The sequence below is a fragment of the Pseudomonas sp. MDT1-85 genome, assembly GCF_054898065.1.
Genome location: NZ_CM142715.1, coordinates 2,970,852 through 3,028,522 on the forward strand (window position 1 = coordinate 2,970,852; position 57,671 = coordinate 3,028,522).

General features: G+C 61.5%; 37 protein-coding genes and 1 pseudogene (2 of these 38 cut by a window edge). 20 read left to right on the forward strand and 18 right to left on the reverse strand.

The features are described 5' to 3' along the window. From ACYZT2_RS13480 to ACYZT2_RS13500, 5 genes are all read right to left on the reverse strand, one after another. On the reverse strand, positions 1–53 hold the 5' end (the start) of the coding sequence (locus ACYZT2_RS13480; protein ID WP_461972811.1) for an exonuclease SbcCD subunit D C-terminal domain-containing protein. It extends 1,192 nt beyond the left edge of the window; the window shows 53 of its 1,245 coding nt (coding positions 1–53); the start codon lies at positions 51–53; the stop codon falls past the left edge of the window. Positions 54–243: 190 nt separating this feature from the next. Next, positions 244–993 carry a hypothetical protein gene (locus ACYZT2_RS13485; RefSeq protein ID WP_461972813.1) on the reverse strand — a complete coding sequence of 250 codons (750 nt, stop codon included), beginning with the start codon at positions 991–993 and terminating at the stop codon, positions 244–246. Between the two features lie 364 nt (positions 994–1,357). Continuing rightward, positions 1,358–4,990: a toxin VasX gene (locus ACYZT2_RS13490; protein ID WP_461972815.1), complete on the reverse strand. Its 3,633-nt coding sequence runs from the start codon at positions 4,988–4,990 to the stop codon at positions 1,358–1,360. Beyond that, positions 4,987–5,853, reverse strand: a complete 867-nt coding sequence (locus ACYZT2_RS13495; RefSeq protein WP_461972817.1) for a DUF4123 domain-containing protein — start codon at positions 5,851–5,853, stop codon at positions 4,987–4,989. Before ACYZT2_RS13495 ends, ACYZT2_RS13490 begins: the two co-directional genes overlap by 4 nt. After that, a complete protein-coding gene (locus ACYZT2_RS13500) occupies positions 5,850–7,850 on the reverse strand; it encodes a type VI secretion system Vgr family protein (RefSeq protein WP_461973104.1) in 2,001 nt (666 codons plus the stop codon). Before ACYZT2_RS13500 ends, ACYZT2_RS13495 begins: the two co-directional genes overlap by 4 nt. A 386-nt stretch (positions 7,851–8,236) precedes the next feature. Here ACYZT2_RS13500 and ACYZT2_RS13505 point away from each other — a divergent pair, with 386 nt between their 5' ends. Beyond that, on the forward strand, positions 8,237–9,826 hold the full coding sequence (locus tag ACYZT2_RS13505; RefSeq protein WP_461972819.1) for an ATP-binding cassette domain-containing protein: 1,590 nt from the start codon (positions 8,237–8,239) through the stop codon (positions 9,824–9,826). Between the two features lie 149 nt (positions 9,827–9,975). On the opposite strand, the gene ACYZT2_RS13510 is transcribed toward ACYZT2_RS13505, so the two are convergent. The 7 genes from ACYZT2_RS13510 to ACYZT2_RS13540 all read right to left on the reverse strand — a co-directional run bounded on the left by ACYZT2_RS13510 (position 9,976) and on the right by ACYZT2_RS13540 (position 17,468). Next, on the reverse strand, positions 9,976–11,628 hold the full coding sequence (locus ACYZT2_RS13510) for a BatD family protein (RefSeq protein WP_461972821.1): 1,653 nt from the start codon (positions 11,626–11,628) through the stop codon (positions 9,976–9,978). After that, positions 11,625–13,361, reverse strand: coding sequence for a tetratricopeptide repeat protein (locus ACYZT2_RS13515; RefSeq protein ID WP_461972823.1), 1,737 nt, complete (start codon positions 13,359–13,361; stop codon positions 11,625–11,627). Before ACYZT2_RS13515 ends, ACYZT2_RS13510 begins: the two co-directional genes overlap by 4 nt. Beyond that, entirely contained in the window at positions 13,358–14,437 is a 1,080-nt protein-coding gene (locus ACYZT2_RS13520; RefSeq protein WP_461972825.1) for a vWA domain-containing protein, read from the reverse strand. Before ACYZT2_RS13520 ends, ACYZT2_RS13515 begins: the two co-directional genes overlap by 4 nt. After that, a complete protein-coding gene (locus tag ACYZT2_RS13525; protein ID WP_461972827.1) occupies positions 14,430–14,924 on the reverse strand; it encodes a DUF4381 domain-containing protein in 495 nt (164 codons plus the stop codon). Before ACYZT2_RS13525 ends, ACYZT2_RS13520 begins: the two co-directional genes overlap by 8 nt. Beyond that, complete coding sequence (locus ACYZT2_RS13530; protein ID WP_123722977.1) at positions 14,921–15,865, reverse strand: DUF58 domain-containing protein; 945 nt, start codon at positions 15,863–15,865, stop codon at positions 14,921–14,923. Before ACYZT2_RS13530 ends, ACYZT2_RS13525 begins: the two co-directional genes overlap by 4 nt. A gap of 5 nt (positions 15,866–15,870) precedes the next feature. Next, a complete protein-coding gene (locus ACYZT2_RS13535) occupies positions 15,871–16,830 on the reverse strand; it encodes an AAA family ATPase (RefSeq protein ID WP_095053787.1) in 960 nt (319 codons plus the stop codon). A gap of 284 nt (positions 16,831–17,114) precedes the next feature. Then, positions 17,115–17,468: a hypothetical protein gene (locus tag ACYZT2_RS13540; RefSeq protein WP_253553125.1), complete on the reverse strand. Its 354-nt coding sequence runs from the start codon at positions 17,466–17,468 to the stop codon at positions 17,115–17,117. 502 nt (positions 17,469–17,970) lie between these two features. On the opposite strand from ACYZT2_RS13540, the gene ACYZT2_RS13545 reads away from it, so the two are divergent. Next, positions 17,971–22,878, forward strand: coding sequence for an NAD-glutamate dehydrogenase (locus ACYZT2_RS13545; RefSeq protein WP_461972831.1), 4,908 nt, complete (start codon positions 17,971–17,973; stop codon positions 22,876–22,878). A gap of 191 nt (positions 22,879–23,069) precedes the next feature. On the opposite strand, the gene ACYZT2_RS13550 is transcribed toward ACYZT2_RS13545, so the two are convergent. Both ACYZT2_RS13550 and ACYZT2_RS13555 read right to left on the reverse strand, forming a co-directional pair. After that, on the reverse strand, positions 23,070–23,489 hold the full coding sequence (locus tag ACYZT2_RS13550; protein WP_461972833.1) for a cupin domain-containing protein: 420 nt from the start codon (positions 23,487–23,489) through the stop codon (positions 23,070–23,072). A 215-nt stretch (positions 23,490–23,704) separates the two neighbouring features. Next, positions 23,705–24,172: pseudogene (locus ACYZT2_RS13555) on the reverse strand (PLP-dependent aminotransferase family protein); the annotation flags it as partial. Between the two features lie 21 nt (positions 24,173–24,193). Here ACYZT2_RS13555 and ACYZT2_RS13560 point away from each other — a divergent pair. Next, positions 24,194–24,634, forward strand: a complete 441-nt coding sequence (locus ACYZT2_RS13560; RefSeq protein WP_461972835.1) for a carboxymuconolactone decarboxylase family protein — start codon at positions 24,194–24,196, stop codon at positions 24,632–24,634. Between the two features lie 202 nt (positions 24,635–24,836). Here ACYZT2_RS13560 and ACYZT2_RS13565 read toward each other — a convergent pair whose 3' ends face one another. Further along, positions 24,837–25,184, reverse strand: coding sequence for a hypothetical protein (locus ACYZT2_RS13565; protein WP_461972837.1), 348 nt, complete (start codon positions 25,182–25,184; stop codon positions 24,837–24,839). Between the two features lie 191 nt (positions 25,185–25,375). On the opposite strand from ACYZT2_RS13565, the gene ACYZT2_RS13570 reads away from it, so the two are divergent. From ACYZT2_RS13570 to ACYZT2_RS13580, 3 genes are read left to right on the forward strand one after another with little or no spacing between them, the layout of a single operon-like run. Beyond that, positions 25,376–26,059: an STN domain-containing protein gene (locus tag ACYZT2_RS13570; RefSeq protein ID WP_461972839.1), complete on the forward strand. Its 684-nt coding sequence runs from the start codon at positions 25,376–25,378 to the stop codon at positions 26,057–26,059. Next, the gene (locus tag ACYZT2_RS13575) at positions 26,056–26,601 is read left to right on the forward strand and encodes an RNA polymerase sigma factor (protein WP_007901197.1); all 546 of its coding nucleotides are present in this window, start codon (positions 26,056–26,058) and stop codon (positions 26,599–26,601) included. The genes ACYZT2_RS13570 and ACYZT2_RS13575 overlap by 4 nt, the downstream gene beginning before the upstream one ends. 37 nt (positions 26,602–26,638) lie before the next feature. Next, positions 26,639–27,568 (forward strand): FecR family protein, encoded by a 930-nt coding sequence (locus ACYZT2_RS13580; protein ID WP_461972842.1) that lies wholly within the window; start codon positions 26,639–26,641, stop codon positions 27,566–27,568. 140 nt (positions 27,569–27,708) lie between these two features. Here ACYZT2_RS13580 and ACYZT2_RS13585 read toward each other — a convergent pair whose 3' ends face one another. Continuing rightward, on the reverse strand, positions 27,709–28,317 hold the full coding sequence (locus ACYZT2_RS13585) for a prepilin-type N-terminal cleavage/methylation domain-containing protein (RefSeq protein ID WP_461972844.1): 609 nt from the start codon (positions 28,315–28,317) through the stop codon (positions 27,709–27,711). Beyond that, on the reverse strand, positions 28,314–28,766 hold the full coding sequence (gspH, locus tag ACYZT2_RS13590) for a type II secretion system minor pseudopilin GspH (protein WP_461972846.1): 453 nt from the start codon (positions 28,764–28,766) through the stop codon (positions 28,314–28,316). Before gspH ends, ACYZT2_RS13585 begins: the two co-directional genes overlap by 4 nt. 120 nt (positions 28,767–28,886) lie before the next feature. On the opposite strand from gspH, the gene ACYZT2_RS13595 reads away from it, so the two are divergent. Beyond that, positions 28,887–29,318, forward strand: coding sequence for a type II secretion system protein N (locus ACYZT2_RS13595; RefSeq protein WP_461972848.1), 432 nt, complete (start codon positions 28,887–28,889; stop codon positions 29,316–29,318). Between the two features lie 93 nt (positions 29,319–29,411). Here the strand turns inward: ACYZT2_RS13595 and gspI are convergent, their stop codons facing one another. Continuing rightward, entirely contained in the window at positions 29,412–29,792 is a 381-nt protein-coding gene (gene gspI, locus ACYZT2_RS13600) for a type II secretion system minor pseudopilin GspI (RefSeq protein ID WP_461972850.1), read from the reverse strand. Between the two features lie 147 nt (positions 29,793–29,939). Between gspI and gspG the strand changes: the two genes are divergently transcribed. From gspG to ACYZT2_RS13665, 13 genes are all read left to right on the forward strand, one after another. After that, positions 29,940–30,398 (forward strand): type II secretion system major pseudopilin GspG, encoded by a 459-nt coding sequence (gene gspG, locus ACYZT2_RS13605; protein ID WP_461972852.1) that lies wholly within the window; start codon positions 29,940–29,942, stop codon positions 30,396–30,398. Between the two features lie 8 nt (positions 30,399–30,406). Continuing rightward, a complete protein-coding gene (gene gspK / locus ACYZT2_RS13610) occupies positions 30,407–31,393 on the forward strand; it encodes a type II secretion system minor pseudopilin GspK (RefSeq protein ID WP_461972854.1) in 987 nt (328 codons plus the stop codon). Next, the gene (gspL, locus tag ACYZT2_RS13615) at positions 31,390–32,565 is read left to right on the forward strand and encodes a type II secretion system protein GspL (protein ID WP_461972856.1); all 1,176 of its coding nucleotides are present in this window, start codon (positions 31,390–31,392) and stop codon (positions 32,563–32,565) included. Before gspK ends, gspL begins: the two co-directional genes overlap by 4 nt. Continuing rightward, a complete protein-coding gene (gene gspM, locus ACYZT2_RS13620; protein WP_461972858.1) occupies positions 32,558–33,115 on the forward strand; it encodes a type II secretion system protein GspM in 558 nt (185 codons plus the stop codon). The genes gspL and gspM overlap by 8 nt, the downstream gene beginning before the upstream one ends. Then, a complete protein-coding gene (gene gspD / locus ACYZT2_RS13625; protein WP_461972860.1) occupies positions 33,112–35,496 on the forward strand; it encodes a type II secretion system secretin GspD in 2,385 nt (794 codons plus the stop codon). The genes gspM and gspD overlap by 4 nt, the downstream gene beginning before the upstream one ends. A gap of 184 nt (positions 35,497–35,680) precedes the next feature. Further along, the gene (gene gspE / locus ACYZT2_RS13630) at positions 35,681–37,099 is read left to right on the forward strand and encodes a type II secretion system ATPase GspE (protein WP_461972862.1); all 1,419 of its coding nucleotides are present in this window, start codon (positions 35,681–35,683) and stop codon (positions 37,097–37,099) included. Beyond that, on the forward strand, positions 37,099–38,310 hold the full coding sequence (gene gspF, locus ACYZT2_RS13635) for a type II secretion system inner membrane protein GspF (protein ID WP_461972864.1): 1,212 nt from the start codon (positions 37,099–37,101) through the stop codon (positions 38,308–38,310). Before gspE ends, gspF begins: the two co-directional genes overlap by 1 nt. 442 nt (positions 38,311–38,752) lie before the next feature. Continuing rightward, positions 38,753–39,931 carry a substrate-binding domain-containing protein gene (locus ACYZT2_RS13640; RefSeq protein WP_461972866.1) on the forward strand — a complete coding sequence of 393 codons (1,179 nt, stop codon included), beginning with the start codon at positions 38,753–38,755 and terminating at the stop codon, positions 39,929–39,931. A gap of 418 nt (positions 39,932–40,349) precedes the next feature. Then, a complete protein-coding gene (locus tag ACYZT2_RS13645; RefSeq protein ID WP_461972868.1) occupies positions 40,350–52,787 on the forward strand; it encodes a filamentous haemagglutinin family protein in 12,438 nt (4,145 codons plus the stop codon). Between the two features lie 619 nt (positions 52,788–53,406). Further along, positions 53,407–53,766, forward strand: coding sequence for a DUF6124 family protein (locus tag ACYZT2_RS13650; protein ID WP_461972870.1), 360 nt, complete (start codon positions 53,407–53,409; stop codon positions 53,764–53,766). A 413-nt stretch (positions 53,767–54,179) separates the two neighbouring features. Continuing rightward, positions 54,180–54,791 (forward strand): transposase, encoded by a 612-nt coding sequence (locus ACYZT2_RS13655; RefSeq protein ID WP_105342128.1) that lies wholly within the window; start codon positions 54,180–54,182, stop codon positions 54,789–54,791. Between the two features lie 53 nt (positions 54,792–54,844). Next, positions 54,845–56,440 carry a ShlB/FhaC/HecB family hemolysin secretion/activation protein gene (locus ACYZT2_RS13660; RefSeq protein ID WP_461972873.1) on the forward strand — a complete coding sequence of 532 codons (1,596 nt, stop codon included), beginning with the start codon at positions 54,845–54,847 and terminating at the stop codon, positions 56,438–56,440. A 19-nt stretch (positions 56,441–56,459) separates the two neighbouring features. Next, a protein-coding gene (locus ACYZT2_RS13665) for a DUF2341 domain-containing protein (protein ID WP_461972875.1) crosses the window boundary here: on the forward strand, positions 56,460–57,671 show its 5' portion. Its footprint extends 597 nt past the window's final position; the window shows 1,212 of its 1,809 coding nt (coding positions 1–1,212); it begins with the start codon at positions 56,460–56,462; its stop codon lies off the right edge, out of view.

The following is a 57,671-nucleotide window of genomic DNA, read 5'->3' on the forward strand; positions in this document are numbered from 1 at the left end:
TGGCCGTGCAGGTTCTGCCCAAGGTGCCAGTCGGAGGTATGAAACAGACGCAAGGCGTACTCCGTAGGAAATAAGGTGATGGCCGCGAGGAAAATGGTGGCGGCTAAAGAGGGGAGAGTTTACTGGTAAACAGGTTGAATGTGGCCACGCGGCGGACCTCGTTGTCATTTACCGGCCTCGGAAACCGCGGGCTGTGAAGGGAAGTCTCCTACGTTACGAGCATCAGTTCGCTGTAAAAACATTTCATGCGCGACGTTTGTCCGTCGGATTCAAGCGCTGAACCTCGGCAAAAATCTCGGTAATCGGTCGACGAGGTTGGCGTTTGTGCAGGGCGCGGACCTGTGCGCTCAGGCGCAGCAGTTCTTCACTCGGTTTCGCCCATTGTTCCTTCGGCAGCGGCTCGGACCATTGGCGCATCACTTCGGGCAAGGCGTGCGGGGCTATTTTCTGCAAGCGGCGGACTTCCCATTCGGTCAGGTGGTTGGGAATCGTCCATAGGGTCATCACGTGGTACAGGTACCAGAAAAAACCGGACACTCGACCACGTTGGCCGTCGCGGATTTGCTGGTGCATACGCGCACGGGCGTTGTGGAAGGTGTGCAGGCCTTCGTGGGATGGGTCGTCGGGGCCTTGCAGGTCTAGCGGGTCCTGGATGGATTTGAGGTCGTGGATTTCGTATTCCATGTAGCCGCGGATGGCTTCCCAGTGGCTGATGGCCAGGGAAAGACCGAAGCAGGGGAATTCGACGCTGGTCAGGGTCTCGCCGTGCTGGAAACCGATGCCCATGCCGTATTGGCGGTGGATGCCGTACTGGGTGGCGCCTTGGGCTTCGATAACCCAGGCAGAGAGGGATTCCCAAGGGACGAACAGTGGTTCGGTGGCGTCTTCGGGCATGAAGCAGACTTCGCGGCGTTGGCGGTTGAAGCGGGTTGGGATGATGTGGAGGCGCTTTTTGTGGTTGTGGTGCCACACACCGAGGCCGATGAGCAGCATTAAAAAACCGCCCTGCATGGCTGGTCCGTACGCCTCATTGAATACTCCTTTTATGGCATGAGTAATATCGTCCCAGCCCATGCCGAACAAGAAAAACATGAAGCCGCCAAATAGAGGTATTAAGAATGCAACCGAGAAGGCAACACTGAATGGTCCCCCTAATGTCATCTGCCACATAAAGACTTGCGGTGATCCCAACCCGAAGTCCATGTACACCTCAGTTAACTCCCCGATATGAGGACCATGTGGCGGCAGCGGTGTCGGCAATGGCAACGGCGCGAGATAGGTGATCCTCCCAGAGGGGAACGGTTCAACATCGCCGGCTTTGCGGGATTGTTCAAGGTGCGGTGCAGGCAGGGAGCTATCAATCTTGGTGGGCATGGTCGGCCAGCTCCAGCAAATGGGTTTCAACCAGCAACATGGGCGGATGCTCGGTAACGGATTGAGGGGCCAACGCCGGAAAGCGGCCTTCACCCCGAGGGTTCAGGCAAATGACCCGAATGTGAGAAACCCACGCGCCCTTGGCGTTCAAGGTCTGGAAACAGACCGCCAGCTCCAACGTTTCGGACGCTGGGGTAAATTCGCTGTCAGGATCCACGGGATATTGCAGGCATAACACCAACCGATCTGGCTCTGCTTGCACGATGCGCAGGCTGTTTGCGACTTCCTCACTGATGACGTCCTTGCGCTCGCGCGGTACACCACGACTGTGGAGGGGGACGGAAAGACGGTGGGCGCCGATTCCCAGCCGTCGAGCCGGTTGACCGCTAAGAGGTGGCTGAAAATCATTGAGCTTGAGCCCTGGCAGCACCAGATGGATGTCTTTGGGCTTGGCCTTTAACAGCAGGTCTTTCAGCCAGGAGTCATGCTTGTTCGGACCTAATTGTGCATACGGGGCGTGAAGCAAATAACCCAGATAACGCTGATATTCATCCAGGGTATGGTCGCCGCGATGATCGGTGTCCAAGCTCCAGGGTGTGGTTTTCAGCCATTTATCATGGGCACTGATGTTGTAGCGGTTGTACAGCCAGGTGCCGCTCAACTCCAAAATGGTGAACAGGGCACCGGCCAGATTGAAGCGGAAGAACACCGTGGACAAACGGGTACCAGCCGCGGCCCAAGCAGCCGTTCTTGCTGCAGCGTTTCTGGCAATCGCTACGCTATACCCCGCGTGTAAGGTATGACCTAAGCCATAGGCATTGACTGTCGTCATGCCGGCAGCGCCCGCTGCAGCGAGCGCTGCACTATTCTGCGCAGCAGCATTCCCACTACGCGTCGCCTGTTGCCAATTCTGCTGTTGGGTATTGAGATTAACCACTGAAGAGATAAAACCGAAGCCGTAGGTGAAAATGCCCAGTCCAACATGCAGCTTGCCCATCTGCACATGCATATTTTGCAAGGCGTGGTGTTGAAGACCCGCGACGAGCGCAGCGCTACGTGCCTTTAACGCTGTATCGGCGAGACTTTGTGCCGCAGTGAACCCAGCGGCCCCGGTGCTCATCGCTGCATTAAAAACGGGTATCCAGACTCGCTTGTTCTTGGATTGGTTGGTCAGTTCCCTTATAACCGAAACCAAATTCACCCCCTGCACCAAAAACACCAACAACCCCATCCCCTCGCTCCGAATCAACTTCGCATTCGGCACACTCTGAACCCCCAGCCGAATATCCTTCAACAAACTCCGCACCTCCAACTGCTGTGCCGGTGGAAACACCACCGTCACTCCCGCCCGAGCCGGTGTCGCGCCATACAGCCGAACCGACTGATCCGGCAGTTCCGCAATCGGGCTCAGCGCCCCCGCCAGTCGCCCCTCCAGCTGCGTCAACTGCCCACGCATCCGCACGATCTCACCCTGCAACTCCACCGCCCGTGGCGTCTTGTGCCCCTGGCGGTTTTTGTTATGGGTGAGCTGGTTGCGTTCACGGGTCAAGGTTTTGAGGTAGTCGCGCTCCCTGAGCAGTTCCTTGAGGTTGGTTTGCAGCGCCGCGTGTTCTGCCGGGCTGGCGACAGTAAAGGTCACGCCGGTGCTTTTCGCCGCATCGAGTATCCGCCCCGACAAGGCCTTGGGCAGGCGCCGGAACAGTTCGTCGAGGTCGGGAATTTTCTCTCCCGCCAGATCGAACCCTTCCAGCGCCCGGCTCAGCCCCAGGTTCAGCGCCGGGCTGAGGCTGTGCTGCGCCGCGTCCGCGACGGCGCGGGTGTGTTCGGGCAAATCGTCGAGGGCCGGCAGGTGCGGCTGTTCGATTTTCTGCAGCTCGCCCAGCCAGTGCGGCAGGTTGTTGAATACGCCCATGCCGGCGTTGAACAGCGTGGCGTATTGCGCGGCCCGTTCTGGCTGAAGACGCAGCGGCAAGGTATAAAACAACGGTCGCGTCAGTTCCGGGTGTTGTTCCAGATAGCCCAGCATTTTTTCGCTCGCATGGTCGCTGCGGCAGATGTCCTTGAGGCAGGCGTATTCGACGGTGAACGCCTGGTAAAGTTGCTGTTGATCCTGCGCGTCGTAATACCAGGCCGAGCGATGGAAGCGCCCGCCACCCACCAGCATGGTGCGGTCGGCGGTGATGCGCTCGAGCAAGCGGTTCCAGCGACCAAGGTCGTCGCGATGCTGAAACAGTGCACTGTCCATGGCCGGGCGGTCGATGAAGTCGTTGACCCCGCGTTTGCCACTGAAGCTGGAGCCTTCGAGCACATCGACGATGCGTTTGTTTTGCTCTTGGCCAAGTTTTATCAAGGTATCGAGGTGACGTTCGACGAAATCGTCGGGCGCGACCTTGAAATGTTGGCGCGTGTAGTAACGGCGGTCTGCCTCGTCACTGGCGCGGCTATGGGCGGTGAAGTCGGGCGTAGCGCCTTGGTACTTGGCGAGTTTGAACGCTTCGGCATGCGCCTCTTTGCGCGCTTGCGCCAGTGCCGGGGGCACGGGAGCGTCCAGCGACTCGACCTTGCCGCCCTTGTTCAGGTAATCCAGCAAGGCTTTGCGGGTATGCTCCTGATCCGGTTCGGGCAACTGCTCCAGATCGCCAAAAAGCGCCTGGACTCGCGGATCGTCGCTGGCGTCGGCCAGATTGCCGATATCCGCCGGACTGAGCCGGCTCAGGGACTCGATGTAGCAGGCCAGCAGGTAATCGCGTTCGTTATGGTCGGCATTGCTCCAGTCGTCGACCCAGCCGACCACGGTGTCCTGATACTCGGCCAGATCACGCAGCACGCCGAGGTCGTCCTGCATCACGAGGAACAGCGTGTCGTCCTGATAAGCCGGGCGCACCCGCCCGAGAAACTCGCCGATATGCGCCTCGCGAAAGCGCTGCGGCTGCTCCCACAAATAGGGTTCACGTTCGTGCGCGGGGGCATCGCTGACGTGCACCGTCGGCAATAGAACGGCGTCCGGCGGCGACTCGGTTTCCTGTTCCGCACGGTCTTGGGCGGCTTGCGCCTGCCGGGCCGGATCGGTCGCAATCTCCGCCAGCCACTGCTTGCCTTGCGCGACCGTCAGCAGATGCTCGCCACCGGTTTGGCAATGCACCGGGCCGAGATCGACGGCCTGCATGAAGTGTTCGCGTTCCTCGCGGCTGTCGAGCACTTGCGTGCATTTGGCCGCCGTCCATTGCACTTCGGCGAAGGTCACATGCAAGGTGCTGCGCCTTGAAAACACCAGTGCCGGACGCTCTTCGATGGGCGTGCGCTGATCGTCGGTGACCTTGGCGCCCTTGTGCAGCAAGGCGCTGATCAGTCCGTTGAGGACCTGATATTCGTGCAGGTGGCCGGTCACGCTGTCGATAACGTACAACCAGCCATCGCGCAGCATGCGAATGCCCAGCGGGCGGGTCGTCAGGGCATACGGCAGCTTCAGTTCGGCACTCGGGCCGAGGGGCTTTTCCACCAGCCCGTAACGCAAGGGCAGCAGCTGCACGTGGGTTTGGCGCAAGGGGCAGGCACCCAGAGAGCCGATGGGGGATTTGGAGGCCGCCGCGGCGGCGAGGTTGGCGGGTGAAGTCATGGGTGGCCTCGTTGGCTGGCCCACTGGTGGGCGAGGTCAGCGGCCAGCGCCACGCGCTCGCCGGGGGATTGCAGCGACGGCGTATGCAGCAATCGGTTGATGTGCGGGTGCTGATCGAGCGGTGAGCCATCCAGCGAGGCGATGACGTTGGCGTAGTGGAAAAGCTCGGATTGGCTGCTCAAGCCCAAAGCGCCGGCCTCGGCCTCCAGTTGCTCCAGCATTGGCCAACGCTGGGCCACGGTTTCGCCGCCATGGCGATCGGGAAAGTATTTGAGCAAATGGGCGTCGAGCTCGAGCAACATGCGGCGCCGATCAACACGGTCCAGTGCTGCATTGAGTTCAGGGCTCAGGCGATAGGGCGTCGGTAGTTCCGGGCATTCAGGCAGTCGGGGTTGATGACGCTGCCAATTCGCGCCGGCGCTATCGGCGGTTACCACAGAGGACAGAGGCCCAAACAAACGCTGATCGCCGCTGCCGAACAACGCCTGCGCCACTGCCGCATCGGCCAAACGCAGGACCACCGGCAGACCTTCGGGCAATTCAACGATCAGCAGTTTGCGCAAGTGTTGGGCAACATCATGCGCAGGCGCGGTGCTGAACAACAGCACGCTCGATTCCTCGTGTGCGTGCTCCAGATAAAACTGAACGAGTGGCTCGTCAGGTTGTTGAACGGCCACCAACAGCGGCGAGATATCCCGCAGCGCAGTAAACGACGGGCAGTCATACAGCGCGACGGCGGTGGCGCCGGGACTCAGTTGTTTCAAGCGTTCCGGCAAATCGCTCAAGGTCGCACCGTCCAGCAACAGGAAAGCCTGTTGCTCGCTCCATGGCAGGTCTTCAGGCAGTGAGGTCAAAAGCTTCATGCTTGAGCGGCCTCGCATATCAGGCAGCGCGAGGCTCGGGTTGAAATCAACGCATGGCGTTGCTGGACCGCATCGAACGTCACTTTCAGCAGGGGCAAGGCGCCCGGTATCAGAGGCTCGGCGGGTAGACCCACGGCCGGGGCGCCGCCCACCAGAATCGGCACGCTGCTGAAAATGCCTTCCGGCCCCAGCGTCAGCCAGTGACCGCCAGCCTGGATTGACAGGCGCGCGCCGCCATCGATGACGACTTGCTGCCCGGCGCTCAGGTGAATGTGCTGGGTGGCATTGAGCAGGTGATTGGTGGTTCGGACGTGGCGGTCGCCGTGAACCAACAGATGATCGTCCTGCTTGAGTTCCGTCAGTCGGTTGCCGTGGGTCAGGTGATGTTCTTCACCGCGCAGGTCGTGACTGGCAACCCCGCCGATGACCACGGTGCGCTGGTTGTCGACTTGAATGCGTTCATCGTTGAGCACGAGCTGGACAAAATCGCGCTGGGCACGCAGGGCAATCTCCTCGGAGCCCTTTTTGTCCTCGATGCGCAACTCGTTGTAACCGCCGCCACCGGGACTGCTCTGGCTACGGAAAATGCTGCGGGTGTGCTCAGCCGGCAGGTCCAGTGGCACGGGGGTTGAGGCGTTGGGCATACAGCCAAGGACGAAGGGTTTGTCGGGGTCGCCGTCGGTGAATCCCACCAGCACTTCCATGCCGACCCGCGGGATCAGCACGCTGCCATAACGGTCATGAGCCCAACCGGTAGCGACCCGAAGCCAGCAGCTCGATTGTTCGTTGTGCTGACCCTCTCGGTCCCACGGCAGTTGAACCTTTACCCGACCGTATTCGTCGCAGTAGATCTCTTCGCCGGGCGGGCCTGTGACGATGGCATGCTGGTTGCCCGTTATTCGCGGCTTGGCGTGTTCAAGAGCCGGCCTGAACAGGACGTCCCAAGGTGTTGCGACGAAGTGGTTACGGTAGCCCTGACTGAAACCGTCCTGCGGACTGGCATCGGTGATCGACTCCTCAAGCACTTGGGGTTGCAGGCCAATATGTTCGACTTCAGTCAGAAGCCACAGGCCATTCCAGTCAGCGCGGGGGTGTTCGGTCATCTCGACGAAATGGCCGCAACGCATGGCGCTCTGATCACTGCGCCCGCTGGCTTGCCGGTAATCGGCGCGGTGGCGTTCCAGTGCCCGATTGGCCAGATGTTTACCGCGCTCACGATGGGTGAACTGTCCTGGGAAGGCATAATCCTCAAGGCGCGGCAGCAGCGAATTTTTAGTCTCACTGTCGAGTTCCAGACGCGGTTTCTCGAAGTCGTAATCACGACGGCTGACGTGGGTCGGGCGGGTTTCCAGTCGCAGTTTGAAACGGTCAATCACCGGCGCTTCGGCGACCATGCCACTGCCTGGCCTGTACGCGGTTGATTGGGATGGTTGCGAGAAGCTGGTTTGATCGTCACCGAACACCAGCACATGTCCGTCGGAGCCGTGCTCGAAATGAAAGTGCAGACCTTCTTCCTCGCACAGCCTTTGCAGGAAATGCAGGTCGGTTTCGTACTGCACACAATACAGCCGTGCCCGGTACTCGGCGCTCAACTGGAAGCGCCAGGTATCAGGCTGCATTCCTTGGTCTTTCAGCACGCTGGCGATGATCTGCGGCACGCTCAGGTGTTGAAAAATACGCTGGTTATGGCAGTGGCTGAGGTAGGCGAGCCGGGGCACCAGAGTCATCTGATAACGGGTCAGACGTTTGCCTGAATCGCCTTGGGCCACGCTATAGATCTGCCCGTGAAGGCCGGAGTTGTCAGGACCCAAGCGCAGAAACGCCGAGCGATGCAGCAGAGAGTCGAGGTCCAGGTCGGGGCGTTCGCTGACCAGTTCGAGCTTGACCTCATAGAGCCGATTCAGCGCTTCCCTGGCGCGGAATTCGAGTACCTGAAGGTCGTGGGGAAAACCTTCAATGTCGAGGTTGAAAACGACCTGCTTGGCATCGCTGAGCATCCACATGTCTCTGTGTCTATTTGTAGGCACGGGACTTTGCGTGGATCTACCAATTGGTGATGTCAGGCGATTCGATAACTAGTGTAGGACGCATCCGTTAATCCGGATCATCGTCGAAGGTTCTGACTGACGAGGCGTACTCCGTAGGAAATAAGGCGATGGCTGCGAGGAAAATGACAGCGGGGAAAGACAGGAGGGTTACTAGCAAAAGACTGAGAAGCCGACAGGCTTGGGGTTTCCAGATTATTGGTGACTAATTCCATTAGATTTCGATTTCGACGCAGTGCGTGTGGTCTATGTACATTTGCCAACGAAACATCTGGTACGGTTGCGCACCATCAGGGAGTGGTTCAGTGCCTATAGGGCCGATTGTTTAAGGAGACGTCATGACCCAACGGTTACTTCAACTTGATCATGTGTCATTCAACCTGCCCGACGGGCGCGTTCTGTTCGGTCACTTGAACCACACCTTCAGTACCAGGGCCACCGGCATCGTGGGCGCCAATGGCTGTGGCAAGTCCTTGCTTGGCCGGCTCCTGACGGAGGAGCAACTGCCCACCAGCGGCATCGTCCGTCGCGAAGGCCGGGTTTATGCCGTGGCACAGTTACTGGAACCCGAGCGCTATCCCAGCGTTGCCGCACTGGCCGGGGTCGACCATATTCTGGCGGCGCTGGATCGCATTGCCCAAGGCAGCGTCGACGATCACGACCATTCGCTGGCGGTTGATCAGTGGGATTGCGCTACACGCCTTGAGGCGGAGCTGGAGCAGATCGGTCTGGGTCATTTGAATGCCGACGCGCGCACCGACGCACTCAGTGGTGGCGAACGGCAACGGGTGGCGCTGATGGGGGCGTGGTTGTCCGGAGCCGACTGGCTCATTCTGGATGAGCCCGGCAATCACCTGGATATTAATCAGCAACACAAGCTTGCGCAGCAGATCGCTCGCTGGCCTAACGGCCTGGTGTTGATCAGCCACGACCGGGGCCTTCTGGAGCACGTGAACGAAATTGTCGAGCTTTCACCCTTGGGGCTGGCGGTTTATGGCGGCAACTACAGTCAGTATGCGGCGGCACGCGAGCAAGAACAGCAGTCGCTCCAGTCGGCATTGCAAGGTGAGCGGGCGCAGGCCAAGCGCGAGCAACGTGAGATGGCCGTGCAGATGGAGCGTCAGCAACGGCGTAATGCGCGCGGCGACCGTCAGGCCCGTGACGGCAATCAGACCAAGCTGATAACCAACGCCCAGAAAGAGCGTAGTGAAAACAGTCAGGGAAAATTGCGCCTCAATCAACAGGTGGCCCGGGAGCAGCAACAACAACGTATCGCCGAGGCCCGTGCGCGGTGTGCGCCCGACATTCAACGCATGATGTTGTCTCCGGAAAGCGTAGTGCCCAATGGCAAGCTGATTGTGCAGCTCAACGACGTCATTCTCCCGTTCGGTTACGCGGCGCCGATCAATCTGACGCTGACGGGGCCTATGCGCATGGCAATCCTGGGCGCCAACGGCAGCGGCAAGTCGACCCTGTTGCGAGTGATCGCCGGCCAACTGCCGGTGCGCGAAGGCGAACTCATCCGCAGTTGCCATGTCGGCTGGCTGGATCAACACGCCGGGTTGCAGTACCCCGAACGCACCGCGGTGCAATGGCTCTACGAGAGTAATCCGGAGTTGCCCGGAGCCGAGGCGCGAACCCGGTTGGCGCAGATGGGCATTGATGCGGATCGTGCGACGCTCAAGACCTGCCAGTTGAGCGGCGGCGAACGCCTGAAAATAGCACTGGCTGCGCAGTTATATGCACAGCGGCCACCGCAATTGCTATTGCTGGATGAGCCGGACAACCATTTGGACTTGCCCAGTCGAATCGCTCTGGAGCAGATGCTTAATCAATACCAAGGCGCATTGATCGTAGTCTCCCACGACAGCGCTTTTTTACAGGCCATTCATCTGGACGCCGAGTTCCATCTCAAAAGCCAGGGTTGACCGTGTCAAAGATATCGCCAGCGGTCAGCAGCACCAGGCAACTCGATGTGCCTGAAGAATAGTAGAGGAGCGCTTCGCGCCCCAACGGGGCGATGCGGCGTTCCGACAAGCCCCCTCGCCACAACTGCTCATCCATCCATCGAGTGGGACTATTTCGGATAAAGCGGCGGCAACCCGGTATCGCCAACCAGATCCTGAACCCCTTCGGCCGTCGGGATCGCACGAATCGCGCGCCAGAGGTCCTCGCCCTGCCAGTACTGGCCGGTTTCGCTGTACAGCGCGCCGTTCAGGCCATCGAGAGCGTCGGACAAGGGAACGAAGCGCGCCGCCATGTCGGCCAGGGTTTCCGGTTGTTGCCGGGCCCAGGCGTCGAGGGCCTGGCGGGTGGCGTGGGAGTCGTTGGCCTGGCAGGCGCGTTTGAGGTCGTCGAGCAAGGTGCGTGGGCTCGGGCCGGTCTGCGCGGCACGCAGGATCGCCGGTTGCCAGCGGGCGCGCCACCAGAGGCCGAAGCCCAGCAGGGTGGTGCAGGCCAGAATCACAGTGCTGAGTTTCCACCACCAGAGGGCTTCGTTGCTGGCGCCGGACATTATCTGCGGGCTGCCCGTCGGGGCATCGACGGTCAGGCTCGGATTGCTCGCCACGTGCAGCGTACGGGCCGGCAGGCTGCTGTGTTCCAGGTGATCCTCGAAGGTGTTCCACCAGACCACTTCAACGCTCGGTAAATCAATGTTGCCGGTGCGGGTCGGCACCAGGGCTTCACGGTCCTCGCGACTGCCGATCAAGCCGCGTTCGCTGCTTTGGTTACCGAGCACCGGTTGGTCGGGGTAGCGCCGCAGGCCGTTGATCTCGGTGGCGGGCAACGGTGGCAATTGCGAACTGGCGAGGCCTTCGGCGTTCAAGGTCAGACTGCGGGTCAGCGAGTCGCCGACCTGCGCGTGATCCGGTTCCGGGCTCCAGCTTTCGCTCAGGCTCAGGCTGCGGGCCGGCAGCCAGGGCACATCGGCCGGATACGTGCCGGGTTTGGCCTTGACTGTCAGCGGGATCTCGGCGGATTTGACGCGCATTTGCTTGCCCGGTTTTGGCCCTTGGGGTGTTGCGTCCTGGGACGGCCGGGTATCGACCGGCGTGGCACTGAACATCTGCGCCGGAATGGTCAATTCGCCGCTGTGCTGTGGGTAGATTGCGTAGCGCATTTCGATCACGCCATGACGCAATCCGTTGATGACTTTTTCGTAGGTGCGCGAGTCGCCCAGCTGTTCGATGCGCGCATCGGGAATCTGCAACGGGGTCAGGCTGCTGTCGTCGTACAGCGACACCGAATGGTAGATGCGCAAGGTCAGAATCGCCTGAGCCTGCACATAGACGCTGTTCTGGTCGAGGCTGGCCTCGATGAACACCGGCGCCAGTGTGTTGCTGCTGTCCTGGGTTTCGCTCTCGATCACCTGGACGGTAATCGGCTGGCTCTGGACGTCGCCCAGTTGCAGCGACGGAATCACCACGCTGCCGTTTTGCCGGGGCAGCAGGGTGATGATCCAGCGGGTGGTCGCCTGAGTGTTGCCGTTGAGGGTGTTCAGTTGGTTGACCTGGCGGGTGCCGCGCACTTCGAACAGCGGCTCCAGTGGGGTCAGGTCGGGTTTACCGAACTGGGTCACGTCGCTGGTTTCCAGGGTCAGTTCGACCGTCTCGCCGGAATTCAGGCGGCTGCGATCGACGCTGGCGACCAGTTCCGTAGCCTGAGCCTCAACGGTGCAGAGCAACAGGGCGAGCAACAATGCGAGCAAGAAAGCGGTGAAGCGGGTCATCGAGTTTTTTCCTGATCCTGATGTTGTTGCTGTTCGTACCAGAATTTGCGTCTGAGCAGTTCGCCGGGGTCATCCGGGATCTTGCGCAGCCATTGCTCCAGCGCCTGGCGCTGTTCGCCTTCGATCATGTCGCTGGCCGGGCGCCGCGGTGGCGTGGTGCTTTGCTCATCGCCCAACTCGCTGCCCGGGACCTCATTGGCGCCCGGTTGCGGTGGTGTCGTGGGCGGCTGCTCGGCGTCCGGCGTGGTCTGCTCGGCGTCGGTTTTCGGCTGGCCATCGCTTGGTTGGGTGGCGCTGCCCGGCGGCGGTTCCTGGGTGATGGTTTCGGTTTTGCCATCGGCGGCTTTGTCCGGCTCGACGGGCGGCGCTGAGGTTTTCTGTTTGAGCAGACTTTCCACCAATGCCTTGTTGGTCAGGGCCGGACGCAGATCCGGTTGACGTTCCAGCGCTTGATCGTAAGCATCCAGCGCCGCTTCCAGCTCACCGCTTTTGGCCAGGGCATTACCCCGATTGTAGTGGGCGTGGGCATCGGTGCCTTGGGCAAACCGCTGGGCGGCGCCACTGTAGTCGCCGGCTTCATAGAGCGCCACGCCTTGCCATTGCAGATTTTCGAAATGCTGCGCAGCCTCGGCCGGGCGCTTTTGTTTGAGCAAGTGCAGGCCTTGCTGATCGGGACGCAGCCACAAGTCTTCGAAATCGAAGGCGTAACTCGGTTGCGGCAACAGGAACAGCAGCGGCAGGCAGAACAGCCAACCCCGGCGCCCGGCACAGGCGGCCAGCAATAACAGTGGAAGCAGCAACCAGTAGCCCTGATCGGCCCAAGTATCGAGGCGCAATGTCTGGCCGTCGTTGCGCAAATCCCGTGGGCCGTCGAGCAGGCCAAGGCCGCGCAGGTCGGCATCGTCCAGGCGCGCCTGGCGATAACGTCCGCCCAAGCCGTTGGCAAAGGCTTTCAGGCTGGGGCCGTCCAGGCGGGGCACCAGAATTGCGCCCACGTCATCCTTGAGGAAACTGCCGTCGTCCTGCGCAACCGGCGCACCTTCGGCGGTGCCGATACCGAGCATCAGAAATTGCGTGGACGTGTCGTCCAGCGCCTGACGAATCCCTTGGCGTTCCTGTTCCGTCAGCGACGAGCCGATCAGCAGGATCCGACCTTGGCCGAGGGCACCCTGATCCAGCAGCGCAAGGGCCTTGGTCACCGCCAGATCGGCACGATGACCGGTCTGGGGCATCAGCGATGGCTTCAGCGCATCCACCAGGTTGCGGCTGGTCGACAGGTCATCCGACAGTGGCACCAAGGTGTGGGCGCTGCCGGCGTAAACGATGATTGCGGTCTGGGCGTCGCTGCGGTTTTGCAGCAGGTCGAACAGCTTGCGCCGGGCTTGCTCCAGCCTGTTCGGCACAATGTCGGAGGCAAGCATTTCCGGGGTCAGCTCAAGCAACACCACCAACGGGTCGGCGGGTTTCTGGCTGGTTTGTTCGACCCGCTGCCAGCTCGGCCCCAGCAGGGCCAGCACGGTCAGCACCCAGGCCAGGCCCAGGGCGACCCACGGCAGTTTGCTCTCGCGACCGCTGCCACCACTGAGCAACGCGGCATGGAAGGCCGGCGGCAGAATCATTTGCCAGCGGCCGGCGCGTTTCTGCCGGTGCCAGAGTTGCCAGAGCAACCAGCCCAGCAACGGCAACAACAGCAGCCACCAGGGGCGGAACCAATGCGGCCAGAGCGCAATCATCGGCGCCTCCGCAGACGCAGGCGTTTAAGCCGCTGACGCCAGTCGGGCAGTTGCGTTTGCAGAAACAGCTTCTTGGTAAACAGCCGTTGCAACGGGTTGTCCGGCCAGCGCTCGCGGATCACCAGCAGCATGCTCAATAGCAACGCCATCGCCAGAGGCCAGTGATACAACGCTTGGGCCGGGCGGGCTTGGGTGGGTTGTTGAGTCACGGGTTCCAGTTGGTCGAGGGTGCGCTTGATCGCCTGTAATTCCTCGCCATTGTGGGCGCGGAAGTACTGGCCGCCGGTGGCTTGGGCGATGGCTTTCAAGGCCGGTTCATCGAGGTCCAGGCTCGGATTGATGCCCAGGAATCCCAAGGTGCCGCCTTGTTCCGGATCGGCACCGATACCGATCGGGTAGATTTTCACGCCTTCGTTGGCCGCCAGACGAGCGGCGGTCAGCGGGTCGATCTCGCCGCCGTTGTTGGCGCCATCGGTGACCAGAATCAGCACGCGGCTTTGTGCCGGGCGTTGGCGCAGGCGTTTGAGGGCCAGGCCGATGGCATCGCCGATGGCGGTGTTCTTGCCGGCGATGCCGATCCGCGCTTCGTCGAGCCACACGCGAACGGTGTGCCGGTCGAAGGTCAGCGGCGCTTGCAGATAGGCCTGACTGCCGAACAGGATCAACCCGATCCGGTCGCCGTCACGACTTTCAAGAAAGTCACCAAGCAAATGCTGCACCAACGACAGTCGGCTGACGTCTTCGTCCTGCCACTGCATATCTGGGAAATCCATGGAGCCGGATACATCCACCGCCACCAGCAGATCGCGGCCACTGGCGGCAACCGGCAGGGGTTCGCCGAGCCATTGCGGACGCGCGGCGGCGATCAGCAATAACAGCCACAGCAAAATGAACGGTGCTTGCTGACGCCACGCTGGCAGATTCGCCCGGGCACGGCGGCGAGCGAGGCCTTCGAGGTCGCTGAGGAAGCTGACGTTGAGCGCCGGTTCGCCACTGTCGGCCACCGGCAGCAGCACCCGCATCAGCCAGGGCAGTGGCAGCAGGGCGAAGATCCACGGCCAGGCGAACTCAAACATGTTTGCGAATCCAGGTGTCGACAGCTTGAGTCAGGCCAGCGATGGCCTTGTCGTCGAGTTTGCATTCGGGTTTGTAGGCGCCTTCCACCAGCACCATCCAGCGTGTGAGGCCGGCGGCCGGGCAGCGGTTATCAAGGAACGCCAGCCATTTGCGACCGTTAAGGGTGTGGCTCTGGCTGTAGGGGTAATGGTTGCGACACAGGCGTTTGAGCAACCCGTTGAGTTGTTGCAACCAGGCTCCGGCCGGAGCGCCGTCGTAGGGTTTGGGCATCCGGGCGAGTTCGGCCAGGGCAGCGAGACGCACCGGGTCCAGCGGTTGTTCGGCGCGGACGATAGGGCGCTTGCCCGGAATGAAACGGCGCAACTTCCACAGGCCGAAACCGATCAATGGCAGCAATAACAGCAGCAGCCACCAGCCCGGCGCCGGCGGCCAGAAGCCGATCGGTGGCGGGGAAATCAGCGGTTGCAGTTGATCGAGGCTGCTCATCGACCTTTCCCCGGACGCTGTGGGTTCAGGTATTCGCGCAGTTGCTCGACCATTTCGCTTTGGGTGCTCAGAGGCATCAGCAATACCCGCAGTTTCTGCGCCAGCAGTTCCCAGCGGGCAATGCGCGCTTCCGCTTGTGCGCGATAGGCCTGGCGCAAGTCGAAATTCAACGTGTCGAGTTCCAGCTGCGCGCCCCGTTCCGCAAAGCGTAAAAGCCCGGCAGCGGGCAGGGCGTGATCCAGCGGATCGGATACGGGCAGCAGCAACAGGTCGCAATGGCGTGACAACAAGCTCAACTGCTGCTCGGCACCGTCGGACAAGGCGCGTTCATCGCAGATCACAATCACCAGGCTGCCGGGGCGAAGTACTTCCCGGGCGCGGCGCAGGGCAATGCCGAAGGCGTCGCGGTCCGGCTCGCGTTCGGTGTGCAGCGACTGATTGACCCGCACCAGTCGGTTGAGCAGTTGCAGCAGGCTCTGTTTGCTGCGTCGCGGTTTGATTTCGTAGTGCTCGTCGTCGCCGAACACCAGCCCGCCGACCCGGTCGTTATGGCCCAGCGCGGCCCACCCAATCAGGCTCGCCGCTTGGGCAGCAAGCACCGATTTGAACATCAACCCGGAGCCGAAAAACAGCCGGCGGCTTTGTTCGACCATGATGAAGATCGGCCGCTCGCGTTCTTCGTGGAACAGCTTGGTGTGGGGTTCCTGAGTCCGGGCGGTGACGCGCCAGTCGATGCTTCGCACGTCATCACCGGCCTGATAGACCCGCACCTGATCGAAGTCCACCCCGCGCCCGCGCAGTTTGGAGTGGTGCAGGCCGATCAGCGGGCTGCGCTGACTCGGTGTGGAAAACAGCTGCACTTCACGCACTCGATGGCGCATCTCGATCAGCTCGGCGAGGCTGACTCGGATGCCCGGCTCGGGCGGCAGGAGGGCGTTCATCGGGGTCAAGCGACGGCTACGACGTCGAGAATCCGCTGGACCACCCGGTCCTGGTCGATGCCAGCGGCTTCGGCTTCAAAGGAAAGAATGATGCGGTGGCGCAACACATCGAACAGCACCGCCTGAATGTCTTCCGGGCTGACGAAGTCGCGACCGGCCAGCCAGGCGTGAGCCCGGGCGCAACGGTCGAGGGCGATGGAGCCACGCGGGCTGGCTCCATAGGCGATCCATTCGGCCATTTCCGGGTCGAACTTGGCCGGGATGCGCGTGGCCATGACCAGTTGCACCAGGTATTCCTCCACGGCGTCGGCCATGTACAACCCGAGGATTTCCTTGCGCGCGGCGAAGATCGCCTGCTGGCTGACCCGGCGTTCGGGTTTGGTTTCGCCGTGCAGCGCTTCGCCGCGGGCCTGTTGCAGAATCCGGCGTTCGACGGCGGCGTCAGGGAAGCCGATTTTCACGTGCATCAGGAAACGGTCGAGCTGGGCTTCGGGCAGCGGGTAAGTGCCTTCCTGCTCGATGGGGTTTTGCGTGGCCATGACCAGAAACAGCGGCGACAGGTCGTAGGTGCTGCGCCCGACACTGACCTGGCGTTCGCCCATGGCTTCAAGCAGGGCCGACTGGACCTTGGCCGGGGCACGGTTGATTTCGTCCGCCAGCACCAGATTGTGGAAGATGGGGCCTTGCTGGAACACGAAGCTGCCGGTTTCCGGGCGATAGATTTCCGTGCCGGTGATGTCCGCCGGCAGCAGGTCGGGGGTGAACTGGATGCGATGGAACTGTGCTTCGATGCCTTCGGCGAGCTCTTTGATAGCCTTGGTCTTGGCCAGCCCCGGGGCGCCCTCGACCAGCATGTGGCCGTCGGCGAGCAAGGCGATGAGCAAGCGCTCGATGAGTTTTTCCTGGCCGAGAATCTGCGTTGAAAGAAAGGTTCGCAGCGCGAGCAGCGCTTCACGATGTTCCATCGATGACTGTTCCTGGGAAGGGTGACCGAAGACGTTCGAATAACGCCAGGGCTGGGGGCGTTACTTTAATCCATCGCGGGGTGCGGCGACTAACGGCATTTTGTGCAAAGTGCGGGAATTGATGGGCAAAATTGTTGGAATTTTGTAGAGAGGGCAGAGTGGTGCTGTTCTGTCGGACGCCTTCGCGGGCAAGCCTCGCTCCTACGGGATCGGTGCAGACCCAACACTGTAGGAGCGAGGCTTGCCCGCGAAGGCGCCGGTTCAGGCGCTAAAAACCTTGAAGCTTAGAGCTGGCTTATATAGGTGCCGGTGCCTTTAAGGATGTTCTGCAAGGTTTCTTCCACTTCAGCCAAATCCTGCGCATCGGTGCTGTGCAGGATTTCCAGCGAATCTTCGCCATCGAGCACATCGATGTCCGCAGCGGCGATTTCGATCAGCAGACGGTCAGGGCTGAGGGTGACTTTCACACCGTTCAGGGCCGAAGGCTTGTCGTGGAAGATGATCTCCAGCTCATCCTCGTCCGGAAAGCGGCTCATCAGGAACATTTCGCCCTCGGCGCTGGTGCAGCAGAGCATGGCCAAGTTGTCTTCTTCTTCGTCGCACGGGTTGACGATCAAGAGGTCAGTTGTCATTTGCATGGGAAAATCCTGGCTCGGCGAGCGTGGTGAACGTAACAAAAGGCAATTCTGCCAGCCCTCGGGAATTTCTGCTCGGCTGAGTGTCAGAAGATGTGTCGTGAACATTCGGAGTGTTACTGGTCATTTTTGGCACGCATGTACCGTAAAGCCGGGCATAAAGCGCCCGATTTGCTGCGCGGCTGCTAGTGTTGTTCAAGGCGCATGCCGCGAGTTACGTGCCTATGACCGAATATGTCGCAGCGCTGCAAGCACGGCCCTTGCCGCACTCGTTAAGCTGCGCAACGGACGAGCACCCGTAAAGGCATTGCCTGTTGCCTCGGCAGTCGTTTTTGCAGATGCCCATTCAATGGAAGGTGAATGTGACCTGAGTGTCTCGTCCAGCTTCACCCACCTGTCATCCTGTTTCCTCTGCCCGAGAATCAGGAACAGGGTGACGGATTGCCCCGAAAGGGGTTTGCACGCGACGCTTCCATCAATAACAAGCCCAAGCGGAGTACCACAGATGGCGTTCTTCACCGCAGCCAGCAAAGCCGACTTCCAGCACCAACTGCAAGCGGCACTGGCGCAGCACATCAGTGAACAGGCACTGCCACAAGTGGCGCTGTTCGCTGAACAATTCTTCGGCATTATTTCCCTGGACGAGCTGACCCAGCGTCGGTTGTCCGACCTCGCCGGCTGCACCCTTTCTGCGTGGCGCCTGCTTGAGCGCTTCGATCACGCGCATCCGCAAGTACGCGTCTATAACCCCGATTACGAACGCCACGGCTGGCAGTCGACCCACACCGCGGTCGAAGTGCTGCACCACGATCTGCCATTTCTGGTGGACTCGGTGCGCACCGAGCTGAACCGTCGCGGCTACAGCATTCATACCCTGCAAACCACTGTGCTGAGCGTGCGTCGCGGCAGCAAGGGCGAGCTGCTGGAAATCCTGCCGAAAGGCACCCAGGGCGAAGGCATTCTGCAAGAATCGCTGATGTATCTGGAAATCGACCGTTGCGCCAACACGGCCGAACTGAATGTCCTGAGCAAAGAGCTGGAGCAGGTTCTCGGTGAAGTCCGCGTCGCGGTCGCCGATTTCGAGCCGATGAAAGCCAAGGTCCAGGAGCTGATCGAAGGCATCGACAACAGCCAGTTCATCATCAACGCCGACGAAAAATCCGAAATCAAGAGCTTCCTGGAATGGCTGGTGGGCAACCACTTCACCTTCCTGGGCTACGAAGAATTCGTGGTGGGCGAGGACCAGAACGGCGGTCACATCGAATATGACCAGAACTCGTTCCTCGGCCTGACCAAACTGCTGCGCGCCGGCCTGACCGTCGATGATCTGCGCATCGAAGACTACGCCGTGAATTACCTGCGCGAACCGACGCCGCTGTCGTTCGCCAAGGCTGCACACCCAAGCCGCGTACACCGTCCGGCTTACCCGGATTACGTGTCGATCCGTCAGATCGATGCCGATGGCAAAGTCGTTAAAGAATGCCGCTTCATGGGCCTGTACACCTCCTCGGTGTATGGCGAAAGCGTGCGGGTCATTCCTTACATCCGTCGCAAGGTCGAGATCATCGAACAGCGTTCGGGCTTCCAGGCCAAGGCTCACTTGGGCAAGGAATTGGCCCAGGTGCTTGAAGTGTTGCCGCGCGACGACTTGTTCCAGACCCCGGTGGACGAGCTGTTCACCACCGTGATGTCGATCGTGCAGATCCAGGAACGCAACAAGATCCGCGTGTTCCTGCGCAAAGACCCGTACGGCCGTTTCTGCTACTGCCTGGCCTACGTGCCGCGTGACATCTATTCCACCGAAGTGCGCCAGAAGATCCAGCAAGTGCTGATGGATCGCCTGAAAGCCTCGGACTGCGAGTTCTGGACCTTCTTCTCCGAGTCCGTGCTGGCCCGTGTGCAACTGATTCTGCGGGTCGATCCGAAGAACCGTCTGGACATCGACCCGGTTCTGCTGGAAAAAGAAGTGGTGCAGGCTTGCCGCAGCTGGCAGGACGATTACGCCAGTCTGACAGTTGAAAGTTTCGGCGAGGCTAGCGGCACCAACGTGCTGGCCGACTTCCCGAAAGGCTTCCCGGCCGGTTACCGCGAGCGTTTCGCAGCCCACTCGGCTGTGGTCGACATGCAGCACCTGCTGAGCCTGAGCGAAAAAAATCCGCTGGTCATGAGCTTCTATCAGCCGCTGGCCCAGGTCTCCGGTCAGCGCATGCTGCACTGCAAGCTGTATCACGCCGACACCCCACTGGCGTTGTCCGACGTATTGCCGATCCTGGAAAACCTCGGCCTGCGCGTGCTGGGTGAGTTCCCGTATCGCCTGCGTCACAACAATGGCCGCGAATTCTGGATTCACGACTTCGCGTTCACCGCCGCCGAAGGCCTGGAACTCGACATCCAGCAACTCAACGACACCTTGCAGGACGCGTTCGTCCACATCGTGCGTGGCGATGCCGAGAACGATGCGTTCAACCGCCTGGTGCTGACTGCCGGTCTGCCATGGCGCGATGTGGCGCTGCTGCGTGCCTACGCCCGTTACATGAAGCAGATCCGTCTGGGCTTCGACCTGGGTTACATCGCCAGCACCCTGAACAACCACACCGACATCGCTCGCGAGTTGACCCGGTTGTTCAAGACCCGTTTCTACCTGGCGCGCAAGCTGACCAGCGATGATCTGGAAGACAAGCAACAACGCCTGGAACACGCGATTCTGGCAGCACTGGACGATGTTCAGGTGCTGAACGAAGACCGCATCCTGCGTCGTTACCTGGACCTGATCAAAGCGACCCTGCGGACCAACTTCTACCAGACCGACGCCAACGGTCAGAACAAGTCCTACTTCAGCTTCAAGTTCAACCCGCACCAGATTCCAGAGTTGCCGAAGCCGGTTCCGAAGTTCGAAATCTTCGTTTACTCGCCTCGCGTTGAAGGCGTGCACCTGCGCTTCGGCAACGTTGCTCGCGGTGGTCTGCGCTGGTCCGACCGTGAAGAAGACTTCCGTACCGAAGTCCTGGGCCTGGTAAAAGCCCAGCAAGTGAAGAACTCGGTCATCGTGCCAGTGGGTGCGAAGGGCGGCTTCCTGCCGCGTCGCCTGCCACTGGGCGGCAGCCGTGACGAGATCGCGGCCGAGGGCATCGCCTGCTACCGCATCTTCATCTCGGGCCTGTTGGACATCACCGACAACCTGAAAGACGGCGCGCTGGTACCGCCGGCCAACGTCGTGCGTCATGACGACGATGACCCGTACCTGGTGGTGGCGGCGGACAAGGGCACTGCGACCTTCTCCGACATCGCCAACGGCATCGCCATCGACTATGGCTTCTGGCTCGGCGACGCCTTTGCGTCCGGCGGCTCGGCCGGTTACGACCACAAGAAAATGGGCATTACCGCCAAGGGCGCGTGGGTCGGCGTGCAACGCCACTTCCGCGAGCGCGGCATCAATGTTCAGGAAGACAGCATCACTGTAGTGGGCGTCGGCGACATGGCCGGTGACGTGTTCGGTAACGGCTTGCTGATGTCCGACAAGCTGCAACTGGTCGCTGCCTTCAACCACCTGCACATATTCATCGACCCGAACCCTGCGCCTGCCAACAGCTTCGCCGAGCGTCAGCGTCTGTTCGATCTGCCGCGTTCGGCCTGGTCGGACTACGACACCAGCATCATGTCCGAAGGCGGCGGGATCTTCTCGCGTAGCGCAAAAAGCATCGCGATTTCCCCGCAGATGAAAGAGCGTTTCGACATTCAGGCTGACAAGCTGACCCCGACCGAACTGCTGAATGCCTTGCTCAAGGCACCGGTGGATCTGTTGTGGAACGGCGGTATCGGTACATACGTGAAAGCCAGCACCGAAAGCCACGCCGATGTCGGCGACAAGGCCAACGATGCACTGCGCGTGAACGGCAACGAACTGCGCTGCAAAGTCGTGGGCGAGGGCGGTAACCTCGGTATGACCCAGTTGGGTCGTGTCGAATTCGGCCTCAATGGCGGCGGTTCCAACACCGACTTCATCGACAACGCCGGTGGTGTGGACTGCTCCGACCACGAAGTGAACATCAAGATCCTGCTGAACGAAGTGGTACACGCAGGTGACATGACCGACAAGCAACGTAACCAGCTGCTGGCGAGCATGACCGACGAAGTCGGTAATCTGGTGCTCGGCAACAACTACAAGCAGACTCAGGCGCTGTCGCTGGCGGCACGCCGTGCCTTGCCGCGGATTGCTGAATACAAGCGTCTGATGAACGATCTGGAAGGCCGCGGCAAGCTGGATCGCGCCATCGAGTTCCTGCCGGCTGAAGAGGCGATCAACGAGCGCGTCGCGGCGGGCCATGGCCTGACCCGTGCCGAGCTGTCGGTGCTGATCTCCTACAGCAAGATCGATCTCAAGGAAGCGTTGCTCAACTCCTTGGTGCCGGACGACGACTACCTGACCCGCGACATGGAAACCGCTTTCCCGCCGTCGCTGGTCAGCAAGTTCTCCGCCGCCATGCGCCGTCACCGTCTGAAGCGCGAAATCGTCAGCACCCAGATCGCCAACGATCTGGTAAACCACATGGGCATCACCTTCGTTCAACGACTCAAAGAGTCGACCGGTATGAGCCCGGCGAATGTTGCGGGGGCATATGTAATAGTTCGGGATATCTTCCACCTCCCGCACTGGTTCCGGCAGATAGAAGCCCTGGATTACCAGGTATCGGCCGACGTACAACTGGAGCTGATGGATGAGCTGATGCGTCTGGGCCGCCGCGCTACGCGCTGGTTCCTGCGCAGCCGTCGCAACGAGCAGAACGCTGCCCGTGACGTCGCGCACTTCGGTCCGCACCTGGCGGCGTTGGGCCTCAAACTAGACGAACTGCTGGAAGGCCCGACCCGCGAAGGCTGGCAGGCCCGCTATCAGGCCTACGTCGAAGCTGGCGTGCCTGAGTTGCTGGCGCGCATGGTTGCAGGCACCACTCACCTGTACACCTTGCTGCCGATCATCGAAGCTTCCGACGTGACCGGCCAGAACGCAGCCGATGTGGCCAAGGCCTACTTCGCCGTGGGCAGCGCGCTGGACATCACCTGGTACCTGCAACAGATCAGCGCTCTGCCGGTTGAAAACAACTGGCAGGCCCTGGCCCGTGAAGCGTTCCGTGATGACGTCGATTGGCAACAACGTGCGATCACCATCTCCGTCCTGCAACAGGGCGACGGCACCCAGGACGTGGAAACACGCCTGGCGCTGTGGATGGAAGAGCACGAAGGCATGATCGAACGCTGGCGCGCCATGCTGGTGGAAATCCGTGCCGCCAGCGGCACCGACTACGCCATGTACGCGGTGGCCAACCGCGAACTGTTGGACCTGGCCTTGAGCGGTCAAGCGGTGGTGCCTGCCACTGCGACTGCCGCGGTCAGCACCGAGCTGGAACCGGCTGCCTGATAGGCGTTGAATGAAAAAAGCCCCGTCTCGAAAGAGATGGGGCTTTTTTTTGTCTGAAGGTTCAGGGGTGTCTGGTCTGGCCCTATCGCGAGCAGGCTCGCTCCCACAGGTGACCAGATTGTTCCGGGAGAATGCGATCTACTGTGGGAGCGAGCCTGCTCGCGATAGGGCCATCAGCATCGTCTCGGCGCTCAGTTTTCCAAAGGAATCAACACTTTCTCATCCGGGGCCAACACCATGAACACCAACAACTTGGCGGGTTGGGTGGCGCTGGCGTTTTTCGAGACCAGATGTTCAGAGCCGGCCGGTTCGTACCAGAACTCGCCCGCCTTGTAGGTAATCGCTTTTTCACCTTTGACTTGAGAAATGATCTCCCCCGACAGCACATAGGCCATGGCCGTGCCCTCGTGTTTATGGGCGATGGACGATTGGCCCGGCTGGTAATCGACTTCGATCATCAAGGCTTTTTTGCCGGGTGCGTTTTTCAGCATCTGGTCCTGCAGGATGGTGACTTTTTCTGAAGGGGGAGCGGTGTCGTGGGCGAATGCCGGGGCTGAAACGCTCAGCGTCAGGGCGGCGAGAGGGGCAGCAAAAAAACGAAGCGCATTCATGGTTGATTACCTGAGGTGGTGAGTCGTCAGGGACCACAGTAAGCCGCGCTGTCGGGCAATCAAACGGCCAATTTTCGGGAAGGTGAGGGGACCAATCAAGCAAGTCAAAATCAAAAGATCGCAGCGTTCCATTGAGGGATAACGCCCAATCAGGATAGGCCTGCACCCCCAGACCGCCAATAGCCAATCACCGGATAAAGCCGCAGACCAATCTGTCAGGCGACCTGCTGCAATATGTCCCGCACACGGTCCAGGGCAATGTCGATGTCCAGGGTTTCGATCGCGCCGAACCCCAGGAAAAGCCCGGCCCGCGGCGCTTGCTGGTAAAAAAAACTGTCCAGGGCATAGAGCCCCACTTCGACTTTTTTTGCCAATTCGATCACCAATGGAATATCGACCGGCACCTTGCACAGCACCGCCATGGGGAACCCGGCGGTGGTCGGCACCGCTTCAAACCATGGCGAAAGGTCACCCGCCATGCGCGCCAGGATTCGTTCGCGGCGCCCGGCATAAATCGTATGGCAGCGCCGGATGTGCTTGAGCAGACAGCCTTCGGCAATGAACTTGGCGAGCGCCCATTGAGGCAGGGTGGAGGTGTGCAAGTCGGTGAGCTGCTTGGCGCGGATCACTGCTTCGAGAATCGCTGGCGGCAAAATTGCGTAACCCAGCCGCAGCTCCGGCAATCCGATCCATGAGGTCGCCCCATGAACGCCCGTCTTGATTACTACAGCGCATCGCCCAAAGCGATGAAAGCCATGATCGCCCTTGAGGCCTTGACCAGCGACCTGAGCATCGAACCGGCCTTGTTGCACCTGATCAAAATCCGCGCCTCGCAGCTCAACGGCTGCGCCTTCTGCACCGACATGCACTCGGTGGACGCGCGCCGCTTCGGCGAGAGCGACCGCCGGCTGTATGCGATCGTGGTCTGGCGCGACAGCAACTTCTTCAACCCTCGGGAGCGAACCGCCCTGGCCTGGACGGAAGCGGTGACCCTGCTCTCGGAAAGCCATGTGCCGGATGACGTTTACGCATTGGCCCGGGAGCAATTCAGCGAAGGCGAACTGGTCGACTTGACCATGGCCGTCAGCACCATCAACAGCTGGAACCGCCTGGCGGTGAGCTTTCGGCAAACGCCTAGTGATTGATCAATGAGGAGTGTGGCGAGGGGCTTGCCCTGATGTCAGTCAGTTAAGGCGCAGAACCTGTGGGAGCGTGGCTTGCCCGCGAAGAACGATGACACGTAATACCTGAAAAACCGCGGTGCATTCTTCGCGGGCAAGCCACGCTCCCACAGGATTTTCGTCGCTCAAATTTCTTAACTTACCGAAACTGCCATGCATTGACTGATCACCTGCCATTGAGCAGCGGTGAAGTCCCGGTCGCCGGCGCTGGCCGCTGCGGTTTCACCGACGTGCCAAAAGCATTGCCCATGCGCGTGCTGGTGGCGGCCGGTGTGGCCAGGCCCAGCTGATGGGGCGGTCGCTTGTTGATCGGCACGTTCATCGCCTGCTGATTTTTCTGCGCAGCAGCAGTCCCATCGGGGTTGTTGCCCATCTGCTGGCTGAGGCAGTTGTAGTCCGGCGCCTTGTAGCCACCGACCGTCACTTCGACACAGCCCAATGGTAGTTCGGCCTGGGCCAGCGACAGCCCGCTCATCAGCAGTACGCCCACTGCAAGGTTCGACAGATGTTTCATTGAAGGCCTCCTGGCCGGCCACAAAGGGGCCGCTCTGAAGCGTGAGTCTAGAGCAAAGCGCCTTAATGGCTCGTGATGGTTTTTTTGCACCGACCGTCACATCAGATTCATATACAGCCCTCAGGATGACGGTTTTCAGGGGTACGTCAGCCGTGCAGCGAGGCAGAGCCAGGGACGGGCGCCAGTTTTTAATGACTCACGTTCGCCAGGCTTGCCTGGCGTTGCTGTTTTGGTTGATGTCATCGGCAGTGTCCGCAGGCCCTGTCGATCCGCGCACTCCGCTGGAGCTGGATATCCCGGCCCAGGCATTGGCCAGCGCGCTTGAACGGTTCAGTCGCTCCACCGGCATGGCCGTTCTGGTGGATCGTCAGCTGACCCGTGGTCGTCGTTCGGTCGCCGTGAAAGGACGCCTGAATGCGACCGATGCGTTGAGCCTGATGCTCAGTGGCAGTGGGTTGATGGCGCGGTATGCCCGAGCGGATGCGTTCACTTTGCAGGTGGCGCAGGTCGCCGAGGTGCCCTCGGTGTCAGGCACGGTCGCAAACAATGCGCCGCTTGCGGGCGGCAGTTATGCGACGGCGATTCAAACGGCGCTCGAACGTCGCTTGTGCCGCTCGTCGTTGACCCGGCCGGGCAGTTTTCGGGCGTTGTTGCAACTGTGGATCGGTCGTGACGGCGTGGTGCAGTACAGCCGCCTGGTCAGTTCCACAGGTGATGTTCAGCGCGACTCGGCGCTGGTGGAAAGTTTACGCAACCTCAGAATAGAACGCCCGGCTCCCAGCTCCTTAGGCCAGCCGGTCACGCTGCTTTTGTTACCGCAATCGTCAGGAACACGCATGGAATGCACACAATGGGAAGGAGTTTCCGGGGGATGAAAGACACCGGGCAAAGTTCGATGGTCAGGCTGTTCCTGACGTCCTATGACGATTTCAAGGTGCGCTTGCGCAGGCGCCTCGGTTCGGAGGATCTGGCCAACGACGTCCTGCACGAAACCTACCTGCGGGTCGACCGCATGGAAGCCCCGCCGAACATCGCGCAACCCAATGCCTACCTCTATCGCATGGCCCTGAACATTGCTGCCGACCGGCGCCAGTCGGATGCCCGGTTGCTGACCGGCAGTGAAGTGGAGGAATTGTTGCAGGTGTCCGACGAAGCGCTCGACCCGGCTCGGGTGGTGGGTGGTCAGAAGGAAATTCAATCGCTGCTCAAAGCGCTGTACGAACTGCCGGCGCGTCGGCGCAAGATCTTTATCGCCGCGCGTCTGGAAGAGGCGCCGCACCTGGAAATCTCCCAGCGTTTCGGCATTTCGACACGGATGGTCGAGAAGGAAATCAAAGCCGCCCTGGGCCATTGCGCCGCGCGCCTGGAAAGAAAAGTCATTCAGCGGTTCGGTCCCGGCGCGGGAAAACCGTCTTGATAGAAGAGTCCAGATTAATCCGTGAGTACCCCCGCGCTTGAACATCTTCCGTCTGTCATTCCCTGAGGCGACCCCCCAGGATCGGCTGCAAAGCGAAGCCCAGGACTGGTTGATCCTTTTGACCTCGGGCCGGGCGACCGCCGCCGATGCGCGTGCCTTGCGCCAGTGGTGCGCGCAAAGCCCCGAACACGCCCGGGCATTCGAGCAAAGCAAGCGGCTGTGGCAGCAGTTGCTACCCGCCGCCGAACGTTTGCAGGCACCGCGGCATCTGGGGCGTCGGGCGTTTCTTGGTGGCGCCATCGCGGCATCCGCGGCGTTCTTGCTGATTCGTGGCACCGTGCCGGGCGGGTTTTCCGGGCTGGGCGCTGACTACATCACTGAAGTCGGCGAGCAGCGGCGGGTCGATCTGGCGGACGGCGTGAGCCTGGAACTCAATACCCAGACGCGGATCAATCGCCGTGACAGTGCCAATTTCGAACTGGTCAGCGGCGAAGTCGAAGTCCTGACCCGTGCTCAGGCGCCGCTCAAGGTTCAGGCCGGGGCAGGGTGGTTGAGTGCGAGCCAGGCCCGGTTCAATCTGCGTAACACTGATCAGAGCGTATGCGTTACCTGTCTGGACGGCGCATTGCTGGTTGATGTGCAGGGGCGCAGTATTCGCCTGGAATCAGGCCAGCAACTGACCTATGACGCCCAGCGAGTCGGCACGCCGCAAGCGGTCGACACCTCGGCGGTGATTGCCTGGCGCCAGCAGGTACTGGTGTTCAACGACGCCACGCTGTCGACGGTGATCGACGAGATCAACCGGTACCGCCCCGGGATGTTGCTGTTGCTCAACAGCGAGTTGGGTAAGCGTAAGGTTCAGGCCCGTTTCAGCCTGGACCAACTGGCGGGCGTGGCGTTGTTGATCCGCGATGCGTATGGGGCCAAATGCACTGAATTGCCGGGTGGGGTGGTGGTGCTCAGTTGATGGGGTGGTGTCTGTGCTGACGCCATCGCGAGCAGGCTCGCTCCCACATTGGACCTCAGGGATACACAAAATCCATATGCACTGAAGAACCCTGTGGGAGCGAGCCTGCTCGCGAAGAACGATAACGCGGTCCCCCTGACTCACTCCAACGGCCCCAACACCTGCCGATATTGCTCAACCCCCTGAGGCGTCTGCCGCGTCAGGCTGATCTCGATCCCCAGCGGATTCTCCCGCCGGTTGCCGCTCAGTTTCCTCCAGCCCTTGTCCCTCTCCCATACCCGCAACGCGGCTTCGCTGACGTCATTGAGCACGGCCACTCCATCGGTGGGTGCCGGCAGCGGATAGTGACTGCGCGACGGCGCCTGAGCCCGGTAGAGCGTGTCGCCCTTGAGCCACCAGCGCACGCGCTGCAACTCGCCATTCTGGTTGGGCGCGACGCGAATTACGTCCAGACGAAAGCCTTTGCCATCGGTGCTGCGCACGGTCAGCGCAGGCGGGGCACTGGACGGTTCGTCGTCTACCCCGGGTTTGGCCGGCTCGGACAGCTCGATGCTGGCGCGCATCGTGACGTCGCGCTCCAGTTGGTTCAGTGCCCGTAGCAGGGCTTCGGTCTGTTCGGTGCTGGCCTGCAAATGAGCATCGGCGCGGGTGACGCTGTCCAGGCCGCGCCAGGCAATCAGGCTGACCACGGCCATGAGCATGATCGCGACCATCACTTCGATCAGGGTAAAACCTTGTTGAGCTTTCATTGGACGCTCACCTGGCCGGCGGCGTTGCGTTGCACGCTGATGCTGTTGAGCCCATCCGACAGCTTAAGCTGCAAGGGAGGGTTGAGCCACTCGGCGTTCAACACGACTTTTTGCCTGGGCTCCACACGCACTTCCATCCCCGGCGTTTGCCAAGGGCGAGGGCGCAGCTGTGGGTCGTTGTTGAAGTGATCGAAGCCTTTGTCCTGGTCATTGCGGCGACTGAAGCGAAAGCCCTTGGCATCGGCCAGCCAGGTGATCGGTCGCCCATCGGCCCGGGCTTCGGCCTGGGCCACCTGGAGCAGTTGCGCGACACGTTCGGCGTCCTTGCGCAGCAGGTGCAGCGGGTCCGGTTTGATGCTCAGGCTGATCGCCGCGCTGGCGATGCCGATGATCACCAGTACCACCATTAACTCGATCAGGGTGAAGCCCTGTTGTTTGAGGCCATTCATCGACTGCGCGCTCCTTTGCGTCGTTTTTTATCCTGCACGGCAAAGATGATGGGTGTGTGAAATAAAAACGTGAGAATTAAGCGGTAGGCTCAGGGCAGGGACTAAAAGGAGATTCAGCCCATGTCGTTCACCGATCGGTTTTCCCCGGCACAGTGTGTGCAGGCTATTGCTTTGCTGGCGACCCTGGCCGGCGTCGTCACTTGGTCATCGCTGATGCTCACCCGGGCCGAATCCCGAACCCCGGAGGCAGCGCCGCAATTGATTGCCGAACGCTCCAACAACCCGGCCCTGCAATGGTTTTCCAACCAACCGGCGCCGGTCGATATCAAGGTCGGCGGCGTGCTGGCGGGCAGCCGTGGCGCCGTGGCCATCCTCAGCCTCAACGACGGCCCGCCACGCAGCTTTCTGGTGGGCGAGCGCGTGAGCCAAGGAGTGAAAGTCGTGGCCATCGACGGCGACGCCGTGGTGATCGAACGCGGCACCGAACAAACCCGATTGGTGCTCGACAAACTGCCGGATTCACCTTCGCTGCCCGTATTGACCCAACCCTGAAACCCCTGTAGCAGCTGCCGAGCCTCGCAGGCTCGACAGCTGCTACGGCCGAACGCAGCCTCGCGAGCTCGGCAGCTGCTACAAGGATCGCGTTTATTTGGTGATTGGCCGACTGAGCAAGGTATCGAGTCGAGCCAATGGCGGCGCTTCACGGCTGCGGTCGAACACTTGCAGATCGACCCTCAACAAGCGGCCATTCTGCGCATTGCCAATCGCCTGTTCGCAGCGCAACAGCAACCGCCCCTGATCGCATTCGATCGCTTTCGCCCCCAACGGCAAACGGCCCTCGAGGCGCAGCTCGGCCAGGCGACTCTGTGCCGCCAGCAGCGCGATGGATTTGTCGCGCAACAGGCCATTACTCTGGGTCATCAAGCCGGCCACCCGCACCGCGGCGGACATCGCGACGGCGATGATCGCCAGCGCCACCAGCACTTCAATCAAGGTAAAACCGGCTTCTCGGGGAGGGCGTCGCATCAGGTGCTCGGGCAGTCTGGACAGCGCTTGACGGTAGCGTCCGGGCTTGACGGCTTGACGACCAAAGCTCCCGAGGATTTTCAACATCACTGACATATCTTCTTGCAACACTGCGCGTCGAATCGAATCAAGCCAGGGAATGTCGAGATGGATATCGCGCGCTTCAAGTTGCTGAATCACCAGCCCCGCCTGCCTCGGGGGCAGCAAGGTTTCACCCTGATCGAGATCATGGTGGTGGTGGTGATTCTCGGGATTCTGGCGGCGATGGTGGTGCCCAAGGTGCTGGACCGTCCGGATCAGGCGCGGGCCACGGCCGCCAAACAGGACATTGGCGGCTTGATGCAAGCCTTGAAGCTGTATCGCCTGGACCACGGCACCTATCCGAACATGACCCAAGGCTTGAAAGTGCTGGTCGAACGCCCGGCGGACGCCAAGAACAGTAACTGGCGTTCGTATCTGGAACGCCTGCCGAATGACCCGTGGGGCCGTCCCTACAACTATCTGAATCCGGGCGCGAATGGCGAAGTCGATATCTTCTCCCTCGGTGCCGACGGCCAGCCTGACGGCGAGGGCGTGAATGCCGATATCGGCTCCTGGCAGTTGTAAGCGCGGTCATGAAAGCCTATTCGCTGGCAGTGGCGAAGCAACGCGGCATGGCGATCATCAGTGCCTTGCTGATCGCCGCCGTGGTGGCGGTGATTGCCGGCGGCATGCTCACCCGGCAAACGGTGTTTACCCGAAGCCTTGAGGCTGAGCAGTTGCGAGTGCAGGGCGCCTGGGTGCTGCACGGTGGCATCGAGATCAGTCGACATCTGCTGTGGGATGCGCGCCGGCGTGACCCGTTGACGCGTCTCGATCAGCCGTGGGCGCAGCCCTTGGTGATGGCGCGTTATGACGGTCGTGACTTGCCTTTCGACGGCCGGCTGGAAGACGAGCAGGGCAAGTTCAACCTGCGCAATCTGGTCGCCAATGAACGAATCGACGAGGAACAGCTGGTGAACTTCCAGCGCCTGTGCCAGTTGATCGGGGTCAATGGAGCCCTGAGCCAACGCATCAGTCAGCGGGTGATCGCCTCTTACCCACGTTTGTTGAACCCTGAGTTGGCGGATAAAGCACCGCCCAAGAGCGGCTTTGACAGCGGCCGCGATACCTCGCCGAATGCCGTGCGCAAACCTCAATTGCCCACGCGCCCGATGCTGCGCAGCCTCGACGATTTACGCAGTGTCGAGGGCATGAATGATGCGCTGCTGGCGAAGATCACGCCTTACCTGACCATTCTGCCGGCCAATACCTGGCTCAACGGCAACACCGCCAGCGCACCGGTGCTGGCCGCTTATGTGCCGGGGCTGTCGACCGAACGCGCTCAGGCGCTGATCGCGGAGCGTGACGGTGGCCAGTGGTTCATCAATCGCGGGGATTTCGTCAACCGTCTGCGCATGCCAAACCTTGAGCTGGCGACCATCAAAGTCGGGATCACCAGCGACTGGTTCCGCTTGCGTGGCAAGGCTCGCAGCGATCAGCGTCGGGTCAGCCTCGATGCCTTGCTGCACCGCAGTGAAGACCGTCTGCCCGAGGTGATCTGGTCACGGGTGGGCGTATGAATCAGCTGCGCATCGCCTTGCCGCCATTGGCTGATCTGACTCTCGACTGCCCGCTGGAATTCGCTTGGTTGGACCGTCAAGGGCAGGTGACCCGCGAGGGCCAAAGTACCTTGCTGCAATTGGGCCAGAGCGGGAAAACCCCGGCGATTGCATTTTTTCTGCACCCTCAGGACAGCCTGTTGGCGAGCATTGACCTGCCGATCTTGCCGGCCAGCAAAACCGCGGCGGCGGTGCAGTGCGCGGCGCAGGCGTTGATCCTCGGGGCCTGCGAGCAGATGCACATCGCTCACAGCCCACGGGACGATCAGGGGCGCGTGCACATCGCGTGGTTGTCCCGGGAATGGCTGAGCCAGTTCGGTCAGCTACTGCGGATGGCGCGATTGAGCCTGCGCGGTGTGTACTCGGGTGCGTATTGTTCGCCTGTCGCGGATGGCCCGGTGGCCTGCGTTCGGGACGGACATCTGTTGGTGCGTCACAGCCTTCAGCACGCCGTGGTGCATCCGGCGGTGGATGAGGCATTGAGTGATCTGATGCTGGAGCACGGCGCCAACGTGCAATGGATCGGCGAAGTGCCGCCGGAGGCGACGATCACCTGTTTACCCGCCGAGCAACGCTGGACCGGTGCCTTGCCCGGCTGGGGTTTGCACGGCGGGATTCAACAACGCAGTACTGGTCAATCAGGCTGGGGTCGGGCGGCGGCCTTTTGTGCGATGGCCGTGGCGGTCTGGACCTTGGGGCTGAATCTGTACGCGGCCCGTGAAGCGACACAGGGCCAACGACTCAAGACACACATGAACCAACGAGTGAAACAGGCCTTCCCTGAACTGCCGGTGATCCTCAATCCGCTGCAACAGGCGCGTCAGCAATTGGCCACCCGCCAGAGCGGTGCCGCGATCGATCCGACCCAGCGTTTCGCCAGCCTGGTGCTGCAGGCTGGTAGCGGCATGCCTTTTATTGCCGGCAGCGTGCAACAACTGGTGTTTGAACAGGGCGAGTTGCAGCTAAGCCTGCTGAGCGATGCGCGCAAAACCGGCAGCGACAAGCAATGGCAAACCGCGCTGACCCAAGCCGGTGTTGCCATTAACGCCACCGATGACGGCTGGACCTTGCGCCCGGCCTCCGAGGCTGCAGCCAGCGACGCAGACAACGCCAGCGGAGCCGACAATGAGTAAATTTTCCCTGGGAATTTACCGTGCGCGCTGGCAGCACTTTAACGCCCGTGCCCAAGTGATCTGGCAAGGCCTGGCCCTGCGCGAGAAACGCATGGTCGCCGGCACGGCGCTGGTGCTGGCAGGCTTGTTGACCTGGATGTTGTTGATTCAACCGCCGCTGAAAAAGATCGAATACTGGCAGGCCGAAACGCCGAAGCTGCGTTCCCAGGCCGAAGCGCTGGAGGTCTTGCTGCGTGAGGTGGCGCGGCCGCCCACCGCGCAGAGCCTCGAACAATCCCTGCGCCAGAGCCTCGAAGCCAGCGGCCTGGCCGGGCATTACCAATTGCAGGCGCCGGACACCGCAACCCCCCAAGCCTGGCGCTTGACGTTCGACGAGGCCCCGGCAGATGCCGTGGTCGGCTGGCTGCTGGTCAATCCCCGGCAATTTTCCCTTGAGGTGGTCGAGGTCCGTTTGCAGCGCGCAGGCGAACCTTTGCCCAATGACACGGCAGGCACTCTGTCCGGAACCGTTCGCATGGATCAGGCGCTTGGCGCTAAGGAAGCTTCATGAAGTGGTCAGGTTCTCTGTATGCGCGTCAGTGCCGCATGGCCGCGCCGTTTTTATTGCTGGCACTGAGCGCGTGCAGCAACACCGCCACCACGCAACAGCCGCCGCTGCTGGTGGACAGCGAATTGGGACGCCCGTTGGCCGACACCAACCGTACCGGCGATGCGTTGGCGGATCGGCAGAAAAACCAGGCGCAGTTGAAGCAGCCGCCGGGAGTGCAACACAAAATCACCAGCCCCGGCCGCAGCAATGCGCTGCCCGCCGGTAGCGCGCCAGCGAGTAATCCATTGGGCAATCAACGGGTGACGCTGAACTTTGTCGACGTCGATATCCCGGCGGTGGTGCGTGCATTGTCGCGGTCCACCGGGCGCCAGTTCCTGGTCGATCCCCGGGTCAAAGGCAACCTGACGCTGGTCTCCGAAGGGCAGGTGCCGGCGCATCAGGCCTACGACATGCTGCTGGCGACCCTGCGCATGCAGGGCTTCAGCGTGGTCGATGTCGGCGGGGTTTCCCAAGTGGTGCCGGAGGCCGACGCCAAGTTGCTCGGCGGGCCGATTTACAGTGCCGACAAACCCGCCGGCAACGGCATGCTGACCCGCACCTTTCGACTGCAATACGAAAACGCGGTGAACCTGATCCCGGTGCTGCGCCCCATTGTCTCGCCGAACAACCCGATCAACGCCTACCCCGGCAACAACACCATCGTCGTCACCGACTACGCCGAGAACCTGTCGCGGGTGGCGCAGATCATTCAGGGCATCGACAGCCCAAGCGCCATCGACACCGACGTGGTGCAGGTGCAGAACGGTATTGCAGTGGATATTGCCGGCATGGTCTCGGACTTGCTGGAGGCGCCAGGCAACGACCCGACGCAGAAGATTTCGGTGATCGGCGACCCGCGTTCCAACTCGATCATCATCCGTGCCGGCAGCCCGGAACGTACCGAGCTGGCACGCAACCTGATCTATAAACTCGACAACGCCCAGAGCAACCCGAGCAACCTGCACGTGGTGTATCTGCGCAACGCCCAAGCCGCCAAACTGGCCCAGGCCCTGCGCGGTTTGCTCACCGGGGAAAGCGACAGCGGCGGCAGCGACGGCGCGCGTTCGGTACTCAGCGCGATGGGCAGCAACACCAGCGGTGGCCAGAACGGGCAGAGCGGCAGCCAGAGCAGCAGCGGCATGCAGACCTCTACGTCGGGCAGCAGCACCACGGGCGGCAACGGTTACGGGCAGGGCACCAGCGGCTCAAGTGGCCAGGCAGGCAGCGCTCAGCAAAGTGAACAGAACGTCGCCTTCAGTGCGGGCGGCGTGACTATTCAGGCCGACGGCACCACCAACACCTTGCTGATTTCCGCGCCGGAACCGGTGTACCGCAATCTGCGCGAAGTCATCGATATGCTCGACCAGCGCCGCGCGCAAGTGGTGATCGAAAGCCTGATCGTCGAAGTCGGCGAGGACGATGCCAGCGAATTCGGCGTGCAATGGCAGACCGGTAATCTGGGCGGCAACGGCGTGGTCGGCGGTGCGAACCTCGGTGGTTCGGGGATTAATACCAACGCCAAGACCAGCATTGACGTATTGCCGCCGGGTCTCAACCTCGGCTACGTCAATGGCACGGTGGACATTCCCGGCATCGGCAAGATCCTCGACCTGAAAGTGCTCGCCCGCGCCTTGAAGAGCAAGGGCGGAACCAATGTGCTGTCGACGCCGAACCTGCTGACCCTGGACAACGAAGCGGCGAGTATTTTTGTCGGCCAGACCATTCCTTTTGTCAGCGGCAGCTACGTCACCGGCGGTGGTGGTACCAGCAACAACCCGTTCCAGACTGTGACCCGTGAAGAGGTTGGTTTGAAGCTCAATGTGCGGCCACAGATTTCCGAAGGCGGCACGGTTAAGCTCGACATCTACCAGGAAGTCAGCAGCATCGATGAGCGCGCGTCCAACAGTGCGACCGCCGCCGGGATCGTCACCAATAAACGTGCGATCGACACCAGCATCCTGCTCGATGACGGACAGATCATGGTGCTCGGTGGCTTGCTGCAGGACGGCTACAGCCAAAGCAACGACGCGGTGCCATGGCTGTCGACCATTCCCGGGATCGGCGCGCTGTTTCGCAATGAGCGCCGGGCGATCACCAAGACCAACCTGATGGTGTTCCTGCGCCCGTACATCATTCGCGACAGCGGCGCCGGGCGCGCGATTACCCTCAACCGCTACGACTTCATGCGCCGCGCCCAGGGCGGGATGCAACCGGAACGCAGCTGGGCCATGCCGGACATGCAGGCACCGCAACTGCCGACGGCGGCTCAGGGTGTGCCGGGGACGGTGCCGGTGTCGAATTCGCAGCCACGGGCGACGATTCGTGCGGTGCCAATCCAATGAACACACCACTATCTGTAGCAGCTGGCGAAGCCTGCGTTCGGCTGCGCAGCAGTCGTAGAATCAGACAATGCGATGTTTCAGGTAAACCGTGGATGCAGGTTTGGCGACTGCTGCGCAGCCGAACGCAGGCTTCGCCAGCTGCTACAGGAAAATCTTGCGGATTCGGGACCAAGGAGGCCTGCTCATGAACGCATTGCCCTACGCCTGGGCCAAGGCCCAACGGATTCTGCTGCGCACCGGTGAGGAGGGCGCGGTGTTGACGGTGTGCCCGTCGACGCCGGGCTGGTCGATCAGTGAGGTGCGGCGCCAGTTTGGCCCGGCGCGGCTGGAGCGGGTGCGCGACGAAGAACTCGACGGCTTGCTCGCCAGTGCCTACGCCGACACCGGCAGCGCGGCGGCGGTGGTCGGCGCGGCGGAAAACGAAGTCGATCTAGACCGGCTGATGCAGGACATCCCGGAAATCACCGACCTGCTGGACACTCAGGACGGCGCGCCGGTAATCCGTATGATCAACGCCTTGCTCACGCAAGCGGCGCGGGATGAGGCCAGCGACATTCACATCGAACCCTATGAAAGCCATTCGGTGGTGCGCTATCGGGTCGACGGCACGCTGCGGGATGTGGTGTCGCCGCGCAAGGCATTGCACGGCGCTTTGGTGTCGCGGATCAAGATCATGGCGCAACTCGACATCGCCGAAAAACGCCTGCCCCAGGATGGCCGGATTGCCTTGCGCGTGGCCGGGCGGCCGATCGACATTCGCGTCTCCACGGTACCGACGGGCCATGGCGAACGAGTGGTGATGCGCCTGCTGGACAAACAGGCCGGGCGCCTGCAACTGGAAACCCTGGGCATGGACCCACAGGTGCTGGCCAAACTCGACAACCTGATCCGCCAACCCCACGGCATCGTGCTGGTCACCGGCCCCACCGGCAGCGGCAAAACCACCAGCCTCTATGCAGCCCTGGCACGGCTGGACGCCAGCACCAGCAACATCCTCACGGTTGAGGATCCGGTGGAATACGACTTGCCGGGCATCAGCCAGATTCAGGTCAACGCCAAGATCGACATGACCTTCGCCCTGGCGCTGCGGGCGATTTTGCGGCAAGACCCGGACATCATCATGATCGGCGAAATCCGCGATCTCGAAACCGCTCAAATTGCCGTTCAGGCCTCGCTCACCGGACACTTGGTGCTGGCGACCCTGCACACCAACGACGCGGTGTCGGCGGTAAACCGGCTGATCGACATGGGCGTCGAACCGTTTCTGCTGGCGTCATCAATGCTCGGAGTGCTTGCTCAACGCCTGGTGCGACGGCTGTGTCAGCACTGCAAACAGGAAGACCCGGCCGCGCCCGGAAGCTGGCGCCCGGTCGGTTGTGCCGCGTGCAACCACACCGGCTACAGCGGTCGTACCGGCATTCACGAACTGTTCTGCATCGACGATGACATCCGCACGCTGATCCATCAGGGCGCCGGCGAGCAGGCCTTGAGAGCCGCCGCCCGCACGGCGGGGATGTTCAGCATGCGTGAAGACGGCGAGCGCTGGGTTCGCAGCGGTGCCACCGCGCCGGAAGAAATTCTTCGTGTGACACGGGACGCCTGATGAACCGCTACCGTTTTGAAGCCGCCGACGCCAATGGCAAGATCGAGGCCGGCTATCTGGAAGCCGACAGCCAGAGCGCGGCGTTCGGGGTATTGCGCAGCCGTGGCCTGACGGCGTTGTTGGTGCAGATCGAGAGCAACACGCCGGCGGGCGGTGGCAGCGGACTGTTCAGCGCCAAACTCTCGGACAACGACCTGGCCTGGGCCACTCGGCAACTGGCGAGTCTGTTGGGTGCGAGCCTGCCGCTGGAAGCCGCGTTGAGCGCAACGGTGGAGCAAGCCGAACGCAAGCACATCGCCCAGACCTTGAGCGCGGTGCGTGCCGATGTGCGTGGCGGCATGCGCCTGGCCGAAGCGTTGGCGGCCCGGCCACGGGACTTTCCAGAGATCTATCGGGCGTTGATCGCGGCGGGCGAGGAATCCGGTGACCTGGCCCAGGTCATGGAGCGGCTGGCCGATTACATCGAAGAGCGCAATAACCTGCGGGGCAAGATTCTCACGGCGTTTATTTATCCGGGCGTGGTGGGGCTGGTGTCGATTGCCATTGTGATCTTTCTGCTCAGCTACGTGGTGCCGCAGGTGGTCAGTGCGTTTTCCCAGGCACGGCAAGATCTGCCGGGGCTGACCTTGGCGATGCTCAATGCCAGTGACTTCATTCGCGGCTGGGGCTGGTTGTGTTTCAGTGCGATGGCGGGCGGTTTCTGGGGCTGGCGCCTGTATTTGCGCAACCCGGCGGCGCGTTTGAGCTGGCATAGCCGGATCCTGCGTTTGCCTTTGTTCGGGCGATTCGTACTGGGGCTGAACACCGCGCGTTTTGCCTCGACCCTGGCGATTCTCGGCGGCGCCGGAGTGCCGTTGTTGCGTGCGCTGGAAGCGGCGCGCCAGACTTTGTCCAACGACCGCTTGAGCCTGAGCGTCAGCGATGCCACGGCCAAGGTTCGCGAGGGCGTTAACCTGGCCGCCGCGTTGCGGGTCGAGAAAGTCTTTCCGCCGGTGCTGATCCACCTGATTGCCAGCGGCGAGAAAACCGGCACTTTGCCGCCAATGCTCGAACGCGCCGCGCAAACCCTGTCCCGCGACATCGAACGCCGGGCCATGGGCATGACCGCGTTGCTGGAGCCATTGATGATCGTGGTCATGGGCGCGGTGGTGCTGGTGATCGTCATGGCGGTGCTGTTGCCGATTATCGAGATCAATCAGTTGGTGCAGTGAAGCATCTTCAGATCGGCGCTCCCAGTCACACCGAAGATCAAATGTGGGAGCGAGCCTGCTCGCGAAGACTGACTCCCTGACAACAATTTCTTGAATTGTTTTCCACTGATCCACGCCTCACCCGAGCCCCAATCCTATCATCCTCGGGTTCGTCGTTCTGTCATGTACAACCACAAATCAAGCCCTCCAGCCCACCCTCGACCCATCCTGCCAAACCCCCGAGCCAGACGCCCCCGCCAACACCTCCAAACACCCGAGAATTCGCCGTAAAAACGGCCCGCACCTCCCGAGGTTTTTTCCTTTCTCTGTCACCGGAAACTGCGAATTTCTACCCCATGGCCTCAGCCAACAAGCCGTCTGGATCAAGGCGATGGAGCGAGCGCCATGGCGTCATACACGAGCAAATCACTCAACGTACGAACACGACGAAAGGAGCTTCTTCATGTTTAAGCGCACTATGATCGCAGCCTCGTTGGCTGTTGCCGCACTGGCCTCGGCCCAATCCATGGCTGCCGTTGTGGGTGGCGGTGCAACGCTGCCGGAAAAACTCTACAACGGTGCTTCGCCACTGCCACGTTTGTTGCCAACTGACTTTAGCTACACCGGTGTTGGTAGCGGTGCTGGCAAGACTGCGTTCCTGACCAACGCTCCAGCCTCGATCGGTCAACCTGCCGGTACTCCGGTGGATTTCGCCGGCAGCGACTCGGTGCTCAGTTCTACCGAACTCACCAACTACAACACAGCTTTTGGTGCAACCTACGGCAAACTGATCCAGATCCCGTCGGTCGGTACGTCAGTCACCATCCCGTACAAAAAATCGGGCACCACCAACCTGCAGCTGACCGCTGCGCAGTTGTGCGATGCGTTCTCCGGCACCAAAACCACCTGGGGTCAATTGCTCGGTACTACTGACGCCACGCCGATCAAGATCATCTATCGTTCCGGCAGCAGCGGCACCACTGAGCTGTTCGCACGTTTCCTCAACGATTCCTGCCCGACCAAGTTCTCCGTCAGCAGCACCTTCACCACCGCCAACATCGGCACCGAACCTGGCACCTGGCAAGCAGTGGCCGGTAGCGGTGACGTTCTGACGGCTGTCAACGCGGTCGATGGCACCATCGGTTATGTCAGCCCGGACTTCATCCCTGCGCCTATCAGCAACACCGTAGTGGCTCGTGTCAGCAAACTCGCCGTGGCTGCGGGCACTGCACCGCTGCCAACCCTGCCCAACACCACTTCCGCTCTGGGTACGGCCCCTGTGCCAGCGACACTGGCTGATCGGGCAAACCCACTGAAATGGGTTCCGACGTTCGGCACCGGCGGCACCGCTGTACCGACCGGTACCAATCAGTACCCAATCGTGGGTTACACCAACTTCCTGGTCGGTCAGTGCTACACCACGGCCGCCGACGCAACGGCTGTTCGCAACTTCCTGACCAGCCTCTACACCGGCACCAAAAACTCCACCATCAACGCGCACGCCTTCGCTGTAGTGCCAGGCACCGCCGCGACGCCGACCAACCTGGCTGGCGAAATCAAGAAAGTCTTCCTGGATGACGCCTACGGCGAAGGCACCGCCATCGCTAACGTCAGCGTCTGCAACGGTAAAGGTCGTCCGTAAGGCAAGCGTTTGAAGTCACTTTGCGCGGGTACCGGCGAAGGCAATAACGATCGGCAGCGGCCTGTAGGGCGCTGCCGATTTTTTTGTGCGCCGCGTCAACCTCTGAAAAGCGCAGAACCTAATGTGGGAGCGAGCCTGCTCGCGATAGCGTCAGGTCAGTCCACATTGATGCTGAAAGTACTGCCGTCATCGCGAGCAGGCTCGCTCCCACAGGTTTCGTACCTTGAGTGACTGGCATCAGTGCAAACCCTCTCGTCACTGGGTGCTTCTAAGTCTGTAGGGCTGGGCCTTACCCCAGCTATATGAACTTTGCATGACAAGCGTTCAGTCCCGGCCCACGCCAACTGCCTTACTCCATATCAGCAACGCCAGTTGTTGCAGCAGCCGATTCCTGGAATTAGTAAAAGGAAGAGTAGTGATGCCTTGCGGTAAAACCACGCCTGATCTGAATGCCCCTGTGCGCTCGATGGACCACACGCTGTTGCGCTTGAAACCGCTGGCCCAGGCCATTGCGTTGTTGATGATCGCAGGCAGTGCCGAGGCCGCCACGGCGTTCAGTTCCAGTTGGTTCGCCGCCAAGGGCGCGGCTCTGAACAGTGGGGCTGCGCGTCCGGGTAGTTCGGTGCCGGGTTCGCCGCCGCCGTTGGCCCAGCAGCAGCGGGTCAATCAGCAGTTGCAGCGTTCGATAGACAACCTCAACAACACTGTGGCGGCGATTGCCGCGCAACAGGCTGCGCAAGCCGCCGGACGCCAGTTTGCCCTGGGCCAGCCGCAGAGCGTGCCCAACGGAATGGGCGATGGCGGCCTGAAGGTCGATGAAAATCCGCTGACCCGTGGCTGGACCAATGCCAATAAGCCGCTACCGAGCCAGTCCGGTGGCAAGACCACCGTGCGCATTGAGCAGACGGCCGACAAGGCGATCCTCAACTGGGAAACCTTCAACGTTGGACGTGATACCACGGTCGAGTTCGGCCAGCAGGCGAACTGGGCCGTGCTCAACCGGGTCAATGATCCAAACGCCCGTGCCAGTGTGATTGCCGGTCAGATCAACGCGCCAGGCACGGTGATGGTGGTCAACCGCAACGGCATCGTGTTCAGCGGCAGCAGCCAGGTCAACGTGCGCAACCTGGTGGCCGCTGCCGCGACCATCAGTGATGATCAGTTCAGCAAAAACGGTTTGTACGTCGACCAGAACGGCACCCAGCCGACCTTCAGCGATGCGTTCGGCAAGATCGAAGTGCAACGCGGTGCCGTGCTGCAAACCCTGCCGGCCGGTTCATCAACGCAGTCCGGTGGCTATGCCTTGTTGCTCGGCAGTGAAGTGCGCAATGACGGCGCCCTCGTCACCGCCAAGGGCCAGACCACCCTGGCGGCGGGCGACAGCTTCTATATCCGCCGTGGCGCCGGCACCGAAGGTAACCAGCAATCGACTACCCGTGGTAACGAAGTCGCGACCAGCCTCAAGATTGGCAGCGCCGCCGGTACGGTGGTCAACAGCGGGATCATTCAGGCATCGACCGGCGACATCACCCTTACCGGGCATCAGATCCAGCAAAGCGGCGTGCTGTTGGCCAGCACCTCAGTGGACAATCGCGGCAGTATTCATTTGCTCAACGCCGCCAGCGATGCCACCGGCAGCGTGACGTTGGGTCAGGGCAGCGTCAGCACCCTCTTGCTGGAGCAAGGCGCTTTGGCGCTGGACAGCCAGCGTCAGGCGGCAATCAACAACCTCAACGGTGTATTGCCGAACAACGCCACAGGGCGTTTCGACAACCTCGGCAAAGTCAGTGACCGCACCGACCAGTCGCGAGTAGAAGTCGTCAGCGGCGGCACGGTGGATTTTCAGAGCGGTTCGATCACTCTGGCCACCGGCGGTCAGGTCGCAATCAGTGCCGGCAAGCGCAGCCTGGTGCGCGATGGGGCGATCATCGACGTGTCCGGTGCCGTCGGCGTGAAAGTGGCGATGGAATCCAACAGCATCAAGGTCAACATCCAGGGCAACGAACAGCGTGATGCCTCGGGCAACCGCGAGGGCGGTGCGCTTAATAGCACCGACGTCTGGGTCGACGTGCGCGACCTGGTGCATGTGGCGGCCGGGGTCAACGGCTATGCCACGGACCGTTGGTACACCGCCGGCGGCTTGCTGGAAGTCGGTGGCTACCTTGGCACCCGCAATCACAGCATCGGCGAATGGATGGCCCAAGGTGGCAGCCTGACCTTTACCGGCAATGACCTGGTGACCCAACAAGGCTCGCAGATCAATCTGTCCGGCGGCACCCTCGATGTGCAAGGCGGATATGTCCGGCAGAGCTGGCTCAAGGGCGCTAATGGTCGGTTGTATGAAGTGTCCAGGGCTCCCGGTGATTTGCTCTACACCGGCGTCTATAAAGGCTATGAAGACCACAGTGAACGCTGGGGGCAGACCGACTATTTCTACAACCCGCTGATTGCTCCGCGTCAGCGATACGAAAATGGCTACAGCGTGGGTCGTGATGCCGGGCAACTGGTGGTCGCAACGAACAACGCGGTGCTCGAAGGCGAGTTGGTGGGCAAGACCTTCCAGGGCGACCGCCAGACCCAGGCGCCGGTGGCCGGGCTCGATGGTTACCAGCAAACCCAGAACAGCGCCGCCCGTAACGCGTTATTGGCTATCGGCAGCTACGTGCCGCGTTACCTGCAAAGTGCCGGCACCCTGAACTATCAATTGGGTGCGGTGCTGGACAAGGTCACACTGAGCGACGAACAAGGTCCGGATAGCGAATCCATCGGCCTGAACGACGCCGTAACCGCCGCCCGTGAGGGCAGTCTGTCGCTGAACAGCCGCCTGCTCAACGACTTCGAATTGGGTGCGATCAAAGTGGCGGCCAAGGACCGGATCGCGGTCGATGGCGCCCTGCAAGTGACCCCCGGTGGTGACATCACCCTGTATGGCCCGCGCATTGAGGTGAATGCCGACCTGACTGCCCGCAGCGGCAGCATCCGTGTGGGCAATGTGCTCAATCAACTGAATCTGAGCAAGATCGAAGACACGCTGTTGAGTGCGCCGACGGGCAGCCGTGCAGCAGTGGTGATAGCCAAGGGGGTCAATCTGGATGCCAGTGGCCTGTGGCGCAATCAATCGTTGAGTGAAGTGGACAGCGACGGCGTGGCGTATCGCGCCGGTGGCACGGTGTCGCTTCGCAGCAGCGATGACATGCTGTTGCAGCAGGGTAGCCTGATTGACGTGTCGGCAGGCGCGACCTTGCTCAGCAACAACAAATTGCTCGGCGGTCGCGGTGGCGATATCACCCTGGCGGCGAACGCCAACAGCGCCGGTTCCAGCGGCCAGTTGTTGATTGGCGCCGAGCTGCTGGGTTACGGCGTCGACGGTGCCGGCACCCTGGATGTTCAGGCCGGCAAGGTGCAAATCGGTCGACCGCTGGACACGGTGGATGACAGCATGCTGGTGTTGGCGGCGGATTTTTTCACCAAGGGTTTTGGCCAGTACCGAATCGCCGGCAACCAGGGCCTGACGGTGCTCGCAGGTACGCAGGTTGATGTCACCCGCCCGGTGTATCGCCTGCGCCCGGACGTGCAGGGCAACGGCAGCCTGTCGACCGGGCAATTGCTGGAGGTCTGGACGCCCGAGCAATACCAGGAAGATCCGATCAAAGGCGTGCTGACCCAACGCGGCGGCGCGAACCTGAGCCTGAACGCCGGTACCTTGCTGTCGCCATTGACCGACCGACCGAACGTCAGCCTGACGATCGAAGAGGGCGCGGTGCTGAGCGTCGATCCGGGGCAGGCGTTGAACCTCGCCAGTATCGGCCAGTTGACCGTCAACGGTCAGCTCAATGCCTGGGGTGGGTCGGTGAGCTTGAGCCAGCTCAACCCGAAGATTATTGAGACAGGACTGGACGAAGCGGCGCATCAACGCTCGATCCGCGTGGGTAGTAGCGGCCTGATCGATGTGTCGGCACGGGCAGTGACGGCGATCGATTTCCAGGGGCGGCGTTATGGCCGCGTGGGGGCGGGCGGCAGCATTGTCATCGGCAGCGAAATCAACACCGACCAAGGCACAGCCAAGGCGCCGGACCTGTTCGTGGTGCTGGAGCAGGGCTCGCGACTGCTGGCCAACGGTGCCCAGGCGCAACTGGATATCCGTGACGAGGGCGCGCGGTCGATTGCCGGTGCTGGCGGCAAGATTGCCTTGAGTTCCAACAATGGTCTGATTATCGATGGCCAGCTCAGCGCGGCCTCGGGTGGCGCGGGTGCGGCAGGCGGCAGCTTGTCGGTGGCGCTGGAAAGCGGGCTGTACCTCAATAGCACGATCGATAACGCGGTGCGCGCGCCACGGGAGTTGATCCTGTCGCAAGGGCCAGGTGCTGCGGCCGATCCATCGGCGCCGCTGGCCTATGGGCAGGGACGACTGGATGTGGCGCGTATTATCACGGGCGGTTTCGACAACCTGTCGCTGTTGAGCAACGGCATCCTGTCGTTTGACGGTGATGTGAACCTGAGCCTCAAACAAAGCCTGAGCCTGCACGCCGGCTCACTGGCGCTGGCGGAAAACGCCGCCGGTAACAGCCGTGTGTCGTTGCAGGCACCTTATTTGCGTCTGGCCGGTGCAACGGCCAGAGGGACGGATATCGCCACCCGTCCGACGGTGAAAGGTGGCTTGTCCACCCAGGACAGCCAGGCGCAATTGCAGTTAAGCGCCGATCTGATGGAGGTGCGCGATGAGGTCACCTTCGGCGCCCACGGTTCGCTGAAGCAAAATCAGGAGCCTGACGTTTTGGTCGATCGCCGAGGGTTCGCGCAAACCACCTTGCGCAGTGACGGGGATCTGCGCTTTCTCGGTGCGACGGCGCTCAACGCCGGTGGCGTGACACTCCTGCGAAGCAACGCCGATCTTGACCTGTTGGCGGCACAGCTTTACCCGGTCACCGGGGCCAACGCGAGAGTCCAGACCACCACCGAGTCGACCCTGACCATCGGGCGCAGCACCGACACCTTGCCGGCCGTGCCCTATTCGGCGTTTGGACAGTTGAGCTTCGATGGCGGCAGCATCCAGCAAGGCGGGGTCGTTCGCGCGCCGTTCGGCCTGCTGACCTTTGGCATTGACCGAAATGTACTGCAGAACCTGTCGTTCCTGCCCGGCAGCCTGACCTCGGTCAGTGGCGAGGGCTTGCTGATGCCTTACGGCGGCACGATCGATGGCTTGACCTATCAGTACAACGGCAAGACGGTTGAGTTGACCGGCGTGGGTGGCAGTGTAAACAGCATCCTGACGACGGGCATTTCACTGAAAAGCCCGCGTGTCGATGTGCAACCGGACGCTGTACTGGACCTGTCCGGTGGTGGCGAGTTGACTGGCGCCGGGTTTATCTCCGGGCGCGGTGGTTCCACGGACGCCCGTTACAATCCGCTGGTGCAAAACGCTGTGGATGGCCGCTTTACCTTGCCGGGGCTGTCGACCAACCCGGTGTACGCCATCGTGCCGGGTAATGCGTCGGCTTACGCACCTCTGGCGGGCGAGAGCGGGGTGAAGGATCCGGTAATCGGCCAGCGCATTACCCTCGATGCCGGGGTGCCGGGGTTGCCGGCCGGCACCTACACCTTGATGCCTGCCAGTTATGCGTTGCTGCCCGGCGCATTCCGCGTCGAGCTCAATGGCTTGGCCAGTGCCGGCGCCCTGAGCAAGAGTTTGGCCATGCGCAACGGTTCGTGGGCCACCTCGGGGCGTTTGTCGATCGCCAATACCGGGATTGCCGAGCCGCTGTCCAGCCAGTTGATCGTCACTTCGGGCGATGTGCTGCGGCGTTACTCGCAGTACAACGAAACCGGCTACGCTGCGTTTGCCAAGGCGGACGCCGCGCTCAAGGGGGTGCCACGGCCGATGATCGAGGCTGACGGCAAGACCTTGTTGCTTGGTTTCGTCGAAGGTGCGAGTGCTGATCCATCGCAAACCTTCAGTTTCAAGGGGCAAGCCGATTTCACACCAGGCAAGGACGGGCTGGGCGGCGCCGTTGGAGTGATTAACAACAACGGTAATCTTGAAGTGTTGGCGGTAGGGCAGGCAGCTACACAGGGGTTCGTTGGGTCGTCGATCTACGACAGCGAATTGAATGCGCTCAAGGCGCCTCGGCTGGCCATTGGCGCGTTGCCTGGCGTGCAATACGGTCAGGGCGGCAATCTGGTGAGCTTCAATGCCATGTTGCAGAATATTTACTTGCGTCAGGGGGCGACGCTCAGGGCCGGGGAAGTGATCTTGGTGGCGAACGGTAAAAATGCGGATGGCATCGTTATCGAGCAGGGCGCGGGCATTAATACCTTGGGGCAGGGTAAGGCACCTTACGATTCACGCAGCGGCTTCATTTATGACCCTGGCCAGAATGGCTTGTTAGCGGTATCGAATGGCTGGTTGGACATGCTGCCGCCGACTGCGACGGAGAGTGACTTTAGTGGCCCCAGCCCGGTACGAATCGGCCTGTGTCCATCGCTGGCCTGCACCGGCACCACCGAACTGTATTCGGAAGGCTCGATCACCGTGGCCACCGACAACACCTTCAGCCTGGATGAGTCGGTACGCTTCGGTACCCGTAACCTGATCCTGGCGGTGGGGGGGGTCAACATCGGTTCGGCCCAGGCCTTGGCCGCCGCGCAGCTGCGCAATGCCTTGCCCCAAGGCCTGACGCTCAACCAGCAAGTGCTCGACCGGCTGTTGCGCGGTGACACCAGCAAAGGCGCGCCGGCCTTGGAAAACCTGGTGCTCAACGCCCGGGATTCGGTGAACTTCTACGACAGCGTAGCGCTCAACACGTTCGACCAGAACGGCCAGTCGCGCTTGCAGCGCCTGGTGCTCGGCACACCGGCTATCTATGGCTATGGCGCGGCGGGTGACCGGGCGACGATTCGCACCGGCACTCTGGTGTGGAGCGGCACCACGACATCACCTGCCGCACCGATTGCCAATGGCGCGGGCACCGGCAGTGGCCTGCTGGATATTCTGGTCGATACCCTGGAGTTTGGTTACGGCCCGAGCAGCCAGGCCAACAACAACGACGACCGCCAGCGTCTGACCCTGGGGTTCAACCAAGTCAATCTCACCGCGACCCAGCGCATCACCGCCAACCATACTGGCGGCTTGCGTGTGTATCAGGCACAAGGCAATTACGTCGCCGGCAGCGGTTTTACCTATAGCGGCGGCAACCTGCAGGTCAACACGCCGCTGTGGACCGGTGAAGCCGGTTCGATCAACCGCATCAAGGCCGGCGGAGCGATCACCGTGTCGGGGACTGCCGGAGTTGGCGCTGGGGCCGTCGATGCGTCGGCGCTGGGGGCGGAACTGGCCCTTGAAGGCCAGAACCTGTACATCAACAGCACCTTCCAATTGCCGAGCGGCAAGCTGACCCTGGCCAGCCGCGGAGACCTGACCCTGGGTGACGCTGCTCAGCTGGATCTGGCCGGTCGCAAGCTGACGTTCAACGATGTCGTCAAGTACAGCTGGGGCGGCGACCTGATCCTCAAGAGCGAGGTCGGCAATATTCGCCAGGCTGCCGGGTCGGTCATCGATTTGAGTGCGCGCAACAACAACGCCGGGCTGTTGAGTGCCTATGCGTTGAACGCGGCGGCAGGTCTGGTGGACTTGCAAGGGCAAATCCTCGGCAGCGCCAGCGGTGATTACAACGCTGGCGGCACGCTGGTGCCTTACGCGGCGGGCGGGGTGGACATCCGTGCGCAAAGCGTCGGTGATTTCGCCGCGCTCAACCAGCGTCTGAACCGCGACCAGGTGTTCGGCTCGCGCAGCTTCCAGCTCAAGCGCGGTGACCTGGTGATTGGCAATGAACTCAAGGCCAATGAAATCAACGTGTCGGTGGACAGCGGCAGCCTTACGGTCGCCGGCACCGTCGATGCCAGCGGTCGTCAGGTGGGCAGCATTCGTCTGGCGGGCAAGACCGGGTTGACCCTGGCCAACAACGCTGTGCTGGATGCCCACGGCACGCAACTGCGGGTGGACAGTTACGGCAAGATCATCGACTCGCCGAACCGTGCGTCGGTCGAACTGACGGCGCAGGACGGTCCGCTGGTATTGGCCAGCGGCGCGCGGATCGACCTGCGTCACGGCACGGATGCCGCTTCCGGTACCGCGCCGGGTCAAAATGACGGCAAGATGCGTGGCACCCTCGAACTCAATGCTCGGCGCCTGGGTGGAGCGATCGCGGGTGACATCGACATCGACGCCCGAGGTCCATTGAACATTCAGGGTGCGCGTTCGATTGTGCTCAACGCGGTGCAACGCTACAGCGATGCATCGCCCGGCACTGGCGTGGGGGCCGATGGCAAGCCATATCAGGAGATCAACCAGGCCTACCTCGATGAGAAACACGGCGACAGCACAAACTTCATCAACGCGGCGCGGGTCAATATGGGGCTGCTCAATGGCAAACTCGCCGGGCTGAACAACGCCACTTACGCCGACGCGTTCCATCTGCGACCCGGCGTGCAAATTGTCAGCGCGACGCCTGATGGCGACATGGTGATTTCCGGTGATATCGACCTCTCCGGTTATCGCTATGCCAGCCTTAATCCCCACAGTCAGCAAACCGGTGTCTACGGTTCCGGCGAACCGGGTAGCCTGGTGATTCGCGCCGGTGGCAACCTGGATGTTTTCGGCAGTGTCACCGACGGTTTCATGCCGCCTGACCCGGCGGATGTCACCCAGCGTACCGATATCAATGGCTGGCTGTTGATCCCCGGCAAGCAGCCGTTCGGCGCTGATCTGGTGGTGCCGCGCAGTGGCGTGGAACTGGCCGACGGCACCCAGTACCCGGCTGGCAGCGTGCTCAACTATGACTTGCCGTTCAAGGCCATGACCCTCGATGCGGGCACGCTGCTGCCCAACGCTTTGGTGCTGGAAACCCCGCTGAATCTGGCCGCTGGCACCTTGCTCAGCGCCGCTGTGCGCGACAGCAATGGCAACGTGCTGTATGCCGCCGGGACGTTACTGAAGGTGGCGGTGACCTTGCCGGCCGAGACGCGCCTGGACGCTGGCAGCCGCTTCAGTGTGGCGGTGGCGGTGAAGGACGGCGTGTGGCCCAAAGGCGTGGCCTTGCCAGATACCGGTCTGGTGCAGTCGGGTGTGAACGTCCTGCCTGTCGGTGGTCTGATCCCGGCAGAAACCGACGTGAAACTGGCCGCCGGCACGGACCTGATCGAATTGCGCCCCAAGGTCAATGGCCAGCAGGGCAGCAATTGGGCGGTGGCGACCCTGCTGCCGGACGGTTCGTTGTCGTGGTCGATGCGTTTGGTGGCCGGTGCCGATACCCAGGCGGCGGATACTCGCCTTACGCGGGTGGATGGCAGCGAAGGTCATTTGCGACTGGCGGATGGGCATTACATGGCCAAGCGTGAACTGATTGGCGGTGTCACGCCAGGCACCGGACTGGTCTGGGGGCCGGACAACTATCTGGGATACCCCGAGGGCACCCCGATCCTGCCGGAAGAGCTTTTCTGGTGTGAAGTCTTCCCCGGTTCTTGTCTGCCGGCTCCACCCAAGACGGTGCTGGTCTGGGGGCCGGACAACTATCTGCAGTACCCCGAGGGCACCCCGATCCTGCCGGAGGAACTGTTCTGGTGCGAGGTTTTTCCTGACTCCTGTGTCGCGGTCGTTGTGCCTGAAGAACCAGCGCCGGGACCAACCACCAAAGTGACCCCGCAAACCCAACTGTTCAGCGTACTGCGCACCGGTACCGGCGACCTCGACCTGCTCAGCGCCGGCGATTTCAACATGCAATCGCTGTTCGGCGTGTACACGGCGGGCACTCAGTCGGCTTCGCTCGCCAGCGGTGGCAGTGATCCGTATCAACAAGCCCGCGGTCACGGGGCCAATGGCGTATTGGGTGCCGATGCCAGTGCTTACGAATTCCTGACCCAGGGCGCGAACTACCAGGCCTGGTATCCGGAGCAGGGCGGAAACCTGCGGTTGAATGCAGGTGGGCAACTGCAGGGCGACACACTCGGGCGCAAGAATGACGAAACGGGTATCCGTCCCCAGTTTGGGTCCGCGGCAGTAGGTAACTGGTTGTGGCGCCAAGGCATGGGCAACGGTTCGGATGTTCCGACGGCCTGGTGGATCAACTACGGCACCTTTGTCGCACAACCCAGCGGTGACCCGGCGCTGGTGGGCTTTACCGGTATCGGTACGCTGGGCGGCGGTAATCTTGATGTCAGTGCCGCCGGTGATGCGGGTCTATTGAGTTATAGCGGTTCGACAAATCAATCGATTGTGCAGCGTAGCCAGGGCATCACTCTGGCTGTGGGCGGCACTGGTCGGGTAGCCAGTGATGGCAGCCTGGTCTTGACCGGCGGCGGTGACATGCAAGTGCGCATCGGTGGACGGCTGAACCCATCGGCGCCGGCCCTGGCCGCTGTCAACGGTTCAACCGCCGACCTCAAGGGCACCCTGGTCAACCTGCGCGGTGCGCTGCAATTGCAGGCCGGCGCCGTGGGTGCGCTGGACCTGCGCTACGGTAGCAATAGCGTGTACCAGGACCCTAAAGAATCCCGGGCCTATGACGCCTATGCCTCGACCCTGGCCTCTGCACAAGGTGGTATGACAGTGGTGGCCGGTGATACCGGTGTGCAGTTCAACAGCCGCGGCGATCTGGTGCTCGATGGTGTGGGTGACCCTGGTCGCCTGGAGATGAAGAACTCTACGGGCTACACCGATGCATCGGGTACTCACCAAAACGGGGGCGGTTACAGCGGCTTCTCGTTGTGGACGCCGAACACCGCGATCGATCTATTCAGTGCCGGCGGCAACCTGACGCCGTTCTTCTTGAAGACTGAGGCCAACCCGAGCCTGAACACCCCCCGCACGGGCGGTCGCATGTTCTATCCATCGATTCTGCGGGCGGTGGCGGCCAATGGCAATCTGTATTACGGCACTTCGGCAACTGGTCTTAGCGGTGACTCGTCGACTTACTCGCTGATGACCGCACCCTCGGTCAATGCCGAACTGCAACTGATTGCCGGCGATTCGATCTATGCCGGCGGTTATGCGGTGACGCAATCCGGGGCGGATCCGGCGCGGATTCCCACTCCGTTCAACCCGGTATTTGCGGGGGGCGGCTATAGCAATTTCAGCGCGGATGTGTCCAATGAGGCCAATAGCTTCTCGCTGTTCACCTTTGGCGCTAATACCTACACAAACAGGGACTGGCCGGATCGCCAACCGGTGCGTTTCTACGCCATCAATGGCGACATCGTCGGCTTGCGCACGGGGGAGATCTTGCGCTATCCGCTTTCGGGTAACGAAGTGCGCTATGAGGGCAGTGGCCCGCTGCGGGTGATGGCCGGTCGGGATATCGTCAATTCCGGCGTACCCTTGGGGCTCTACACCCTTGTGCCCTCGGAAGTCAGTGGCAACGCTGAAGGGCAATCCACCGGCAACCTGATCGTCCACAGCCGGGCCGATGATATTTCCGTTGTCTCCGCCGGGCGCGACATTCGCCTGAGTACGTTCAACGTCGCCGGCCCCGGTTTGCTGGAAGTGACCGCCGGCCGCAACTTGTACGGCGCCGGCTCGGGCGTGGGCAATGTTTATCAGGAAGGTGGTTTCAACAGCATCGGCAATGTCGATGCCCGTTCCACGGCCAACGACGGTGGCGCATCGATTGCGCTGGTGGTCGGCGCCGGTGCCCAAGGGCCGAATTACCAAGGCTTGCTGAACCGGTATCTGGGGCAGGGCGCGATCAAGAACTACCGCGCCGAACTGGCCCAGTGGCTGACCGAACGCTTCGGGTTCGTCGGTAACGACGATCAGGTCGCCGCCTGGTTCGCGGCGTTACCGGCCGAGCAACAACGGGTGTTTGCCCGCAAGATCTACTTCGCTGAGTTGAAGGCCGGTGGCCGTGAATACAACGAAGTGGGCGGCGTGCGCGAAGGCAGTTACCTGCGCGGTCGCGAGGCGATCGCGGCGTTGTTCCCGGAGAAGGATGTGGCCGGCAACACCATCAACTACGACGGCGACGTGACGCTGTACGGTGGCGCCGGTATCCACACCGATTTCGGTGGCGACATCCAGGTGCTGACACCGGGCGGGCGGCAGGTCTACGGCATCGAGGGCGCGGCACCACCGTCCACGGCGGGGGTGATCACCCAGGGTTCCGGGGATATTCAGTTGTATTCCAGGGCCAGCATCCTGCTTGGCCAGAGCCGGATCATGACCACCTTCGGCGGCTCGATCTTCGGCTGGTCGGCGCAAGGCGACATCAACGCCGGTCGCGGTTCGAAAACCACTGTGGTCTACACGCCACCCAAGCGCGTGTATGACGCGTGGGGCAACGTGACCCTGTCGCCGTCGGTGCCGAGCACCGGGGCAGGGATCGCCACGCTCAATCCGATTCCGGAAGTGGCGCCCGGCGATATTGACCTGATCGCACCGTTGGGCACCATTGATGCTGGCGAGGCGGGGATTCGGGTGTCTGGCAATGTGAACATCGCGGCGTTGACGGTAGTGAACGCGGCGAACATTCAGACCCAGGGCAAGTCGACCGGGGTGCCAATGACCGCGTCGGTGAACACCGGGGCGATCACCTCGGCCAGTTCCGCGGCGTCGTCGGCCACGCAAGCGGCGGAGGACGTGGCGCGCCAGCAGCAGGCCGCGTCGCGGCAGAATCAGGCGTCGGTGTTTACCGTGCAGGTGTTGAGTTTCGGCTCCGAGCAACTGGCGCCGACCCGCGATGGCGCGAGCCGGGCGCCGGAAGCCGGGTACAACCCGAACAGCCCGGTGCAAGTGTTGGGGGCCGGGGCGCTGGATGAATCGGCGCGGCAGCGGCTGACTGAGGAGGAGCGGGGCAGCCTTACTCTATAGAACTCTCGTTGTAATTTTGGGCGACCTTTGGGTCGCCTTTTTTTACGAATCTGACGGATGTACACCGTCCAACTGTGGGAGCGGGCTTGCTCGCGAAGACGCCAGCACATTCAATAGGGAAGTGACTGACAGACCGCTTTCGCGAGCAAGCCCGCTCCCACATTTGATCTGCGGCGTTCGCAAAAAGTAAGTACACAGGAGATCCCCCTGTGGGAGCGAGCCTGCTCGCGATGAGGCCAATACAGCCACCACAAGACTCGGTGTCAGACCGCTAAACAAGCACTGTTTAAACGACACTTCCAGATACTCACTCAGGCTACACATCCTTGCGCCGTTGCCTACGACTGCGCCAGAATCCGCCGGCTTGTGCGCCTAAGGGCCGGGCTCTATCGTTTGCCTGTCGCTGAAAAACAGCGATCGGGTTTGGTAGCCCGGTTTAACTAGTCGCATAGCGCACCGTTTGAAGGCCTGTTCAGGTCTCTGCTTTATGGTGGCCATGCGCAGGGCTCCTTCGGGGGCGCCGGGTCCTAGTTGCCGGTCTACCAACCCGCGTATGGCCGCCACCCTTCGTTTGGTAGCGAGGGTGAAGGCTCCTTACATTTCAATTAGGAGTTTCACCATGTTCAAACCAACACCCAACCCACCGGAAACCGATCCGGCATCCCCGTACGAATCCCTCGACTCCAAAAAACTCAACGAAGCCGCCGACCGCGCCCTCGATCATTACCTCAAGCCGTCCATCCCCAAAGACATCAAGCGCAAACCCAGCACCATTTACCATGTCGTTGCCGAAGTCGATAACGAAACCCTACTGGTCAATGCCTGTGCATCCCTGGCGTCGGCGAGCATGATGCTCAGTGAGTTCGCCGGATTGATGGACATGCCACATCGCAACATGATGTTGGGGATTCAATCGGTGGTCATGCTCGGTGAGCTGGCGGTGAACCGGGTGCTGGATAACCTCGATCCGCGAGGATAGCCAGCAAAAAGCAAAATCAAAAGATCGCAGCCTTCGGCAGCTCCTACAGGGAATTGTGTTCGACCGCGGTATGGCGGCGAACACCGAATCCGGGATTGTGTTCAACCGCGACATGGCGACGAACACCGAACCTGTAGGAGCTGCCGAGGGTTGCGATCTTTTGATCTTAAAGCTCTATAGCAATGGAGCTTGTCGTAGCTCCAATTTCTTCGAATCACTCATGTGCAACTCCCCGCCACATCCTGTCCATCAGTCTCCCACCTCAAAACATCCCACCTTCAACCCCTCCTAAATGAAGCTTTTATGACAAAAGTTCGGTAGCACCAGGCCATTCCGGTCATGCCTATGTAACGCGCTTGAGGGGCCGCAAGGCCGCTTTTCACAAGTCGCGGGCGGAAGCCGGGAGTGAGGCAATGGGGACTATGGAACGCTACTCGAAAGTGGGCATGCAAGAACTCGATCAACGCCTGTCGAAGATCGTCGAGGCCGCGCGCAAGAAGCCGGTTTCGGTCTATCGCTACGGCGCGCCGTGGGTCTGGATCGTGTCCCAGGATGACTGGCAGGGCGCCTTGAAAGAAGTGTCCAGTTACATTCCCCCAGGCCATTCACTGGTGCTGCTGCGTCCACAAATCGATGACCTGCTCGAAGAGCACCGCGACATCCTGCACGGCCTCAATGCCGAGCCCGGCATGCTCATCGCCCCGCAAACGGTCATGCACATTCTGCTGCTGCAGTTGCTCTATTCGGTGCCCAGCGAGCAGCAACTCTACGAACAGCTCAATTACAACCTGCTGTTCCGCTGGTTCGTCGGCCTGGACCTGAACCAGAAGGTCTGGAGCTTCAACGTATTGAGCCGCGACATCGCCACGCTGCTGAACAACCCGCGGGCGGTGCAGCTGATCCAGAAAATCATTGGCGAAGTGTTCTGCGGTGCCTTGCTGCAAATGCCCGAGTTCTCCTTGAACTTCGCGCTGCTGCACACCTGGCTGGGCAAACACGCCGCGACATCGACAGCAAGCAATTGAGTGGGCCGAGCGCTGGGCAAACAGCGACGGTCATTGCGAATTCAGGGGGTGGTGTGGAGCATCTTTTCAAGTCACGGCTGGCGCTGTGGGGCTGGCTGCTGGTGGCGGCCGGTGTGCAGCCGGTATTCGCCGAAGACACCGAAACCGCGGCGCCGACAAAGTTGGTCGATGTGAACGAATACTTCGTGCGCGGTAACACTGTGCTCGATGCTCGGGCGATCGAAGAAGCGGTGTACCCGTTTCTCGGTCCGCAAAAGACTCTGAACGATATTGAAGGCGCCCGCGAAGCCTTGCAGAAGGTTTATCAGGCCCGTGGTTATCAGTCGGTGTTCGTCGAGTTGCCGGAGCAAAAGGTCGAGGATGGCATCGTCTATCTGCAGGTCAGCGAAACCAAAGTCGGCCGGGTGCGGGTGGTCGGCGCCAAACACTATTCGCCCGTGGACATCCGCGAAGACGTGCCGGCCCTGAAGGAAGGCGAAGTGCCGGACTTCAGCAAGGTCCAGGGTGAGCTGGCGCAACTCAACAAGACCCCGGGCCGGCAGGTGATGCCGCTGGTGCGTGAAGGTCAGCGCCCCGGCACCATGGACGTGGACTTGCAGGTCGAGGACCAGAACCCGTGGCAGGCCAGCGTGGGCCTGAACAACGATTACAGCGCCGACACCGAGAAACTGCGCGCCGTTACCAGCCTGGGTTACAACAACCTCTGGCAACTGGGTCACAGTATTTCGCTGACCTATTTCACCGCACCCCAAGACACCGACAACGCCAAGGTCTGGTCCGGTTCCTACACCGCGCCGTTGAACGAGCGCTGGAGCGTGCAACTGTCCGGTTACCAGTCCGACAGCAACGTCGCGACCATCGGCGGCAGCAACGTGTTGGGCAAGGGGCACTCCTACGGGATCTCGGCGATTTACACGCTGCCGTCCAACGGCAACTGGTCCAACTCGTTTTCGGCCGGCATCGACTTCAAAGACTTCGACGAGCGCCTGACCCTGGCCGGCGAGAGCGACAATGTACCGCTGCAATACGCACCGTTCACCTTCGCCTATAACGGCTTTCGCTACACCGAAAATTCCCAATTGGGCCTTGGCCTGAGTCTGGTGGCCGGCACTCGCAGCCTGTTCGGTTACGGCAGTTCCGACGAAGACTTCGACTACAAGCGCTACCGCGCCAGCCCCAGCTTCGCCGTGCTCAAGGGCGACAGCAATTACACCTTTACCTTCGGCAACGACTGGCAGACCGCGAGCAAAGCCGCGTTCCAGCTGGCGTCCGGGCCGTTGGTTTCCAACGAGCAATTCTCGGCCGGCGGCGCGACTTCGGTGCGCGGTTATCTGGCTGCCGAGCGCACCGGTGACGACGGTTACCTGTTGTCCCAGGAGTTGCGCACGCCGTCCCTCGCCAAGTACCTGGGCACTTACGTCCAGGAGTGGCGCTTCTACGCCTTCGCCGAAGGCGCCCAGTTGTACCTGCGTGACGAGCTCCCCGATCAGGACGCCGATTACGCCCTGGCCAGTGTCGGCCTGGGCACCCGCGCGAGCTTGAGCAAATGGCTGTCCGGCAGCGTGGATTGGGGCTACCCGCTGCTCGAAGGGCCGAACACCTCGAAACAGGAATCGCGCCTGCACTTCAACCTGCAAGCGACGTTCTGAACCTACGGAGTAATTTTTCATGCAGCGCTTATTCATCGCTTTTCTGATCTGCCTGGGCTTCGTGCTCCCGGCCACTGCCCAGGCCTGGTGGCAGGACGACTGGCATTACCGCAAGCAGATTTCGGTGGACACCACGCCCCAGGGCGCGGCGATCAACGAGACGCTGGGTCGCACGGCGCTGCTGGTGCGCCTGCACACCGGCAACTTCACCTTCGACGGTGTCAAGGAGGACGGTTCGGACCTGCGTTTCGTCGCCGCCGATGACAAGACCGTGTTCAACCACCAGATCGAAAGCTTTGATCCGCTGATGGGCATGGCACTGATCTGGGTCGATGTGCCTGTTATTACGGGCGGCCAGCGGCAAGACATCTGGATGTATTACGGCAACCAGAAAGCCCCGGCCACCGGCAACGGTCAGCTGACCTTCGACCCGAATTTCACCGCGCTCTATCACTTCGACGGCGCCAACGGCACACCGCCCAAAGACACCACGGCCTACGGCAATACCGCGCAAAGCGCTACCGGCGCGAGCATCGACGGCGTGATGGGGCGGGCGTTGCAGTTCAGTGGTCAGCCATTGCTGCTGCCAGGCAGCCCATCGTTGCAACACAACGCCGGCGGCGCGTTCACCTTCAGTGCCTGGTTGCGTCTGGATCAAGCCAATGGCGAACAAGTGGTTGTGGCAAGACGGGAAGGGGCGAACAGCCTGTTGCTGGGCCTGAACCAAGGCATGCCGTTCGTGGAGATCGACGGCCAGCGCGCCGTGTCCACTCAACCGTTGAACCCCGGTCAATGGCAGCACCTGGCGCTGACCGCCGAGGGCAGCAAAGTCTCGCTGTACGTCAACGGCCGTGAAGCCGCGAGCCTTGCAGTGGCGATGCCTGCGTTCAATTCGGTCATGGCCATCGGCGCCGATCTGCCGAGCGAAACCGTCGGCATTTATCAGCCCTTCGCCGGCGCCATCGATGAGTTGCGCCTGTCCAAGGTCGTCCGGCCTGCCGCGCAGTTGCTGGCAGACGCCAATGCCCAGGGCGCCGAGTCGAAACTGGTGGCTTACGGCGTCGATGAAGAACAGTCGGGTTACGGCTTCGGCAGCCTCGGTTTCCTGCTCAATGCCGTGCCGGTGGACGCCTGGGTGATCATCGCGGTGCTGGTGCTGATGATGTTCCAGTCGTGGGTCATCATGATCCGCAAGAACCGCATGGTCAGCCGCCTCAGCGCCGCCAACGAA

What these genes read in the sequence shown, in the direction of transcription:
- ACYZT2_RS13485 (WP_461972813.1), bottom strand. Translation starts at nt 993, where the DNA reads ATGCTGCTCATCGGCCTCGGTGTGTGGCACCACAACCACAAAAAGCGC.
- ACYZT2_RS13490 (WP_461972815.1), bottom strand. Translation starts at nt 4,990, where the DNA reads ATGACTTCACCCGCCAACCTCGCCGCCGCGGCGGCCTCCAAATCCCCC.
- ACYZT2_RS13495 (WP_461972817.1), bottom strand. Translation starts at nt 5,853, where the DNA reads ATGAAGCTTTTGACCTCACTGCCTGAAGACCTGCCATGGAGCGAGCAA.
- ACYZT2_RS13500 (WP_461973104.1), bottom strand. Translation starts at nt 7,850, where the DNA reads ATGCTCAGCGATGCCAAGCAGGTCGTTTTCAACCTCGACATTGAAGGT.
- ACYZT2_RS13505 (WP_461972819.1), top strand. Translation starts at nt 8,237, where the DNA reads ATGACCCAACGGTTACTTCAACTTGATCATGTGTCATTCAACCTGCCC.
- ACYZT2_RS13510 (WP_461972821.1), bottom strand. Translation starts at nt 11,628, where the DNA reads ATGACCCGCTTCACCGCTTTCTTGCTCGCATTGTTGCTCGCCCTGTTG.
- ACYZT2_RS13515 (WP_461972823.1), bottom strand. Translation starts at nt 13,361, where the DNA reads ATGATTGCGCTCTGGCCGCATTGGTTCCGCCCCTGGTGGCTGCTGTTG.
- ACYZT2_RS13520 (WP_461972825.1), bottom strand. Translation starts at nt 14,437, where the DNA reads ATGTTTGAGTTCGCCTGGCCGTGGATCTTCGCCCTGCTGCCACTGCCC.
- ACYZT2_RS13525 (WP_461972827.1), bottom strand. Translation starts at nt 14,924, where the DNA reads ATGAGCAGCCTCGATCAACTGCAACCGCTGATTTCCCCGCCACCGATC.
- ACYZT2_RS13530 (WP_123722977.1), bottom strand. Translation starts at nt 15,865, where the DNA reads ATGAACGCCCTCCTGCCGCCCGAGCCGGGCATCCGAGTCAGCCTCGCC.
- ACYZT2_RS13535 (WP_095053787.1), bottom strand. Translation starts at nt 16,830, where the DNA reads ATGGAACATCGTGAAGCGCTGCTCGCGCTGCGAACCTTTCTTTCAACG.
- ACYZT2_RS13540 (WP_253553125.1), bottom strand. Translation starts at nt 17,468, where the DNA reads ATGCAAATGACAACTGACCTCTTGATCGTCAACCCGTGCGACGAAGAA.
- ACYZT2_RS13545 (WP_461972831.1), top strand. Translation starts at nt 17,971, where the DNA reads ATGGCGTTCTTCACCGCAGCCAGCAAAGCCGACTTCCAGCACCAACTG.
- ACYZT2_RS13550 (WP_461972833.1), bottom strand. Translation starts at nt 23,489, where the DNA reads ATGAATGCGCTTCGTTTTTTTGCTGCCCCTCTCGCCGCCCTGACGCTG.
- ACYZT2_RS13560 (WP_461972835.1), top strand. Translation starts at nt 24,194, where the DNA reads ATGAACGCCCGTCTTGATTACTACAGCGCATCGCCCAAAGCGATGAAA.
- ACYZT2_RS13565 (WP_461972837.1), bottom strand. Translation starts at nt 25,184, where the DNA reads ATGAAACATCTGTCGAACCTTGCAGTGGGCGTACTGCTGATGAGCGGG.
- ACYZT2_RS13570 (WP_461972839.1), top strand. Translation starts at nt 25,376, where the DNA reads ATGACTCACGTTCGCCAGGCTTGCCTGGCGTTGCTGTTTTGGTTGATG.
- ACYZT2_RS13575 (WP_007901197.1), top strand. Translation starts at nt 26,056, where the DNA reads ATGAAAGACACCGGGCAAAGTTCGATGGTCAGGCTGTTCCTGACGTCC.
- ACYZT2_RS13585 (WP_461972844.1), bottom strand. Translation starts at nt 28,317, where the DNA reads ATGAAAGCTCAACAAGGTTTTACCCTGATCGAAGTGATGGTCGCGATC.
- gspH (WP_461972846.1), bottom strand. Translation starts at nt 28,766, where the DNA reads ATGAATGGCCTCAAACAACAGGGCTTCACCCTGATCGAGTTAATGGTG.
- ACYZT2_RS13595 (WP_461972848.1), top strand. Translation starts at nt 28,887, where the DNA reads ATGTCGTTCACCGATCGGTTTTCCCCGGCACAGTGTGTGCAGGCTATT.
- gspI (WP_461972850.1), bottom strand. Translation starts at nt 29,792, where the DNA reads ATGCGACGCCCTCCCCGAGAAGCCGGTTTTACCTTGATTGAAGTGCTG.
- gspG (WP_461972852.1), top strand. Translation starts at nt 29,940, where the DNA reads ATGGATATCGCGCGCTTCAAGTTGCTGAATCACCAGCCCCGCCTGCCT.
- gspK (WP_461972854.1), top strand. Translation starts at nt 30,407, where the DNA reads ATGAAAGCCTATTCGCTGGCAGTGGCGAAGCAACGCGGCATGGCGATC.
- gspL (WP_461972856.1), top strand. Translation starts at nt 31,390, where the DNA reads ATGAATCAGCTGCGCATCGCCTTGCCGCCATTGGCTGATCTGACTCTC.
- gspM (WP_461972858.1), top strand. Translation starts at nt 32,558, where the DNA reads ATGAGTAAATTTTCCCTGGGAATTTACCGTGCGCGCTGGCAGCACTTT.
- gspD (WP_461972860.1), top strand. Translation starts at nt 33,112, where the DNA reads ATGAAGTGGTCAGGTTCTCTGTATGCGCGTCAGTGCCGCATGGCCGCG.
- gspE (WP_461972862.1), top strand. Translation starts at nt 35,681, where the DNA reads ATGAACGCATTGCCCTACGCCTGGGCCAAGGCCCAACGGATTCTGCTG.
- gspF (WP_461972864.1), top strand. Translation starts at nt 37,099, where the DNA reads ATGAACCGCTACCGTTTTGAAGCCGCCGACGCCAATGGCAAGATCGAG.
- ACYZT2_RS13640 (WP_461972866.1), top strand. Translation starts at nt 38,753, where the DNA reads ATGTTTAAGCGCACTATGATCGCAGCCTCGTTGGCTGTTGCCGCACTG.
- ACYZT2_RS13645 (WP_461972868.1), top strand. Translation starts at nt 40,350, where the DNA reads ATGCCTTGCGGTAAAACCACGCCTGATCTGAATGCCCCTGTGCGCTCG.
- ACYZT2_RS13650 (WP_461972870.1), top strand. Translation starts at nt 53,407, where the DNA reads ATGTTCAAACCAACACCCAACCCACCGGAAACCGATCCGGCATCCCCG.
- ACYZT2_RS13655 (WP_105342128.1), top strand. Translation starts at nt 54,180, where the DNA reads ATGGGGACTATGGAACGCTACTCGAAAGTGGGCATGCAAGAACTCGAT.